47 protein-coding genes, 1 tRNA gene and 1 pseudogene (1 of these 49 cut by a window edge) are annotated in these 57,671 nt (G+C 62.6%); 18 read left to right on the plus strand and 31 right to left on the minus strand.

Annotation, left to right across the window (positions count from 1 at the left end; all coding sequences use genetic code 11):
• Both AC07VU_RS12000 and AC07VU_RS12005 read left to right on the plus strand, forming a co-directional pair.
• A protein-coding gene (locus AC07VU_RS12000) for an amino acid deaminase (RefSeq protein ID WP_495029903.1) crosses the window boundary here: on the plus strand, positions 1–580 show its end. The gene continues 638 nt to the left of window position 1, outside the view; only the last 580 of its 1,218 coding nucleotides appear in the window; the start codon falls outside the window, past its left edge; the stop codon is at positions 578–580.
• Positions 581–740: 160 nt separating this feature from the next.
• On the plus strand, positions 741–1,658 hold the full coding sequence (locus AC07VU_RS12005; protein WP_495029904.1) for a sugar kinase: 918 nt from the start codon (positions 741–743) through the stop codon (positions 1,656–1,658).
• Between the two features lie 181 nt (positions 1,659–1,839).
• Here the strand turns inward: AC07VU_RS12005 and AC07VU_RS12010 are convergent, their stop codons facing one another.
• The 12 genes from AC07VU_RS12010 to AC07VU_RS12065 form a co-directional block, all read right to left on the minus strand.
• Positions 1,840–2,115, minus strand: a complete 276-nt coding sequence (locus tag AC07VU_RS12010) for a peptidylprolyl isomerase (protein ID WP_007932676.1) — start codon at positions 2,113–2,115, stop codon at positions 1,840–1,842.
• Between the two features lie 52 nt (positions 2,116–2,167).
• Positions 2,168–4,705 (minus strand): PAS domain-containing hybrid sensor histidine kinase/response regulator family protein, encoded by a 2,538-nt coding sequence (locus AC07VU_RS12015; protein ID WP_495029905.1) that lies wholly within the window; start codon positions 4,703–4,705, stop codon positions 2,168–2,170.
• A gap of 302 nt (positions 4,706–5,007) precedes the next feature.
• Entirely contained in the window at positions 5,008–6,963 is a 1,956-nt protein-coding gene (locus AC07VU_RS12020) for an acetoacetate--CoA ligase (protein ID WP_053261714.1), read from the minus strand.
• 167 nt (positions 6,964–7,130) lie between these two features.
• Positions 7,131–7,916, minus strand: coding sequence for a 3-hydroxybutyrate dehydrogenase (locus tag AC07VU_RS12025; protein ID WP_007924463.1), 786 nt, complete (start codon positions 7,914–7,916; stop codon positions 7,131–7,133).
• A gap of 7 nt (positions 7,917–7,923) precedes the next feature.
• The gene (locus AC07VU_RS12030) at positions 7,924–9,315 is read right to left on the minus strand and encodes a GntP family permease (RefSeq protein WP_053261713.1); all 1,392 of its coding nucleotides are present in this window, start codon (positions 9,313–9,315) and stop codon (positions 7,924–7,926) included.
• A 287-nt stretch (positions 9,316–9,602) separates the two neighbouring features.
• Complete coding sequence (locus AC07VU_RS12035; protein ID WP_053261712.1) at positions 9,603–11,021, minus strand: sigma-54 interaction domain-containing protein; 1,419 nt, start codon at positions 11,019–11,021, stop codon at positions 9,603–9,605.
• A 297-nt stretch (positions 11,022–11,318) separates the two neighbouring features.
• Positions 11,319–12,893 (minus strand): ABC transporter ATP-binding protein, encoded by a 1,575-nt coding sequence (locus AC07VU_RS12040; protein ID WP_495029906.1) that lies wholly within the window; start codon positions 12,891–12,893, stop codon positions 11,319–11,321.
• A gap of 17 nt (positions 12,894–12,910) precedes the next feature.
• Complete coding sequence (locus AC07VU_RS12045) at positions 12,911–13,933, minus strand: ABC transporter permease (RefSeq protein WP_007924453.1); 1,023 nt, start codon at positions 13,931–13,933, stop codon at positions 12,911–12,913.
• Complete coding sequence (locus AC07VU_RS12050) at positions 13,933–14,994, minus strand: microcin C ABC transporter permease YejB (RefSeq protein ID WP_009049621.1); 1,062 nt, start codon at positions 14,992–14,994, stop codon at positions 13,933–13,935. Before AC07VU_RS12050 ends, AC07VU_RS12045 begins: the two co-directional genes overlap by 1 nt.
• Complete coding sequence (locus AC07VU_RS12055) at positions 14,994–16,862, minus strand: extracellular solute-binding protein (RefSeq protein ID WP_495029907.1); 1,869 nt, start codon at positions 16,860–16,862, stop codon at positions 14,994–14,996. The genes AC07VU_RS12050 and AC07VU_RS12055 overlap by 1 nt, the downstream gene beginning before the upstream one ends.
• A gap of 135 nt (positions 16,863–16,997) precedes the next feature.
• On the minus strand, positions 16,998–17,279 hold the full coding sequence (locus AC07VU_RS12060) for a peptidylprolyl isomerase (protein WP_007924449.1): 282 nt from the start codon (positions 17,277–17,279) through the stop codon (positions 16,998–17,000).
• Positions 17,280–17,491: 212 nt separating this feature from the next.
• Positions 17,492–18,583 carry a 3-deoxy-7-phosphoheptulonate synthase gene (locus AC07VU_RS12065; RefSeq protein WP_495029908.1) on the minus strand — a complete coding sequence of 364 codons (1,092 nt, stop codon included), beginning with the start codon at positions 18,581–18,583 and terminating at the stop codon, positions 17,492–17,494.
• Between the two features lie 641 nt (positions 18,584–19,224).
• Here AC07VU_RS12065 and AC07VU_RS12070 point away from each other — a divergent pair.
• Positions 19,225–19,983: a carbon-nitrogen hydrolase family protein gene (locus AC07VU_RS12070; RefSeq protein ID WP_495029909.1), complete on the plus strand. Its 759-nt coding sequence runs from the start codon at positions 19,225–19,227 to the stop codon at positions 19,981–19,983.
• The gene (locus AC07VU_RS12075; protein ID WP_277589117.1) at positions 19,980–20,426 is read left to right on the plus strand and encodes a GNAT family N-acetyltransferase; all 447 of its coding nucleotides are present in this window, start codon (positions 19,980–19,982) and stop codon (positions 20,424–20,426) included. The genes AC07VU_RS12070 and AC07VU_RS12075 overlap by 4 nt, the downstream gene beginning before the upstream one ends.
• A 57-nt stretch (positions 20,427–20,483) precedes the next feature.
• Here the strand turns inward: AC07VU_RS12075 and AC07VU_RS12080 are convergent, their stop codons facing one another.
• Positions 20,484–20,714 (minus strand): DNA-binding protein, encoded by a 231-nt coding sequence (locus tag AC07VU_RS12080; protein ID WP_007924438.1) that lies wholly within the window; start codon positions 20,712–20,714, stop codon positions 20,484–20,486.
• Between the two features lie 81 nt (positions 20,715–20,795).
• Here AC07VU_RS12080 and AC07VU_RS12085 point away from each other — a divergent pair, with 81 nt between their 5' ends.
• From AC07VU_RS12085 to AC07VU_RS12105, 5 genes are all read left to right on the plus strand, one after another.
• Positions 20,796–21,161 carry a helix-turn-helix domain-containing protein gene (locus AC07VU_RS12085; protein ID WP_007924437.1) on the plus strand — a complete coding sequence of 122 codons (366 nt, stop codon included), beginning with the start codon at positions 20,796–20,798 and terminating at the stop codon, positions 21,159–21,161.
• 145 nt (positions 21,162–21,306) lie between these two features.
• A complete protein-coding gene (gene gacA / locus AC07VU_RS12090; protein WP_020295157.1) occupies positions 21,307–21,948 on the plus strand; it encodes a response regulator transcription factor GacA in 642 nt (213 codons plus the stop codon).
• Between the two features lie 2 nt (positions 21,949–21,950).
• Positions 21,951–23,774 (plus strand): excinuclease ABC subunit UvrC, encoded by a 1,824-nt coding sequence (gene uvrC / locus AC07VU_RS12095; protein WP_007924433.1) that lies wholly within the window; start codon positions 21,951–21,953, stop codon positions 23,772–23,774.
• Positions 23,775–24,126: 352 nt separating this feature from the next.
• A complete protein-coding gene (gene pgsA / locus AC07VU_RS12100) occupies positions 24,127–24,687 on the plus strand; it encodes a CDP-diacylglycerol--glycerol-3-phosphate 3-phosphatidyltransferase (RefSeq protein ID WP_007924430.1) in 561 nt (186 codons plus the stop codon).
• A gap of 63 nt (positions 24,688–24,750) precedes the next feature.
• Positions 24,751–24,826 (plus strand) — tRNA-Gly (locus tag AC07VU_RS12105).
• Positions 24,827–24,968: 142 nt separating this feature from the next.
• On the opposite strand, the pseudogene AC07VU_RS12110 reads toward AC07VU_RS12105, so the two are convergent.
• From AC07VU_RS12110 to AC07VU_RS12130, 5 genes and pseudogenes are all read right to left on the minus strand, one after another.
• Positions 24,969–25,151, minus strand: a pseudogene (locus AC07VU_RS12110) (IS3 family transposase); the annotation flags it as partial.
• A 138-nt stretch (positions 25,152–25,289) separates the two neighbouring features.
• Positions 25,290–25,859, minus strand: coding sequence for a hypothetical protein (locus AC07VU_RS12115; RefSeq protein WP_009044406.1), 570 nt, complete (start codon positions 25,857–25,859; stop codon positions 25,290–25,292).
• Positions 25,860–25,870: 11 nt separating this feature from the next.
• Positions 25,871–28,072 carry a xanthine dehydrogenase family protein molybdopterin-binding subunit gene (locus AC07VU_RS12120; RefSeq protein WP_495029910.1) on the minus strand — a complete coding sequence of 734 codons (2,202 nt, stop codon included), beginning with the start codon at positions 28,070–28,072 and terminating at the stop codon, positions 25,871–25,873.
• Positions 28,069–28,527, minus strand: a complete 459-nt coding sequence (locus AC07VU_RS12125) for a (2Fe-2S)-binding protein (RefSeq protein WP_009044404.1) — start codon at positions 28,525–28,527, stop codon at positions 28,069–28,071. The genes AC07VU_RS12120 and AC07VU_RS12125 overlap by 4 nt, the downstream gene beginning before the upstream one ends.
• A gap of 1,156 nt (positions 28,528–29,683) precedes the next feature.
• Positions 29,684–30,121, minus strand: coding sequence for a YdcF family protein (locus AC07VU_RS12130; RefSeq protein ID WP_495029911.1), 438 nt, complete (start codon positions 30,119–30,121; stop codon positions 29,684–29,686).
• A 730-nt stretch (positions 30,122–30,851) separates the two neighbouring features.
• Between AC07VU_RS12130 and AC07VU_RS12135 the strand changes: the two genes are divergently transcribed.
• The 7 genes from AC07VU_RS12135 (at position 30,852) to AC07VU_RS12165 (ending at position 37,701) form a co-directional block, all read left to right on the plus strand.
• Positions 30,852–31,121: a hypothetical protein gene (locus AC07VU_RS12135; protein ID WP_053262084.1), complete on the plus strand. Its 270-nt coding sequence runs from the start codon at positions 30,852–30,854 to the stop codon at positions 31,119–31,121.
• 27 nt (positions 31,122–31,148) lie between these two features.
• Positions 31,149–32,903 carry a monovalent cation:proton antiporter-2 (CPA2) family protein gene (locus AC07VU_RS12140; protein WP_274303762.1) on the plus strand — a complete coding sequence of 585 codons (1,755 nt, stop codon included), beginning with the start codon at positions 31,149–31,151 and terminating at the stop codon, positions 32,901–32,903.
• Entirely contained in the window at positions 32,900–33,457 is a 558-nt protein-coding gene (locus AC07VU_RS12145; protein WP_495029912.1) for a DUF924 family protein, read from the plus strand. The genes AC07VU_RS12140 and AC07VU_RS12145 overlap by 4 nt, the downstream gene beginning before the upstream one ends.
• An 8-nt stretch (positions 33,458–33,465) precedes the next feature.
• Entirely contained in the window at positions 33,466–34,383 is a 918-nt protein-coding gene (locus tag AC07VU_RS12150; protein WP_087092259.1) for a LysR family transcriptional regulator, read from the plus strand.
• Between the two features lie 638 nt (positions 34,384–35,021).
• Positions 35,022–35,771 (plus strand): glucose 1-dehydrogenase, encoded by a 750-nt coding sequence (locus tag AC07VU_RS12155; RefSeq protein ID WP_087092257.1) that lies wholly within the window; start codon positions 35,022–35,024, stop codon positions 35,769–35,771.
• Positions 35,772–35,845: 74 nt separating this feature from the next.
• Positions 35,846–36,841 (plus strand): alcohol dehydrogenase catalytic domain-containing protein, encoded by a 996-nt coding sequence (locus tag AC07VU_RS12160; RefSeq protein ID WP_495029972.1) that lies wholly within the window; start codon positions 35,846–35,848, stop codon positions 36,839–36,841.
• 512 nt (positions 36,842–37,353) lie between these two features.
• Positions 37,354–37,701 carry a hypothetical protein gene (locus tag AC07VU_RS12165; protein WP_495029980.1) on the plus strand — a complete coding sequence of 116 codons (348 nt, stop codon included), beginning with the start codon at positions 37,354–37,356 and terminating at the stop codon, positions 37,699–37,701.
• On the opposite strand, the gene AC07VU_RS12170 is transcribed toward AC07VU_RS12165, so the two are convergent.
• The 9 genes from AC07VU_RS12170 to AC07VU_RS12210 all read right to left on the minus strand — a co-directional run bounded on the left by AC07VU_RS12170 (position 37,661) and on the right by AC07VU_RS12210 (position 47,428).
• Positions 37,661–38,137, minus strand: a complete 477-nt coding sequence (locus AC07VU_RS12170; protein WP_495029913.1) for a RidA family protein — start codon at positions 38,135–38,137, stop codon at positions 37,661–37,663. The two genes, AC07VU_RS12165 and AC07VU_RS12170, sit on opposite strands and share 41 nt — an antisense overlap.
• A gap of 77 nt (positions 38,138–38,214) precedes the next feature.
• Positions 38,215–41,397 (minus strand): efflux RND transporter permease subunit, encoded by a 3,183-nt coding sequence (locus tag AC07VU_RS12175; RefSeq protein ID WP_495029914.1) that lies wholly within the window; start codon positions 41,395–41,397, stop codon positions 38,215–38,217.
• Entirely contained in the window at positions 41,394–42,623 is a 1,230-nt protein-coding gene (locus AC07VU_RS12180; protein WP_274303751.1) for an efflux RND transporter periplasmic adaptor subunit, read from the minus strand. The genes AC07VU_RS12175 and AC07VU_RS12180 overlap by 4 nt, the downstream gene beginning before the upstream one ends.
• A gap of 42 nt (positions 42,624–42,665) precedes the next feature.
• A complete protein-coding gene (locus tag AC07VU_RS12185; RefSeq protein ID WP_274303749.1) occupies positions 42,666–43,334 on the minus strand; it encodes a hypothetical protein in 669 nt (222 codons plus the stop codon).
• Positions 43,331–43,897: a DUF2165 family protein gene (locus AC07VU_RS12190; RefSeq protein WP_495029915.1), complete on the minus strand. Its 567-nt coding sequence runs from the start codon at positions 43,895–43,897 to the stop codon at positions 43,331–43,333. The genes AC07VU_RS12185 and AC07VU_RS12190 overlap by 4 nt, the downstream gene beginning before the upstream one ends.
• Positions 43,897–44,595 carry an HAD family hydrolase gene (locus AC07VU_RS12195; RefSeq protein ID WP_495029916.1) on the minus strand — a complete coding sequence of 233 codons (699 nt, stop codon included), beginning with the start codon at positions 44,593–44,595 and terminating at the stop codon, positions 43,897–43,899. Before AC07VU_RS12195 ends, AC07VU_RS12190 begins: the two co-directional genes overlap by 1 nt.
• Positions 44,596–44,644: 49 nt before the next feature.
• On the minus strand, positions 44,645–45,451 hold the full coding sequence (locus AC07VU_RS12200) for an AfsA-related hotdog domain-containing protein (RefSeq protein WP_274303744.1): 807 nt from the start codon (positions 45,449–45,451) through the stop codon (positions 44,645–44,647).
• Between the two features lie 117 nt (positions 45,452–45,568).
• Entirely contained in the window at positions 45,569–46,747 is a 1,179-nt protein-coding gene (locus AC07VU_RS12205; protein ID WP_274303742.1) for an MFS transporter, read from the minus strand.
• 162 nt (positions 46,748–46,909) lie between these two features.
• Positions 46,910–47,428, minus strand: a complete 519-nt coding sequence (locus AC07VU_RS12210) for a MarR family winged helix-turn-helix transcriptional regulator (RefSeq protein ID WP_007924376.1) — start codon at positions 47,426–47,428, stop codon at positions 46,910–46,912.
• A 309-nt stretch (positions 47,429–47,737) separates the two neighbouring features.
• Between AC07VU_RS12210 and AC07VU_RS12215 the strand changes: the two genes are divergently transcribed.
• A complete protein-coding gene (locus tag AC07VU_RS12215) occupies positions 47,738–50,617 on the plus strand; it encodes an ATP-binding protein (protein WP_495029973.1) in 2,880 nt (959 codons plus the stop codon).
• A 92-nt stretch (positions 50,618–50,709) separates the two neighbouring features.
• On the opposite strand, the gene AC07VU_RS12220 is transcribed toward AC07VU_RS12215, so the two are convergent.
• The 4 genes from AC07VU_RS12220 to AC07VU_RS12235 form a co-directional block, all read right to left on the minus strand.
• Complete coding sequence (locus tag AC07VU_RS12220; protein WP_495029917.1) at positions 50,710–51,822, minus strand: alkene reductase; 1,113 nt, start codon at positions 51,820–51,822, stop codon at positions 50,710–50,712.
• 325 nt (positions 51,823–52,147) lie between these two features.
• Positions 52,148–54,385 carry a xanthine dehydrogenase family protein molybdopterin-binding subunit gene (locus AC07VU_RS12225; RefSeq protein ID WP_495029918.1) on the minus strand — a complete coding sequence of 746 codons (2,238 nt, stop codon included), beginning with the start codon at positions 54,383–54,385 and terminating at the stop codon, positions 52,148–52,150.
• Entirely contained in the window at positions 54,382–54,855 is a 474-nt protein-coding gene (locus AC07VU_RS12230) for a (2Fe-2S)-binding protein (protein WP_062822763.1), read from the minus strand. The genes AC07VU_RS12225 and AC07VU_RS12230 overlap by 4 nt, the downstream gene beginning before the upstream one ends.
• Positions 54,852–56,117, minus strand: a complete 1,266-nt coding sequence (locus AC07VU_RS12235) for a c-type cytochrome (protein ID WP_457276657.1) — start codon at positions 56,115–56,117, stop codon at positions 54,852–54,854. Before AC07VU_RS12235 ends, AC07VU_RS12230 begins: the two co-directional genes overlap by 4 nt.
• Before the next feature lie 302 nt (positions 56,118–56,419).
• Here AC07VU_RS12235 and AC07VU_RS12240 point away from each other — a divergent pair, with 302 nt between their 5' ends.
• Positions 56,420–57,634 carry an MFS transporter gene (locus AC07VU_RS12240; protein ID WP_495029919.1) on the plus strand — a complete coding sequence of 405 codons (1,215 nt, stop codon included), beginning with the start codon at positions 56,420–56,422 and terminating at the stop codon, positions 57,632–57,634.
• The last annotated feature ends 37 nt before the right edge of the window (positions 57,635–57,671 follow it).

Consider the following 57,671-nt stretch of genomic DNA (forward strand, 5'->3'; position numbering starts at 1 on the left):
GGCGGTGCAGTTGCAGGACGACGGGCTGTTCGCTATCGACCGGCCGATCATTACCGCCTCGGGGTCGGCCTGGTATGACCTGATCGCCGAGTCCTTCGAGGCGCAGAACGCCCAGGGGCGTTTCCTCAGTGTGCTGCGCCCCGGCAGTTACGTGGCCCACGACCATGGCATCTATAAAGAGGCGCAGTGCTGCGTGCTCGACCGTCGCAGCGACCTGCACGAAGGCCTGCGTCCGGCGCTGGAAGTCTGGGCCCATGTGCAGTCCCTGCCGGAGCCGGGGTTCGCGGTGATCGCCCTGGGCAAGCGCGACGTGGCCTATGACGCCGGTCTGCCGGTGCCGTTGTTGCGCTACAAGCCGGGCGTGCTGCCGGCCAAGGGCGATGATGTCAGCGCCTGCAAGGTCACGGCGGTGATGGACCAGCATGCGTTCATGACCGTGGCGCCGGGGGTTGAGTTGCGGGTGGGGGACATTATTGCTTTTGGTACTTCGCACCCGTGTTTGACCTTTGATAAGTGGCGCACCGGATTGCTGGTGGATGAGCGGCTGGATGTGCTGGAGAGCATGGAGACCTGTTTCTAGAGTAGGTCTGGCACCTGCTGCGCAGGTAATCGCGGGCAAGCCTCGCTCCTACGGATATGAGGCGTACACGCCTTGGCAAACGACACCAACCTTGTAGGAGCGAGGCTTGCCCGCGAAGACGTTCTTTCTCACAACAAAAAACTCTCAGAGACACCCCACCATGAACACCTGCACCACCGGGAAACGCATCGCCCTGATCGGCGAATGCATGATTGAACTGCAACACCGCGCCGACGGCAGCCTGCAACAGAGCTTCGGCGGCGACACCTTGAACACCGCCGTGTACCTGGCCCGTGAATTGGGCGAGGGCGCCCATGTCGACTATGTCACCGCCCTCGGTGACGACAGTTTCAGCGACGCCATGTGCCAGAGCTGGGCCGAGGAAGGCATCGGCCTGGGCATGGTCCAGCGCCTGCCGGGGCGTTTGCCCGGGTTGTATTGCATCCAGACCGACGCCAAGGGCGAGCGGCGCTTTCTTTACTGGCGCAACGAAGCGGCGGTGCGCGACTGTTTCACCACCCCCGCGGCCGAGCCGATCCTCGCGGCGTTGCCGGCCTACGCGGTGCTGTATTTCAGCGGCATCACCCTGGCGGTGCTCGGTGAGTTGGGGCGCAAGAAGCTGATTGGGACCTTGATCGAGGCGCGTCAGCGTGGGGCGCAGGTGGTCTTCGACAACAACTACCGCCCGCGGCTCTGGGCCTCGGTGGAGCAGGCGCAGGCGGCTTATCGCGAGGCGCTGGCCTATGTCGATCTGGCGCTGCTGACGGTGGATGACGAGCAGGCGCTGTTCGGTTATGCCGACAGCCAGGCGGTATTGGCGGCCTACGCGGACACGCCGGAAGTGGTGCTCAAGCGCGGCGCTGAACCTTGCCTGATCCGCTGTGGCGGCGAGTCGTTCGAGGTGCCGGCGCAGCGGGTGGAGCAGGTGGTGGACACCACGGCGGCGGGGGATTCGTTCAGTGCGGCGTATCTGGCGTGTCGCTTGAAAGGCGGCAGTCCGCAGCAGGCGGCGCAGGCCGGGCATCGCTTGGCGAGCCGGGTGATCCAGGTACCGGGGGCGTTGATCCCAAGACCCTGAGGCACCCCTGTAGCCGCTGCCGCAGGCTGCGATCGACGGCGCAGCCGGCGCAAGGGCGGTATCCCTGATTTTTCAGATAGGTCGCGTCGCCAGGTTTTGCGGCCCCTGCGGTGCCGATCGCAGCCTGCGGCAGCGGCTACAGGGGCGCGATGGAGGCCGCATGGCGGTCACTCGTGACACTTCAATCGCGGTAGAACACCTGCACCAGGTGGTAACCGAACTTGCTCTTGATCGGCCCGTGCACGGTGCGCAGGGGCTTTTTGAAGATCACCTGGTCGATGGCTCCGACCATCTGCCCCGGCCGCACTTCACCCAGGTCGCCGCCGCGTTTGCCGGAGGGGCAGGTGGAGTATTTCTTCGCCAGCACGTCGAAGGCTTCGCCCTTGGCGATGCGCTGCTTGAGCTGTTCGGCCTCTTCGGCGGTTTTCACCAGGATGTGGCGGGCTTGGGCTTTCATGGGGCAATTACCTTGGAACGGTGCGGACGGCGGGGGCGGATTATGCCTGAAATCAGCCCTGCCGGCCGATCATCTGACGAATCTTCTGGGCCAGCGCCTCGATGGAAAACGGCTTGGCGATCAGGTCCATGCCGGCGTCGAGAAAGCCCTGGCGCTCGGCGGCCTTTTCCGCGTAACCGGTCATGAACAGCACCTTGAGTTCCGGTCGCTGCTGGCGGGCGATCTCCGCCAGCTGCCGGCCGTTCATGCCCGGCAGGCCGACGTCGGTCACCAGCAGGTCGACACGCCGCTCGGACTCCAGCAACGGCAGGGCGCTCTTGGCGTCCTCGGCCTCGAAGGCGCTGTAGCCCAGTTCGCTCAGCACGTTGAGCACCAGCATACGCACCGCCGGGTCGTCCTCCACCAGCATCACCGATTCGCCGGCCACCGCGTACGGCGCTTCGACGCTGGCCGGTGCCGGGCTGTCGGTTTGGGCACCGCTGTACAGGCGCGGCAGGTACAGGCGCACGCAGGTGCCCTGGCCCGGTTCGCTGCTGATGGTCAGGTGGCCGCCGGATTGCTGGGCGAAGCCGTAGATCATCGACAGCCCCAGGCCCGTGCCCTGGCCGATGGGCTTGGTGGTGAAGAACGGATCGAAGGCCTTGGCCAGCACTCGCGGGGTCATGCCGGCGCCGTTGTCGCTGACGCCGAGCATCACGTAGTCGCCGGCCTTGACCGGTTCCAAGGTGCCCAGGTCGCTGCCGTTGAGGTAGCTGTTGGCGGTCTCGATGGTCAGCACGCCGCCGTCGGGCATGGCGTCGCGGGCGTTGATCACCAGGTTGAGCAGGGCGTTTTCCAGCTGGCTGGCGTCGCTGTTGATCGACCAGACGTTGGCGCCCAGGTTCATCTTCAGCTCGATATGCTCGCCCTTGGTGTGGTTAAACAGATCGTGCAGCGAACGCACCAGCTGGTTCGGCTCCAGCGGCCGGCGGTCCAGCGACTGGCGTCGGGAGAACGCCAGCAGGCGGTGGGTGAGGGCGGCCGCGCGCTTGGCCGAGGACATCGCGGCCTCGGTGAAGCGGCCGATCTCCGCGCTGCGGTCGGCGTCGATGTAGCGCTGCATCAGCTCCAGGCTGCCGATGATGCCGGTGAGCATGTTGTTGAAGTCGTGGGCGATGCCGCCGGTGAGCTGGCCCACGGCTTCCATCTTCTGCGCATGGCGCAGGGCGTTTTCGGCGCGCTCGCGTTCGAACATCTCGCTCTGCAGGCGCTGGTTGGCGGCGGCCAGCGCCTGGGTGCGCTCGGCCACCCGTTCTTCCAGGGTTTCGTTGAGGTTGCGCAGGGCTTCCTCGGTCTGTTTGCGCTCGGTTTCATCGATCACGAAGATGTAGAAACCATTGATCGCGCCGTCGGCGCCGTAGCGCGGCAGGTACTTCATCAGCGCATGCCGCGCGCGCCCGTCGCGGTGCGGCGAGTTGGCTTCGAAGCTACAGGGTTTGCCGGCCAGGGCGGCGGCGATCTTGTCGGCGCGGGTGGCGTAGATCTCGTCCCCCACCACTTCGCGGATGGTCCGCCCGTACAGCTCTTGCGGGGTCAGGCCGTACCAGTCGAGGTAGGCGCTGTTGTTCAGGCGAAAGCGCTCTTCGTGGTCGACGTAGCCGATCAGCACCGGCATGGCGTTGATGATCAGCTGCAATTCGGTCTGGCTCTGGCGCAGCGCCTGTTCCATCTGCTTGCGGTCGGTCAGGTCCAGGGCGGCGCCGAGGAAGCGCACCGGCCGGCCGTGGTGATCCTTGTAGCAGCGCCCGCGGGCGAAGACCCAGCGGATCTGCCCGTCGGGCTGTTGCAGGCGGTATTCCTCGGCGTATTCGGTGCCGTGGGTGATGCAGTGCTTGATGCTGCGCGCCACCATGCCGCGGTCTTCCGGGTGCACGCCCTTGAGGTAGTCGCTGATGGGCAGTTGTCCGGCCAGGGCCGGGTCGATGCTGTGCAGCTGGGCGAAGTGGGCGTCGGCGATAAAGCGGTCGTCGCCGATGTCCCAGTCCCAGGTGCCGACCGCGTCGGTCGCTGCCAGCGCCAGTTGCAGGCGCTCTTCGGTTTCGTGCTGGGCCTTGAGGCTGGCCGCCGAGCGCTGCTCCAGTTCCAGGGCGATGCGTCGGCGCTCGTTGGTTTCGATGCTGGTGACCAGGATCCCGGCGACTTCGCCGCTTTCGTCGCGGATCGGGCTGTAGGTCAGGTCCAGCCAGACGTCCGATTCACGGCCGTGGCGCAGCAGGGTGAAGGGTTTTTCGCTGAAGGTGCGCACCTGGCCTTGCAGCACGGCTTGGTAGATCGGCGCGGTGAAGTCCTGGAGTTCCGGCCAGGTCAGGTGGGTCGACTGGCCGAAGGCGCCAGGGTGCTTGTTGCCGGCCAGCAGGGCGAAACCGTCGTTGTAGATCTGTGTCAGTTGCGCGCCCCACAACAGCAGCATCGGCATCGGCGAGTGGATCACGATGTCCACTGCGGTGCGCAGGCTCTGCGGCCAGTGGTCGACCGCGCCCAGCGGCGTGGCGGCCCAGTCCAGCCGGGCAATCAGGGTTTCGGCTTCGCTGCCGGAGGGGGAGGCGTTCATGTCGGGGGTGTCCTGAGCGTGCATCACGCCGGCATTGTAGCCGCTGCCGCAGGCTGCGATCGACGGCGTAGCCGGCGCAAGGGCGGTTTTCCCGGACCTGGTGGACCGGGTCGCCAGGTTTTGCGGCCCCTGCGGTGCCGGACGCAGCCTGCGGCAGCGGCTACAACTGGCACCGCGCCCAGCCCTTGTAGCCGCTGCCGAGCCTGCGAGGCTGCGTAAAGGCCCGCAGGGCCTTCAGCGGTCCTGAGATCGCGCCCCTGCGGGTCGTTCGCAGCCTGCGACAGCGGCTACAGGGGCAACGATCAGTCGCGCAACTCAGGGCGATCGCGAAACTGCTCCAGCGCCTCGGGGTTGGCCAGGGCGTCGGTGTTTTTCACCGGCAGGCCGTGCACCACGTTGCGCACCGCCAGTTCGACGATCTTGCCGCTGATGGTCCGCGGGATGTCGCTGACCGCGAGGATCTTCGCCGGCACGTGCCTTGGCGTGGTGTTGGCGCGGATCACCTGGCGGATCTGCTCCTGCAGGGCGTCGTCCAGTTGCACGCCGTCCTGCAGGCGCACGAACAGCACCACCCGCACATCGTTGTCCCATTGCTGACCGATGGCCAGGCTTTCCAGGACCTGCTCGAGTTTTTCCACCTGGCGGTAGATTTCCGCGGTGCCGATGCGCACGCCGCCGGGGTTGAGCACGGCGTCCGAGCGGCCGTGAATCAGCCAGCTGCCATGGGCCAGTTGCTCGGCGTAGTCGCCCTGGGCCCAGACCCCGGGGAACTGGCTGAAGTAGGAGGCGCGCAGCTTCTCGTGCCGCGGGTCGTGCCACAGGCCGATGGGCATGGCCGGGAAATGCCGGGTGCAGACCAGTTCGCCCTTTTCGCCGACCACCGCCTGGCCCTGGTCGTTCCACACCTCGACCGCCATGCCCAGGCCCTTGCTTTGCATTTCGCCGCGGTGCACCGGCAACAGCGGGTTGCCGATGATGAAGCAGGAAATGATATCGGTGCCGCCGGACATCGAGGCCAGGCACAGGTCCTGTTTGAACGCGCGGTACACGTAGTCGAAGCTCTGCGGCGACAGCGGCGAGCCGGTACTGAGCAGGGTCTTGAGGCTGGCCAGGGAATGGCTCTGGCGCGGCTCGATGCCGGCCTTTTCCAGGGCCACCAGGTACTTGGGGCTGGTGCCGAAAACGCTGATGCCTTCCTGGTCGATCAGGTCGATCAAGTGTTCGGGCGCCGGGTGGAACGGCGAGCCGTCGTACAGCAGCACCGTGGCGCCCACCGCCAGGGCGGAGACCAGCCAGTTCCACATCATCCAGCCGCAGGTGGTGTAGTAGAACAGCACCTCGCCGACGCGCAGGTCGGTGTGCAGGCCGTGCTCCTTGAGGTGCTGCAACAGCACGCCGCCGGTGCTGTGGATGATGCACTTGGGCACGCCGGTGGTGCCGCTGGAATAGAGGATGTACAGCGGGTGGGAGAAGGGCACGGCGACGAACGCCGGCTCGCCGCCGGGGCGGTAGAAGTCGTCCCACAGCGCGACGCTGGCCGAGGTGCGGAAGTCTTCGGTGCGAGCCTCGGGCCGCGCGTACGGCACGATGATCAGCTGTTGCAGGGACGGCAGGCGTTCGAGGATCTCGTTGACCTTGGCCGTCTGGTCGATCTGTTTGCCGGCGTAGCGGTAGCCGGCGCAGGTGATCAGCACCTTGGGTTCGATCTGGCCGAAACGGTCGATCACCCCCTGGGTGCCGAAGTCCGGCGAGGAGCTGGACCAGACGGCCCCGAGGCTGGCGGTGGCGAGCATGCCCACCAGGGTCTGCCAGGTATTGGGCATGCAGGCCGCGACCCGGTCGCCAAGGCCGACGCCGGCGGCCCGCAGGCTGTGTTGCAGGCCGGCGACATGGGCCGCCAGCTGGTTGTAGGTCAGCTGTTCGCGCTGGCCGTTCTCGTTGATCGCCACCACCGCGACGCCATCGTCACGCCGTTTGAGCAGGTGTTCGGCGAAGTTCAGGGTGGCGTCGGGAAACCACTGGGCGGCGGGCATGCCGCGGCCTTCGATCAGCACCGCGCTGGGGGGCGCGTGGAACTCGACATCGAAGAAGTCGACTATGGCCTGCCAGAAGGCTTCGCGCTGCTCGATGCTCCATTGATGCAGGGCGGGGTAGCCGTCGAGGTCCAGGTCGTGACGGTGATTGATCAAGCGCCGGAAGGCTTCCATGCGGGTCTTGCTGATGCGCTCGGCACTGGGTTGCCAGAGTAATTCGGACATGGGTGGCCTCTTGTTTTTCTGCTGCACACACACACACAAAGCGGGTCCAACTCTACCTGTAGCCGCTGCCGAAGGCTGCGATCGACCGGAACGGTCGTGGCGGTCTCAAGGTCGCGGAGGTCCTTCGGACCTATCGCAGCCTGCGGCAGCGGCTACAGGGATCGCGTTTACTGCGCCAGCCAGCCACCGTCGATATTCCACGCCGCGCCACGCACCTGGCTGCCGGCCTCACTGCACAAGAATAGGACCAACTCGCCCAGCTGCGAAGGCGTGACGAACTCCAGGGACGGCTGTTTTTCCGCCAGCAGGTCATGCTGCGCCTGCTGCGGGTCGACCCCCGCGGCGATGCGGTCGTCGATCTGCTTTTGCACCAGTGGGGTCAGGACCCAGCCCGGGCAGATGGCGTTGCAGGTGACGTTGCTGGTGGCGGTCTCCAGGCCGACCACCTTGGTCAGGCCGATCACCCCGTGCTTGGCCGCCACATAGGCGGCCTTGCCCACCGAGCCGACCTGGCCATGCACCGAGGCGATGTTGACGATCCGCCCCCAGCCCTTGGCGCGCATGCCGGGCAGGCTCAGGCGGGTGCTGTGGAACACCGACGACAGGTTGATGGCGATGATCGAGTCCCAGCGCTCCACCGGGAATTCCTCGACCGCCGCCACATGCTGGATGCCGGCGTTGTTGACCAGGATGTCGACGCCGCCGAACTCGCGCTCGGCGTAGGCGAGCATGTCGGCGATCTGCGCCGGGTCGCTGACGTCGGCCGGGTGATGGCCGACCTTGCCGCCGCTGTCTTTATTGAGGCGCGCGACCTCGGCGAGCACCGTCGAGGCATCGCCGAAGCCGTTGAGGATCAGGTTGGCGCCGGCCTTGGCCAGGCTCAGGGCGATCCCCAGGCCGATGCCGCTGGTGGAGCCAGTGACGAGGGCGGTCTTGCCCGCAAGATTGCTCATGAATACCTCACACAATGCCGGTGGCGTAGAAAGTGGCGATCACGACGAAGACGGCCAGGGTCTTGATCAGCGTAATGCAGAAAATGTCCTTGTAGGCTTGGCGGTGGGTCAGCCCGGTGACCGCCAGCAGGGTGATCACCGCGCCGTTGTGCGGCAGGGTGTCCATGCCGCCGCTGGCCATGGCGGCCACACGGTGCAGCACTTCCAGCGGGATGTTGGCGGCATGGGCGGCGCTGATGAAGGTCTCCGACATGGCCGCCAGGGCGATGCTCATGCCGCCCGAGGCGGAGCCGGTGATGCCGGCCAGCAGGGTCACGGTAATGGCCTCGTTGACCAGCGGGTTGGGGATGCTTTTCAGCCAGTCCGACAGCACCAGGAAACCCGGCAAGGAGGCGATCACCGCGCCGAAACCGTATTCCGAAGCAGTGTTCATCGCCGCCAGCAGGGCGCCGCTGACCGCGCTTTTGCTGCCCTCGGCGAGCCTGCCGCGAATGGCCGAGAAGCCAAACACCAGGACCATGATGATGCCCACCAGCAGGGCGGCCTGGACTGCCCAGATGGCGGTGAGCTTGGCGACGTCGGTCTGCACCGGGGCGGCCATGCCGGCCAGGGCCAGGCTGTGGGTCTTGCCGTACCATTGGGGAATCCAGTGGGTGAACAGCAGGTTCATCAGGCCCACCAGCAGCAGCGGCGACAGGGCGATCCAGGGGTTGGGCAACTGGATGTCGGCGGCGGTTTCCGGCTCGTTGCGCAGGTCGCTGCCGTAGCCTTCACCAGCTTTGTGCGCCTTGTTGCGCTGGCGCTGGAGGAACAGCATGCCGGCGCAGAACACGAAAATGGTGCCGATCACCCCCAGCCAGGGCGCGGCCCAGGCGGTGGTGTTGAAGAAGGTGCTGGGGATGATGTTCTGGATCTGCGGGGTGCCGGGCAGGGCGTCCATGGTGAAGGAGAACGCGCCGAGGGCGATGGTCGCCGGGATCAGGCGCTTGGGGATATTGCTCTGGCGGAACATCTCCGCGGCGAACGGGTAGACCGCGAACACCACCACGAACAGCGACACGCCGCCGTAGGTCAGCAGGGCGCAGACCAGCACGATCACCAGCATCGCCTGGCGCGTGCCGAGCAGGCGGATGGCCGCCGCGACGATGGAGCGGGAGAAGCCCGACAGCTCGATCAGCTTGCCGAACACCGCGCCGAGCAGGAACACCGGGAAGTAGAGTTTGATGAAGCCGACCATCTTCTCCATGAACACGCCGGTGAAGGCGGGCGCCACGGCGGACGGGTCGGTGAGCAGGACGGCGCCGAGGGCGGCGATGGGGGCAAAGAGGATAACGCTGTAGCCACGGTAAGCAGCCAACATCAGCAGCGCGAGGGCTGCTAGGGCAATGATCACACTCATGGTGTGTCTCTCCAGGATTGTTATTTTTGTAGGGTGTTGCGGGTGTGGGAGGGGCTATAGCGAGTTTTGTGCCATGTGTATAAGCGATTGATAAATAACGATATTTTTATGATTCTGGAGAGTGGAAACAGAGTTTTGTCTCTACTTTGAGACTTTTGGTGGTTGAAAGGGCGTCATCGCGAGCAAGCTCACTCCTACAGGGACGGTGTGAACCCTTGTAGGAGCGAGCTTGCTCGCGATGAGCGCGAAGCGCTCAAGGCTGTCTCTACATGGAGATTGATATCTCTTTATTGAGACTCTTCGATCCCCAGCGCCGCCATCTTCTTGTACAGGGTCGAGCGCCCCAGGCCCAGGCGTGCCGCGGCTTGCCCCACTTTGCCGCCACAGTGCGCCAGGGCCGACTCGATCACCTGGCGGTCGAAACGCTCGCGCGCGGCGGCGAAGGTTTCGTCGGGTTGCACTTCGGCGGCCTGGGGGCTGGCCGCGCGCGGCACCGGGCTGAAGGTGCCGATGGCCGCGCGCAGGTCGCCGGCGTTGAGCATCAGGTCGTCGCTGAGCAGGGCGGCGCGTTCCAGGACGTTGCGCAGCTCGCGGATATTGCCCGGCCAGGCGTGCTGGCCGAGCAGGGCCAGGGCATCGGGGGTCAGTTCGTGCTGGCTGCGCAGCTCTTCGAGGATGGCTTCGCTGAGGGCCGGCAGGTCGTCCAGGCGTTCGCGCAGCGGCGGCACCTGGATCGGCAGCACATTGAGGCGGTAATACAGGTCGGCGCGAAATTCGCCGCGCTTGATCGCCGCTTCCAGGTCGGTGGAGGTGGCGGCGATCACCCGCACGTCGCTCTGGATCACCTCGTTGGAGCCCACCGGCTCGAACTCTTTCTCTTGCAGCACCCGCAGCAGCTTGCTTTGCAGGGGCAGGGGCATGTCGCCGATCTCGTCGAGAAACAGCGTGCCGCCCTGGGCGATCTGCAGCTTGCCGGCGCGGCCCTTGCGGTCGGCGCCGGTGAAGGCGCCGGGGGCGGTGCCGAAGAACTCGGCCTCCAGCAAGGCCTCGGGAATCGCCGCGCTGTTGATGCTGACGAAGGCCTTGTGCGCCCGTGGCGACGCGGCGTGGATGGCCTGGGCCAGCAGCTCCTTGCCGGTGCCGGTCTCGCCTTGTAGCAGCACCGGCGAGTCGGCGCTGGCGCTGCGCCGCGCCCGGCGTTTGACTTCCAGGCTGGCGGCGCTGGTGCCGATAAAGTGGGCGAAGTTGTATTTGGCCTGCCGCGCCCGCAGCAGCGAGCGCGTGGAAGCAAGCTCTTCCTGCATGCTCAGGTAGCGCTTGAGCATCGGCGACAGGCTGCGCAGCTCGTCGAACAGGGCAAAGCCGATGGCGCCGATCACCGCCCCGGCGTCGTCGTGGATCGGCAGGCGCATCACCACCAGCGGGTCCTTGGGGGTGTCCTGCATGTCCAGCAGGATCGGCCGCCCGGTGCGCACCACTTCGCGCAACAGGCTGCCGGGGATCACGCTTTCGCAGGCCTTGCCGATGGCGAACGCCGCCGACTCCAGGCCGAAGCGCCGGGCGTAGCGCTCGTTCATCCAGACGATGTTGGCGTCGCGGTCGACGATCACCGTGCCCTCGCTGGATTGCTCGATGATCTCGAACAGCGAACGGATCGCCAGTTGGCGGACCCGCTGGTAATCCTTGAGGCTTTCGGTGTCGTTCATGGGGGAGGTCCTGAAGGGAGCGCGGCGCCGATTATGCCGGGAATCTTCACAGCGACGCGACCATCAGGGTTGACGCTATCCCTGTAGCCGCTGCCGCAGGCTGCGAAAGGTCCGAAGGACCTCCGGCGGCCTCCAGACCCTGCGCCCGCTTCGCGGTCGATCGCAGGCTCCGCCAGCGGCTACAGAGTGGTGCTTCTGTAGGAGTGAGGCTTGCCCGCGATGGGTTCGGCGCGGTGGGCCTGCAATACCGCGGTGCTTGCATCGCGAGCAAGCTCGCTCCTACAGGGGAATGCGGGTTCAGGCGGGGTGGGCGGCGGCCAGCAGTTCCTGGGTGTAGGGATGTTGCGGCGCGTCGAACACTTCGTGGCTGGGGCCGCGTTCGACCACCTTGCCGTCCTTGATCACGATCATGTCGTGGGCCAGGGCGCGCACCACCGCCAGGTCGTGGCTGATAAACAGGTAGGTCAGGGCGTGGCGTTCCTGGAGCTGGCGCAACAGCGCCACCACCTGTTTCTGCACGGTGCGGTCGAGGGCCGAGGTCGGTTCGTCCAGCAAAATCAGCGCCGGCTTGAGCACCAGGGCCCGGGCAATGGCGATGCGCTGGCGCTGGCCGCCGGAGAACTCGTGGGGGTAGCGATGGCGGCTGGCCGGGTCCAGGCCGACTTCTTCCAGCACCTGGATCACCTGCTGCTCGCACTGCTGGGCGGTGGACTGGCTGTGCACTTCCAGGCCTTCGCTGATGATCTGCGCCACCGACATCCGCGGGCTGAGGCTGCCGAACGGGTCCTGGAACACCACCTGCATCTGCTTGCGCCACGGCCGCAGCTGCTTCTGATTGAGGCCATCGAGGGCCTCGCCCTGGAAGCGGATGCTGCCTTCGGAATCCAGCAGGCGCAGGATCGCCTGGCCGAGGGTCGACTTGCCGGAGCCGGACTCACCGACGATGCCCAGGGTCTTGCCCCGTTGCAGGCTCAGGCTGATGCCGTCCACCGCCCGCAGGTATTGCTTGCGTCGGAACAACCCGCCGCCGATCTGGAACTGCACGTTGAGGTCGTCCACCTGCAACACCACTTCGCGCTCGTCCCGGGGCAGGGCTTCGCCTTCCGGCTCGGCATTGAGCAGCACGCGGCTGTAGGGGTGCTGGGGCGCGCTGAACAGGGTTTCGCAGGGTGCCTGCTCGACAATCTGCCCGGCCTTCATCACACAGACGCGCTGGGCGATGCTGCGCACCAGGTTGAGGTCGTGGCTGATCAGCAGCAGCGACATGCCCAGGCGTTGTTGCAGGGATTTGAGCAGCAGCAGGATCTTGCGTTGCACCGTCACGTCGAGAGCGGTGGTCGGTTCGTCGGCGATCAGCAGTTCCGGCTCGCAGGCCAGGGCCATGGCGATCATCACCCGCTGGCGCTGGCCGCCGGAGAGCTGGTGCGGGTAGGCCTTGAGCCGCTCCTCGGGTTTCTGGATGCCCACCAGGCGCAGCAGTTCGAGGATCCGCGCCTGGGCCGCCTTGCCGCCCAGGCCCTTGTGCAGCAGCAGGGTTTCGCCGATCTGCTTTTCGATGCTGTGCAGCGGGTTCAGCGAGGTCATCGGCTCCTGGAAGATCATGGCGATACGGTCGCCGCGCAGCTTCTGCAAGGTCCGCGCTTCGGCGCCGAGCAACTCCTGGCCACGGTAGCGGATGCTGCCGCTGCTCTGGGTGTCGCAGTCGGGCAGCAGTTGCAGGATCGAATGAGCGGTTACCGACTTGCCCGAGCCCGACTCGCCGACCAGGGCCAGGCACTCGCCGGGGCGGATATCCAGGCACAGGTCGCGCACCACTTTCTGGCCGTTGAAGGCCACATTGAGGTCGCGGATTTCGATCAGGTTGTCAGTCATTTAACAGTCCGCTTGATTCAGGAACGTGGATCGAAGGCATCGCGCAACGCCTCGCCGATAAACACCAGCAGCGAGAGGATCAGCGCCAGGGTGAAAAACGCCGTCAGGCCCAGCCAGGGCGCTTGCAGGTTCTGCTTGCCCTGGCCGATCAGCTCGCCCAGGGAGGCGCTGCCGGCGGGCATGCCGAAGCCGAGGAAGTCCAGGGCGGTGAGGGTGGAAATCGCCCCGGTGAGAATGAACGGCAGGTAGCTCAGGGTGGCGTTCATCGCGTTGGGCAGGATGTGCCGCACGATCACCTTGCGGTCGTTGAGGCCCAGGGCCCGGGCGGCCTTGACGTATTCCAGGTTGCGTCCGCGCAGGAACTCGGCGCGCACCACGTCCACCAGGGCCAGCCAGGAGAACAGCGCCATGATCCCCAGCAGCCACCAGAAGTTCGGCTCGACGAAACCGGAAAGGATGATCAGCAGGTACAGCACCGGCAGCCCCGACCAGACTTCCAGCAGGCGCTGGCCCAGCAGATCGACCCAGCCGCCGTAATAGCCCTGCAGGGCACCGGCGGCGATGCCGATCAGGGCGCTGATAAAGGTCAGGGCCAGGGCGAACAGGATCGACACCCGGGCGCCGTAGATCACCCGGGCCAGTACGTCACGGGCCTGGTCGTCGGTGCCCAGCCAGTTGACCGCGGTCGGCGGGCTTGGGGCCGGGCGGCTGAGGTCGTAGTTGGGCGTGTCTTCGCTGAACGGGATCGGCGGGAACAGCAACCAGCCACCGTCCTGGCGGATCAGCTGCTGCACGTAGTCGCTGCGGTAGTCGGCCTGGAACGGCAGCTGCCCGCCGAACTCCTGCTCGGTGTAGCGCTTGAGCACCGGGAAATACAGCGAGCCCTGGTAGCTGACCACCAGCGGTTTGTCGTTGGCGATCAGCTCACCGCCGAGGGTGAGGATGAACAGGCCGATAAACAGCCACAGCGACCACCAGCCACGGCGGTTTTTCTTGAAGCGCTCGAAGCGCCGGCGCGCCAGCGGGGAGAGCTTGAGCATCAGGCGTTCCTCGCGGCGAAGTCGATACGCGGATCGACCAGGGTGTAGCAGAGGTCGCCGATGAGTTTTATCAGCAGGCCGAACAGGGTGAAGATGAACAGCGAGCCGAACACCACCGGATAGTCCCGCGACACCGCGGCCTCGTAGCTCATGCGGCCGAGGCCGTCGAGGGAGAAGATCACCTCGATCAGCAAGGAGCCGGCGAAGAACACGCTGATAAAGGCCTGGGGAATGCCCGAGACCACCAGCAGCATGGCGTTGCGGAACACATGGCCGTAGAGCACCCGGCGCTCGCTCAGGCCCTTGGCCCGGGCGGTGACCACGTACTGGCGGGTGATCTCGTTGAGGAACGAGTTCTTGGTGAGGATGGTCAGGGTGGCGAAACCGCCGATCACCAGGGAGGTCACCGGCAGCACCAGGTGCCAGAAGTAGTCGACGACCTTGCCCAGGGTGCTCAGTTGCTCGAAGTTCTCCGAGACCAGCCCGCGCACCGGGAACCAGTTCAGCGAGGTGCCGCCGGCGAACATCACGATCAGGAACATGGCGAACAGGAAGGCCGGCATGGCGTAGCCGATGATGATCGCGGTGCTGCTCCAGATATCGAAATGGCTGCCATGGTGCACCGCCTTGCGAATCCCCAGGGGGATCGACACCAGGTAGGTGATCAGCGTCGCCCAGAGCCCGAGGGAAATGGTCACCGGCATTTTCTGCAGGATCAGCTCGGTGACCGTGGCGCCGCGGAAGAAGCTCTTGCCGAAGTCCAGCTGCGCGTAGCTCTTGAGCATCAGCCACAGGCGCTCGTGGGCCGGCTTGTCGAATCCGTACTGCTTCTCGATGTCCTTGATCAGCTGCGGGTCGAGGCCACGGCTGGCCCGCGAGTTGCCGCTGACGCCGTCGCTCGAACCGCCGAGGTTGCCGCCACCGCCTATGCCTTGCAGGCGGGCGATGGCCTGTTCCACCGGGCCGCCGGGGGCGGCCTGGACGATGGCGAAGTTGACCAGCAGGATGATCAGCAGGGTCGGGATGATCAGCAGCAGGCGCCGCAGGATATACGCCAGCATCAGTGCGGCCCTCCGGGCTTGCCGCGCTGGACGCGCTCGGCCGCCATTTGCTCGTTGGTCAGGGGCGTGCGGCTCATTTCCCACCAGCTTTCGATGGCTTCGTCATTGCTGGCGGGAATGGCCGGCATGCCGAAGCGGTTCCACCACACGGTGGAGGTGCCCGGCGGGTAGTAGTTGGGGATCCAGTAGTAATTCCATTGCAGTACCCGGTCCAGGGCGTGGGCGTAACTCAGCATCTGTGGCTGGCTGGTGGCCTTGACCAGGCCGCTGATCAGGCTGTCCACCACCGGGTTCTTCAGCACCATCAGGTTGCTGGAGCCAGGGTCGTTGGCCGCCGCCGAGCCGAAGTAGTTGTACAGCTCCAGCCCCGGCGAGGTGGTCACCGGGTAGCCGGTGACGATCATGTCGTAGTCGCGGGCCATCAGCCGGTTGACGTACTGCGAGGCGTCGATGCGGCGGATCTCCAGGGTGATGCCGATCTGCGCCAGGTTGCGCTTGTAGGGCAACAGCAGGCGTTCGATGCCGTTCTGGCTGTTGAGGAAGGTGAAGCGCAGCGGCTCGCCGTCGGCGTTGACTAGCTGGTCGCCGTCGGGTTTCCAGCCGGCCGCTTCGAGCAGGGCCAGGGCCTGCAGCTGTTTATCGCGAATCAGGCCGCTGCCGTCGGTTTTCGGCGCTTCGAAGACCTGGGTGAAGACTTCGTCGGGAACCTGCCCGCGCAGCGGTTCGAGGATCTTCAGTTCTTCGGCATCCGGCAGCGCCCGCGCGGCCAGGGCGCTGTTGGAGAAAAAGCTCTGCTGGCGGATGTACAGGTCGCGCATCATCTGCCGGTTGCTCCACTCGAAGTCCCAGAGCATGGCCAGGGCCTGGCGCACGCGGCGATCCTGGAACATCGGTTTTTGCAGGTTGAACACGAAGCCCTGGGCCGGTTGCGGCGCCTGCTTGGCCAGGTGGGCCTTTTGCAGGCGGCCATCGCTCAGGGCCGGGCTGTCGTAACCGATGGAGAAACCGGTGGCGGAGAACTCGCGGTTGTAATCGTAGGCGCCGCCGCGCAGTACCTGGCGGGCGACGTCGGTGTCGCCGAAGTACTCGATGCTGAAGCGGTCGAAGTTGTACAGGCCGCGGCTGACCGGCAGGTCCTTGCCCCACCAGTCGGCATCGCGGGTGAAGGTGATGCTGTTGCCGTTATCGACTTTGCTCACCTTGTACGGGCCGCTGCCCAGGGGCGCTTCGTAACCACCGCCGCCGGCGAAGTCGCGACTCTTCCACCAGTGCTCGGGCAGTACCGGCAGGGTCGCGATATCCAGGGGCAGGGTGCGGTTTTCATTGCTCTTGAAGTCGAAGCGGATCACCTGCGGCGACTCGACTTCGACGTCCTTGACGTCGGCGAACTGGGTGCGATAACGCAGGCTGCCCTGGGTCATCAGCAGGTTGTAGGTGTAGCGCACGTCTTCGGCGGTGATCGGCTGGCCGTCGGCGAAGCGCGCCTTGGGGTTGAGGTAGAAACGCAGCCACAGGCCGTCGTCGGCGCGCTCCATCTTTTGTGCCACCAGGCCGTACACGGTGTAGGGCTCGTCCAGCGAACGCTGGGCCAGGGGGGAATAGATATAGCCGTCGAGTTGCGAGACGCCGATGCCTTTGTCGATGTAGGGCAACACATGGTCGAAGCGGCCGATCTCGATGGCCGAGCGGCGCATGCTCCCGCCCTTGGGCGCCTGTGGGTTGGTGTAGGCGAAGTGGCTGAAGCCGGCGGGGTACTTGGCCGGTTCGCCATAGACGGTCAAGGCGTGTTGCGGTGCGGCGTCGGCACTCGCGGTGCCCAGCAGCAGGGCCAGGGTGGTGAAGAGCAGGGAGGGGAAAAGCAGTCGCATTGTCAGCCTTAAGAGCCGGGTGATCGATGATCACGATTTGTACGCTACCGGCGCGCTGCTGACCAGCGCGGGCCGTAGCCCAAACACAACGGCCCACCAAAGGGCGGGCCGTCGTTCACGCAAATCGCGACAGGGTCAGTCCTGACGGCTGGTCACTTCCAGCAGGTGATAACCGAACTGGGTTTTCACCGGGCCTTGCACGACATTGACCGGGGCGCTGAACACCACGGTGTCGAATTCCTTGACCATCTGGCCCGGGCCGAACGAGCCGAGGTTGCCGCCGTCACGGCTGGATGGGCAAGTGGAGTTCTTCTTGGCGACTTCGGCGAAGTCGGCGCCGGCTTCGATCTCGGCTTTAAGTTCGTTGCACTTGGCTTCGCTGGCAACGAGGATGTGACGGGCAGTGGCTTTGGCCATGGGGAGTTGCTCCTTTCAAGAAAGTGGTGAGCCTACCGGATTGTGTAGCCTAATTCTCGTCAAAGTTCCGTCAAGGCATTGCAGCAAGGGATGGTCGGTCGATGGCATTTATTCTGTAGGAGCGAGGCTTGCCCGCGATAACGATGACGCGGTGTACCTGACTTGCCGCGTCGCCTGTATCGCGGGCAAGCCTCGCTCCTACGGGGGCGGGATCAGGCGGAGGCCGGAATGGCTTGCCGGACGTTGCGCAGTTGCCGGGCGGCATTGCGCAGCAGTTGCTCGGTGGCGTCCCAGCCCAGGCAACCGTCCGTCACCGAAACCCCGTAGCGCAGCGTCGGGCTCAGGGGCTGGCAACCCTCGAACAGATGGCTCTCCAACATCACCCCGACCAGGGACGAGTCGCCCTGCAGGCGCTGCTCCAGGACTTCGTCGAACACCGCCGGTTGGCGCAACGGGTCCTTGCCGCTGTTGGCATGGCTGCAATCGACCATGATCCGCGCCGGGATCTTCAGTTTCTGCAGGTCGTGCTGGACCTGGGCCACGCTCTGGCGATCGTAGTTCGGGCCGCGATGGCCGCCACGCAGCACCAGGTGAGTGTCGGGGTTGCCCGGGGTCTGGATCACCGCCGGATGGCCCTGGCTGTCGACGCCGAAGTGGCGGTGCGGGTGCGCTGCCGAGCGCATGGCGTCGCAGGCGATGCCGACGCCGCCGTCGGTGCCGTTCTTGAAGCCCACGGGCATGCCCAGGCCGCTGGCCATTTCCCGGTGGATCTGCGATTCGGTGGTGCGCGCGCCAATGGCGACCCAGCTCAGCAGGTCGTCGAAGTAGCCCGCGGCCATGGGTTGCAGCAGCTCGGTGGCGATCGGCAGGCCCAGGCGGAGGATTTCGCGCATCAGTTCACGGGACAGGGTCAGGCCGCCGGCCATGTCGTCGCTGCCATCCAGGTGCGGGTCGTAGGCCAAGCCTTTCCAGCCGACGGTGGTGCGCGGTTTTTCGACGTAGGCACGCATCACCAACAGCAGGTCGTCGCTGACTTCGGCGGCCAGGCTGGCCAGGTTGCTGGCGTATTCCAGGGCGGACTGGGGATCGTGGATCGAGCAGGGGCCGACGACGACCAGTAAACGGGAGTCTTCACCGTTGAGGATGGCGCGCACTGCCTGGCGATGGGCGGCGACTTGCTGGCCGAGGGTCGGGCTGAGCGGCAGTTGCTGCTTGAGCTCCAGCGAGCTGGGCAGGCGCTGGCTCAGGGTTTCGTTGGCGCAGTTGCGGGTGGACAGCGGCAGAGCGGATACGGACGAGTTCATGTTCAAGGCTTCCTGGGCAGGCGGCGGGTAGTGTCCCGCGCGCGGCCCTACTGGGGTGTTCGACAATTGGCCGGATTGGCTGTGCAGGTGTGTTTGCCACCAGTAGGTGACCGATCGGAGGCGGCAGGCTGTCCCGAACGGAGGCTGCTAAATCGCCAGGTGGTGCAAGTGTCGTAACGGTAATAGGTGGCGTAGTTCATGGTTTCAATCCTCGGTAAGTTCGGTGTGTTGCTGAAAGTCGTGGTTAAAAATCATTGGCCCAGAAAAACAAAACCCCCGGTCGGGAGGCCGACCGGGGGTGAGATTTTCTCTGGTAGGCGACCCGTTCAAGTGGGCGCCGTTTGGGTATCAGGCGCGCCAGTGGCTAAACCAATACCCAAAATAAAAGCTCGCCGGAGTGCAGGCGTTTTTCACCCAGGCAGCCGCACCGACGCGCGAGGCGCTGGCAGTGTGACGATGCATGGAAAGGGTGAGGGACGACATGCTGTTTCTCCGTGAAGTGGGCCGAGCTTACTAGAGGCCGGGGTGGCGGTTCAATCGGAAATTCCTATTACATGACCAGTAAGTGCCTATGAGTGAAGCGCTTTGAAGTTTTATGACACACTCGCCACGCCCTCATTTGTGCTCATTCAGGATGAATCATGACCTCCCTGACCCTTGCCGCCGCCCAATCGATTTCCGTTGCCGGAGACTTGCCGGGCAATATCGCCCGGCACCAGGCCTTTATCCGCGCCGCGGCGGAGCAGGGCGTGCAATTGTTGGTGTTTCCCGAGCTGTCCCTGACCGGCTACGAGCCCACGCTGGCGGCCGAGCTGGCGGTCTTGCCCCTGAGCCCGTTGTTGCAACCGTTGCGCGACCTGACCCGGGAGCTGGGGGTGACGGCGGTGGTGGGTATGCCCATTCGCCTGTCGGCCGAGGGTCCGTTGTTGATCGGCGCCCTGGTGCTGGCGGCCGATGGTTCGTTGGCGGTCTATAGTAAGCAGCATCTGCATGCCGGCGAGGAGTTGGTGTTCAGCCCAGGCACGGGGGGCGCGAACCTGAGGTTTGCCGAGGACCGGGTGGCCCTGGCGGTGTGCGCCGATTTCTCCCAGGCCAGCCATGTGCGTGCGGCGGCGCAGTCCGGTGCCGGCATCTATGCCGCCGGCGTGCTGATCAGCGAAAACGGCTACGCCGCGGACAGTGCCTTGTTGCAGGGGTACGCGGTGGAGCATGCAATGCTAGTGCTGATGGCCAACCACGGCGGACCGACCGGGGGCTGGGTATCGGCGGGTCGCAGCGCGATCTGGGGGCCGGATGGCGGGTTGATCGTGGCCGCCGCAGGCTGTGGCGACGAGTTGCTGATCGCCCGGCGCGACGCCGGTCGCTGGAGTGGTCAACACGTGACGGTCGAAGCGCCTTGAACGGTTTCCAACTGCGTCCGGCCATCACCCCGGAGGATCTGCTGTTCGCCCGCGACCTGACCCGCAGCACCATGCTGGGCTATTACATCCGTCACGACCTGTTGTGGCTGGACGAAGCCTTCGATGTGGCCTGGGCCGGGCGGGAGAACCTGCTGATCTGCCAGGGCGCCGAGGTGCTGGGGTTCGTCAGCCTGAGTCGCGATTCCAGGGCCTTGTATATTCGCGAGTTGCATGTGCTCGAGGCGTTTCGCGGGCAAGGTGCCGGAGCCTGGACCATCGAACAGGTGCGGGCGATGGCGCGCGGCGAACGGCGCGCGCTGCTGCGGCTGACGGTGTTCAAGGACAACCCGGCGCAGGCGCTCTATGGGCGCATGGGGCTGAAGGTGGTCGGGGAAGACGAGTGCTTTCTACGGATGGAGCGAAGCAGCGCCGCGGATGCGTAGCCGCTGGTTTTTGTGTGGGACGGCGGTTGTCCCGAGCAGTGTGGCGACAGTCGAGGATCAGGCGGGCGCCTGATCGGGGTCCTCCGGCTCGGCAAGGATGATGCCGTCTTTCATACCCAGCAATACGGCCACCTTGTGCGCCTCTCCGCGTCGTCCTTTCTTGCGGCCGGCCAATACCTGGTAGGTGGTGGCTGGGTCGACCCCGTGTTCACGGGCGAACTGTTGAACCGATTTACCTTGATGTTCAAGCCAGGCCTTGGCTTGTGCGGCAGTGCGGATACCGGGCATAGTTCAAAACCGTTCAAATTTGTTCAATGCTTGAAGGGTGTAACACCCCTAGGGGTGCATAAAAAAGGATCATACATCCAAATGAGTGGAATCGGTTCGCGGTTAAGACAGGAAAGGGAACGCCTGGGGTTGTCGCAGAAAAAATTTGGTGAAGTTGGCGGCGTGGAAGCCAATGCCCAAGGCAGATATGAAAGTGGAGACCGTGTGCCCAAGGCGGATTACTTGTCCCGGGTGGCGGCAAAAGGGGTCGATGTCCTTTATATAGTGACCGGCAGGCGGACCCCGACCAGGGCCGATAACCTCAGCCAGAGCGAAGAGAAAATCCTCGTCAGTTATCGGGCCTTGTACAAGGAAGATCAGGACGCGATCCGGCACCTGACCCATACCCTTGCCGAGCTTTCGGTTTCCAGCCTCATGAAAAGAAAGGCGGACGCCCGAGAGCCTTAGGGCAGGGCGTTCGCAGCGCATCAACCATCCACCGGATACCCCTAGTGAACAAGTGCTTTTTATATGGTGTTTGTCATTAGGTCAGCACGCTGCTTTTTTGCTAAGGTGTCCGGCAACCTATAAGACCAAATCGCGAGGTGTCTGCTTGATTAGGGTGCTAGTAGTCGATGACCATGATCTCGTTCGTACAGGTATTACACGAATGCTGGCTGACATCGATGGCCTGCAAGTGGTCGGTCAGGCCGAATCAGGGGAGGAATCCCTGCTCAAGGCCCGGGAGTTGAAACCCGATGTGGTCCTCATGGACGTCAAGATGCCCGGGATCGGCGGTCTTGAAGCCACGCGCAAGTTATTGCGCAGTCACCCGGATATCAAAGTCGTGGCCGTCACCGTGTGTGAAGAAGATCCGTTCCCGACCCGCTTGCTGCAAGCCGGTGCGGCGGGTTACCTGACCAAGGGCGCGGGTCTCAACGAAATGGTGCAGGCCATCCGTCTGGTGTTTGCCGGCCAGCGTTACATCAGCCCGCAGATTGCCCAGCAACTGGTGTTCAAGTCATTCCAGCCGTCCAGTGATTCACCGTTCGACGCCTTGTCGGAGCGCGAGATCCAGATTGCGCTGATGATTGTCGGCTGCCAGAAAGTGCAGATCATCTCCGACAAGCTGTGCCTGTCTCCGAAAACCGTGAATACCTACCGTTACCGTATCTTCGAGAAGCTCTCGATCAGCAGTGATGTCGAACTGACGTTGCTGGCGGTTCGCCACGGCATGGTCGATGCCAGCGCCTGACAATGACCGACCCGTTTGATCCCAGTGCTTTTCTTTCCACCTGCAGTGGCCGTCCTGGCGTGTATCGCATGTTCGACAGCGATGCACGTCTGCTTTACGTCGGTAAAGCCAAGAACCTGAAGAGCCGCCTGGCCAGCTACTTTCGCAAGACCGGCCTGGCGCCGAAGACCGCTGCCCTGGTGGGGCGCATCGCGCAGATCGAAACCACCATCACCGCCAACGAAACCGAGGCCCTGCTGCTGGAGCAGACGCTGATCAAGGAATGGCGGCCGCCGTACAACATCCTGTTGCGCGACGATAAGTCCTATCCCTATGTGTTTCTGTCGGACGGCGAGTTTCCGCGTTTCAGCATCCATCGCGGGGCGAAGAAGCAGAAGGGCAAGTACTTCGGCCCGTACCCCAGCGCCGGGGCGATTCGCGAGAGCCTGAGCCTGCTGCAAAAGACCTTCATGGTTCGCCAGTGCGAGGACAGCTACTACAAGAACCGCACCCGGCCGTGCCTGCAATATCAGATCAAGCGCTGCAAGGCGCCGTGCGTCGGCCTGGTGGAGGCCGAGGTGTACGCCGAGGATGTGCGCCACTCGGTGATGTTCCTCGAAGGCCGCAGCAATGCCCTGACCGATGAACTGTCGGCGGGCATGGAGCAGGCGGCCAGCACCCTGGACTTCGAGAAGGCCGCCGAGCTGCGCGACCAGATTTCCCTGCTGCGGCGGGTGCAGGACCAGCAGAGCATGGAAGGCGGCAGCGGCGACGTCGATGTGGTGGCAGCTTTCGTCAACCCGGGCGGCGCCTGCGTGCACCTGATCAGCGTGCGTGGCGGTCGGGTGCTGGGCAGCAAGAACTTCTTTCCCCAGGTGGGTATCGAGGAAGAGGTTGCCGAGGTCATGTCGGCCTTCCTTGGCCAGTACTTTCTCAGCAGCCCGGAGCGCGACCTGCCCAGCGAGCTGATCGTCAACGTGGTCCATGAAGATTTCCCGACCCTGATCACCGCGATCCAGGCCTTGCGCGGCCGTGAGCTGAGCATCAGCCACCGGGTGCGCGGCACGCGGGCGCGCTGGCAGCAACTGGCGGTGACCAACGCCGAGCAGGCCCTGAGCGCGCGGCTGGCCAATCGGCAGCATGTGGCCGCACGTTTTGAAGCCCTGGCCGAAGTGCTGAACCTGGACGAGCCGCCGCAACGCCTGGAGTGTTACGACATCAGTCACTCCAGCGGCGAGGCGACCGTGGCGTCCTGCGTGGTATTTGGCCCAGAAGGTCCGCTGAAGTCCGATTACCGGCGCTACAACATCGAAGGTGTCACCGCCGGCGACGACTATGCGGCGATGCACCAGGCCCTGACCCGACGCTTCAGCAAACTCAAGGACGGCGAGGGCAAACTGCCGGACATCCTGTTGGTGGACGGCGGCAAGGGCCAGCTGTCCATGGCCCGCGACGTGCTCAACGAGCTGGCGGTGCCCGACCTGATCCTCTTGGGGGTGGCCAAGGGCGCGACGCGCAAGGCCGGCTTCGAGACCCTCTATCTCAACGATGCGGCCCATGAGTTCACCCTCAAGGGCGACTCACCGGCGCTGCACCTGATCCAGCAGATCCGCGACGAGGCTCACCGTTTCGCCATCACCGGCCACCGCGCGCGTCGCGGCAAGACCCGCCGCACTTCGACCCTTGAAGGCGTGGCCGGTGTCGGCCCCAAGCGCCGCCGCGACCTGCTGAAACACTTTGGTGGATTGCAGGAGTTGTCTCGCGCCAGCATCGAGGAGATCGCCAAGGCGCCGGGGATCAGTAAAAAACTTGCTGAACTGATTTATGCGAACTTGCATAGTGAGTAGGGGAGAGCTCAGGGCCTGAAAGGGTCATTTGTCGTCCTTGCATTAGTTGATCCGCGAGTCTCTTTGTCGAGCTTTGCGAACCTGGCAAGTGGCAAGTGGCGATGGGCAAGGTTTTAGGACGCTTCTGAACGTGGATGGAGCCTGTGCGGGCTTGAGTACCTGGCATGCGGAGTACCCGTGCCTGATTCTTGTCGCGCTCGTTCAGGCCTCCTGAAGTTGCTCTTTTCAGGCGCTCAAAGTCTTGGAACAGTGTTAGACACGCTGTGCGAGAAGCCCGTAGAATGGCCGTGCCTAGCTCATCTGCTGTCTTTTTCGAGTAGATTGCCAACTCACCTCGTAGCCAGTTGTGCCGATGAATATCCCTAATCTGATCACCGTTCTACGCGTTCTGCTCATCCCGATCTTCATTTTGCTGTTTTACCTGCCTTACTCCTGGAGCTACATGGCTGCCAGTTCCGTCTTTGCGTTCGCCGCGGCCACCGACTGGCTCGACGGTTACCTGGCGCGCCGCCTGGAGCAAAGCACACCGTTCGGGGCCTTCCTCGACCCGGTGGCCGACAAGTTGATGGTGGCGGTGGCCCTGGTGCTGCTGGTGCAAGAGCATGGCAACCTGTGGCTGACCCTGCCGGCGGCGGTGATCATCGGACGTGAAATCGTCGTCTCTGCCCTCCGCGAGTGGATGGCCGAACTGGGTGCCCGCGCCCAGGTGGCGGTGTCCAACATGGGCAAATGGAAAACCGCCGCGCAGATGCTGGCGCTGGTGATCCTGCTGGCCAACCCACCGGCCTTCACCTTCTGGGTGCTGCTGGGTTATGCCTTGCTGCTGATCGCGGGAGGCCTGACCCTGTGGTCCATGCTGCAGTACCTGCGCGCCGCCTGGCCGCACCTGAAGACCGATGTGGAAAAGAAATAAAACTTTTTTGAATCAAGGGGTTGACGCAGTTTCGAATTTCTATAGAATGCACACCACCAAGACGCGGGAATAGCTCAGTTGGTAGAGCACGACCTTGCCAAGGTCGGGGTCGCGAGTTCGAGTCTCGTTTCCCGCTCCAAATAATGTTCTACAGGCTTCTATTGAGGTCTGCAGAAAATGAAAAAAGAGGCTTCGGCCTCTTTTTTCGTTCCAGTAAGTTTTTCTCGAAAGTATTAGCAGCCACGATTTTTTAGTACATTTTTTAATACATTAATCCGGCGCTTTGACCCCTGATCCGAGTGAAACAGTAGGTCCTGCGGATCCAGCACAACCGCCAGATAGTGATATTTATCCTGGGCCCAGATGTAAGTGATGTCCCCGCACCACACCTGGTTGGGTGGCGGCACATCGAACTCCCGACTCAAAATGTTCGGGATATCCAACCATTCGGCCGTCGCTCTTTTGGTTAACGGAGTGCCGCAGTCAATCACACAGACCACGCGGCGGGTATGGATCTCGCTCTCCAGCGCAGCATGCCTTGAGTCGCAGACGTCGATAGGCCAATGACGTTAACCAGCAGCGTCATGTGTTGATTGTCACGCTCAGCGTGCCGCTGCTTGCTCGTCCGGGCATGGCATCCCAGCCTTGGCCCAGAGCTCCAATCGCTCGATAAACTGATCGTGTGTGATACTTGGCGTGGATCGACCAGCACCGGGATCCCAAGCCCATAGCACCAGCGGATCGGTTCTCATATGTTCGATGACTTCTTCGGGTGTTTTACGATTGCCATTGCGTTTGGGGTCCTGCATTTGATGGCATATCTGCGCACTGGTCAGCCCCTCCCAGACCATAGGTAACGGTGGCATATGCCACCCGCGAGCACCTGGCACCTTGCCGTCGGCGGTGTTCTTCTCTTGATGGCAGGCAATACATTGCATCGTGGGTGCTCCCAGACCTGCCGTGCCACGCACTACATTCTGGATATGAGCAATCATCGAATCTTTTTGGGTCGGCCGTGCACTCTGATGGCAGTTCATACAGCGGGGGCTTTGTAAGACGCTCACGACTGGATCGAACAATTGATAAGCGTTGGGCTCCTGAGCCTGTGCGTCGAATGACATAATACTCAGCGCGGCAGACAGCCGCAGAATCGTCGCTCTTGTGATGTACATGTCAGGTTACCTTAGACAACACGAAAGGAATGGCGTAGCGGTAGCGATCGTACTGGCTGCCCGGTCGCCCATAGGATTGCGTTGGCCAGCGCTGGAGCCACGCCAGCAACGCCAGGCTCCCCAGCGCCACCGGGAGACTCGGCGCTTTCTACTACCATCGTTTCGATCTGCGGCATCTGACTCATGCGGACGACTGGATAGTCATCGTAGTTGCCCTGCTGTACCTCGCCTTTGCTCAGGGTAATTTCGCCGTACAGCGCTGACGAGAGACCAAAAGCAATGCTCGACTCCATCTGCGCCTTGACCAGGTCGGGATTAACCGCCACGCCGCAGTCAATGACGGAGTACACCTTATGCACGGTAAGCGTTTGATCAGTCGCAACGCTAGCCTCGACCACGGTCCCTACAAAACTACCGTATGACTCGTGGACCACAATGCCTCGGAATACGCCTGCTTTCGGTTGCGTCGACCAATTGGCCAACTTGGCCACTGCATCGAGTGTGGCAAGGTGACGCGGCTTTTCTTGCAGCAGTTCACGACGCATTTGGTAAGGATCCTTGCCTATCCCATGCGCAATCTCTTCAAGAAAGTGCTCAACGGCGAAGGCTGTATGCGAGTGCCCCACTGAGCGCATCCACAATACGGGAACCTGGAAGCGTGGCGTGTGCAAGTCGACTCGCAGATTCGGGATGGCGTAAGGAATATCTTCAGCTCCTTCAACCGAGAGCGAGTCAATGCCGTTTTTGACAATGAAGCGTTCCATCACTGTGCCCGTACCGATCGACTGCACGGCGATACGGTTGGTCCAAGAGGTAATAGTGCCCTGAGAGTCAAGAGTCGCACTGAGCCGATGGTAGGCACTGGGACGATAATAACCGCCCTGGATATCTTGATCGCGTGTCCAGATCATCTTGACCGGCCGACGAACTGCCTTGGCGATGTGCGCGGCCGCGATGATGACGTCGAAACCGAGCGAAGAGCGTCGACCAAATCCACCGCCGGTCAACAGGGTATTGAGTTTTACCTGCTCCGGTTTCAGCCCAAGTACCGAGGCCGCCGCATGTTGGTCACCTTCGGGCCATTGCGTGCTCATCCAGACTTCAGCAGTGTTTCCTCCGCGATAATCGATGGTGGCATTAAGTGGCTCCATCGGCGCGTGAGTGAGGTAAGGAAACCAGTAGTCGGCGGTGAATGTTTTCGCGGCGCTCCGTTGTGCCAATTCTATATCGCCAGTGCTACGTGCCACCGTTCCTTCAAGTGACATCAGATGACGATACATAATGCGCTGTTCATCCGTCGAAACGCGCTCGCCATTCACATCGCTATACATCAGAACGAGGGCATCACGAGCTCGCTTTGCCGACCAGAAATCCTTGGCCACCACAGCGACCCCCTGCGGCGTTTCATAGACACCGACGACATTGGGCATAGCCTTGGCCACTGTTGCGTCGACGTGTGAGATTTTGCCACCGAAAAGCGGCGGGCGCGCGAGCACCGCGATGAGCATGCCAGGTACATAGGCATCCATGCCAAACTTGCCCGAACCGTCGACCTTGGTCATGGCGTCGATACGGCGGAGTGGTTTGCCGATGAGCTTGAAGTTCTTCGGGTCCCTGAGCTTTGGATTTTCTGGCGGCTCAATACCCACGGCATCGACTGCTAGCTCACCGTAAGTGGCGCTACGATCGCTCGCGTCGTGGATCACGCGGCCGGTGTCGGTACGCAGTGATGACACATCGACGTGCCAGCGCTTTGCGGCGGCAGCTAGCATCACTTCGCGGACAGCGGCACCGGCTTTACGCTGAGGCTCGTATTGGGCGATTGTCGTCAGGCTGCCACCCGTAAGTTGCTGATGCATTAGAGGGTTCTGATAAGCGGGTGCCGTGGGTGCCTGCTCCCAACGCACACGTTGCCAATCAGCGTCCATTTCCTCGGCAACCAGCATTGGGATTATGGTTGTGACGCCTTGCCCCATTTCGGTATGACCCACAATTACCGTGATCCAGTTGTCAGCAGTGATACGTACAAAAGCATTAGGCTGCACAGTTTTATGGGGCATCTGTACAGGGGTACCTGCCATCACTTCGGGTAAATGAAAACCCACCATGATCCCGCCACCGGCAATTGCGCTTAATTGAAGAAAATGTCGCCGACTAAGGCCTGTGACTGAGGCAGAGTGCTTCGTTTCAAAGGTATCCAGAATGCGCTTCATGCCAGGCTCTCCGCAATCTGGTGAATGGCTGCCCGAATACGCGGGTACATCCCACATCGACAGATGTTGCCTGACATGGCCTGATCAATATCAGTGTCGGTGGGCTTCGGTATTTGTGTAAGTAATGCCACCGCGGCCATTACTTGACCCGATTGACAGTAACCGCATTGGGGGACATTGAGGTCCGTCCATGCCTTCTGCACACGCTTGCCAATATTAGAACTCCCCATCGCTTCGATGGTGGTGATGGACCTGCCTGTCACAACTTCGGCAGGCGTCACGCAGGATCTAACGGGTATGCCATCGAGAAGCACGGTGCAGGCACCGCACAGCGCCGCACCGCAACCAAACTTGGTTCCCGTGAGTTGCAAGTCTTCACGTAATGCCCATAAAAGAGGACGACCATTCGAGGCATCAACTTCTCGCCAATCACCATTAACTTTAATCTTAGCCATGGTATTCCCTCTTTATTGGACGGAAAAATATGGAGCAATCTCACCTACGGCTGTAGCGATGATGCCGGTGGCAAGAGTGGCGCGGATATAGTAGAAGTAGGCACCCTACGGCCTGGTTTCTCGAGCGGGTAACGTGGTGGTATTAAAGCCAAGCATGTACCTGCAACTCGGAATCAACGGGTGATGACCAGGTAACTGTAAGACAATAGAAGTGCCTATAAAGCGCCAAAGCATGAGGTGACGATAGAGCAGGTTTTGCCTGGGGTACCACTTCGGCATCCAAGGTTTTGATACTCAACAAATAGTCGTACCTGGATCGCTTTTACTCGATGCGCTGTTGCAGTGAATCACTAGTGTGCTTCCCTGTTGTGCCAAGTCGCGAGGAATCAATCCACCTGTTTTCTGTTCCCCCGTCGATGAAAACAATTTCACTTTTGATCGAGTAGCCTGCTACATGGCCTGCTCCTGGTGGCAGGAGATATCGCTTACTTTAAAACGTTCGAATTTAAAAATAAGCTAGCCATTTATGGATAGACAATCCTTGATTTCTGAACAATGGAAGTATGCCTCCGAACATCCGGTCCCGCACACTTAAACGGCTCCCATCTATGAGGGGAGCGACTTGGCAAGATCACTTGCCCGCTGGATCGACATGAAGGGTAATGGGTTAAACGATTTTAATAAGTTCGTAGCATTTGAGACTGTAATCCAGCGCTTTGCTAATAACCGAGCCGACGTGTACGAGCTGACTCTGGGCGATCATCCAGGCGTGCAAGAGGTCCATCACTGGCACGGCCTTATTGTCACTACCAACTTGACCTTCCTATCTTGCAGGAAGTTGCGAGGGTGTTCTCCGCCGCGGACTGCGTCTTTTCAGGACGTCGTGCTGCCTGCACGCCAGTCGGTGATGCCAAGATGTCGACAGGTATTTCTGTCAGATGACGGAACCCGGCTCTGTTGTCGGCGGATTCGATTTCGCTGGATCGATGCGATCCAGGCTTGAACCAGGAATTGCTGGATACGGCCCAAGCTCTTCAAGCTCCCGCAGGAGTCCGCTGTCGATGTAGCCAGGAATCTTTCGATACTCACCCAGCACTCGTGCGTAGAACTCAGGGTCTTGATGCCAACTGGATTTGTCGACGCAGAAATAATTGATCTACCGCGCACTTATCGAGGGTTCGGGCCAGTGGCGCCGCAGCGTCATCAGGTATCGCCGCGCCGAGCAAACCTTGCCGACGACAAGGACGCTGCGCCGCTCTTCGGGAGCAAGTTGCGATTGCGCCAGCGCACGCGCAAAGCGAACGTTCTCGCCGGTGTTCGTGGCTGTGGGCTCTATGAGGAGGGCGGTCTCTGGAATGCCGAGTTCCATCAGCCGGCTCGCAATGACGCGCGCCTCGATGGTGGAGAACTCTCCAGTTTGGCCGCCCGAGACGATAGCCCGCAGAAACATCTGAGCGTGCCACAGGGTAGCGATCTCCGCGCAGAACTCTTCAACGCCGTGCCGCGTGCCAAAGATCAATGCCAGATCGGAACGGGTGGCCGGTATCTCCGGCATTACGTAGTCACCGATCGCCTGCAGCTCTTCGTTCGTCATCAGATCACCTTGTGCAAGGAGGGTCGAATTCGAGAATGCGGATTATACGAGGCAGGGCGTAGCTTGGTTGTCATCCCGAAAGCGTCCTCCATTGCCAAAATGGAATCTGGATCGGCGAGTACAGCATGTCACCGCTGATTACTGTGCGCAGTGGCGGGCACGGTGGCCGATAGCCAAACAGAAAAATGCTCGATGACATATGGCTGACATCAAGCTGTTGTCTTTTATGAAAAAGGCAGTTTGAACTGGGCGGAATTTTGGGATTGTCTATCCAGATTGGACGAGTTTATCTGTCAGTCCCTCTTACCTAGACTTCAACGCTATCCAGCAGGCAGGGCGGATATTTCCCATGGTCGCCATTCTGTCACTGGAGCAATTGTATTTCTCGCCGGTAGTGAGGCCAGGGTCTTGGGTGGTCTGCTTGCACGCGACCTGAACCAGATGGTTTCGCTTGACTGCAACAGAGCTGTACGCCTATGGGGCTGTCGTGGCGGTTCCTGCGGTAGGGCACAGTCTTGCAGGGGGGGCGATTCTACGCGAAGCGCCGCGGCTCCCTTTCGATTGCCCATGCAGGACAGCGCACCCGATGCATGGGCGGTTTGTGGCTTCTCAACATCGGTATTTTCGCCTGTGCCCGCGAGGCGCAACAGCGTTTTTTGCTTATTGCGCGAGGCTTGTCGGGGCAGGGCGTTTTGACCAGCCTGACGTTGCGCGAACCAGGAGGTTGGACATGCATGTACTGATGGTCATGGCGGGAGGTCTGCTCCTTCTGTTGGTGTTTATTCTGTTCGGCTGGCTTTGGGGCGGGGACAGCCTGGGCATGGCTCTGGCGACCAAGGCCTTTGTCCCTTTCTGGCTTCTGATGGCAGGCATCAATATGTGGGTGGGTGTCACCTACGCGGGTTATAGCGTGCGCCAAGAGTTGCCTATCCTGTTACTGGTCTTCGCCATGCCTACCCTGGCCGCGGGCATTGCTCTCTGGCAGTTCGCCCGTGCCTGACATGCCTTGGATACGGGAGATTCATTTATGTCGGTAGAGGGCAGCGCGGGTGATCTGGTCAAGGTCGTGACCTTACTGGGGGCGGCGGTGGTGGCAGTGCCTCTGTTCAAACGCCTGGGCCTGGGCTCCGTACTGGGCTATCTGGCGGCGGGGCTGGTGATCGGTCCCTTCGGGCTGGGCCTGTTCAACGACCCGCAGACCATCTTGCACACCGCCGAGCTAGGGGTGGTGATGTTTCTCTTTGTCATCGGGCTGGAAATGCGCCCCTCTCATCTGTGGAGCATGCGGCGCGACATCTTCGGCCTGGGCAGTCTGCAGACACTGACCTGCGGTGTGTTGCTGACCGGGGTAGGGTTGGCGTTCGGTTTTCCGCTGGCGGTGTCTTTCGTCAGCGCGACGGGCTTTGTGCTCACGTCCACCGCCATCGTCATGCAGTTGTTGGGCGAGCGTGGCGACGTTGCCGCAGCACGCGGGCAGAAAATCGTGGCGATACTGCTTTTCGAAGACCTGTTGATCGTACCGCTGTTGGCGCTGGTGGCGTTTATCGCCCCTCTCGATCCTTCTGCACCGGTTGCCGACTCGCGCTGGGCCAGTATCGGCATCGCGGCAGGTTCACTCGCGGCGCTGGTCGCCGTGGGGACCTGGCTGCTCAACCCGTTGTTTTACATCCTGGCCAACTCCAGGGCGCGCGAGGTGATGACCGCGGCCGCATTGCTGGTGGTGCTGGGCGCGGCACTGTTGATGCAACTGGGCGGTCTGTCCATGGCCATGGGGGCCTTCCTCGCCGGGGTGCTGTTGTCGGAGTCGACTTTCCGTCACCAGCTCGAGGCGGATATCGAACCCTTCCGTGGTTTATTGCTGGGGCTGTTCTTCCTGGGCGTCGGGATGTCGCTGGACTTGACGGTGGTCGCACGCAATTGGCCGCTCATCGTCGCCGGCGTGCTGGCGATGATGGCCGTCAAGTCACTGTGTATCTACAGCCTGGCGCGGCTGACGAGGAGTTCCCACGCCGATGCCATGGACCGGGCCGTGCTGATGGCCCAGGGCGGTGAGTTCGCCTTTGTGCTCTTTGGCGCCGCCTTGGCCAGTGGGGTGATAGCCCCGCAGGTCAACGCCAACATGACTGCCGTGGTCGTGCTCTCCATGGCTCTGACGCCGTTGGTGGTCATCGTCTACCGGCGTTGGGGACCCAAGCACGGAGCCTCCCTGGAAGGCACGCAGGCGCCGGAGAATCTGGCCGGCAGCGTGCTGATCATCGGCTTTGGCCGTTTTGGGCAGATCGTGAGTCAGCATGTGCTGGCGATGGGCGCCGATATCTCCATCATCGACAACCAGCCTCAGGTTATACGCGACGCCAAGGATTTCGGCTTCAAGGTGTACTACGGCGACGGCACCTACCCCGACATATTGCATGCCGCCGGGGCGCACCACGCCCGCGCCATCCTGGTATGCGTCGACGACCGCAAGGCCGCCACGCGAATCGTCGAGTATGCCAAGACCCGGTTCCCCCATGCCCGTGTGCTGGCACGCGCACTCGACCGGGAGCACGCTATCGAACTGATCAACGCCGATGTGGATTACCAGATCCGCGTCACCTTCGAGTCGGCCATGACCTTTGGGCAAGAGGCATCGAAGGTGCTGGGTGCAACACCCGATGGGGCCGAGGAGATTGCCGCCGATCTACGCCGCAAGGACGCCGAGCGCCTGGTGCTGGAAGTAGCGGGTGGCATTTATGCCGGCAAGTCCATGATCCTGGGCAATGCGGTCGCCAAGGACCGATGATCATGGCCTCTATCATCGACACGCAGGCAACTGCCGTCGTCCGGTTCTGGCGGGGGGCGGGCGCCAGTCAGTGGTTCGCCAAGGACCCAGCGTTCGACCGACGCTTTCGCGAGCGTTTTCTCGACCTGCATCGGTCGGTGGTTCGCGGTGAACGCGACGCCTGGCTGGATACCCCCGAGGGCGCGCTGGCGCTGCTGATCCTGCTCGACCAGTTTCCGCGCAACGCCTTTCGTGGCACCGCGGACATGTACGCAACGGATACCCAGGCCCGACATGTCGCCCGCCTGGCGCAGGCAGCGGGGCATATGGAGGCGGTCGATGCTGACCTGAGGCTGTTCTTCTGCCTGCCCTTTGCCCATTCCGAGGACCTCGTCGACCAGGATTTTTCGGTCCTGCTCAATACTCGATTGGGGCAACCCTGGCTCGCCCATGCCGAAGGGCATCGGGATGTCATCCGCCGATTTGCTCGTTTCCCCCATCGCAATCGGCTGCTCGGACGCGAGAGTACGCCTGAGGAAAAGCGTTTTCTGGAGGAGGGGGGCTTCGCCGGCTAGGCATTATTATGGACAAGCTTATCCAGTACCGTATTTTCATCCAGGTCTCCGAAATGGGCAGCTTCATCAAGGCGGCCCACATGCTCGAATTGCCGCGGGCTTCGGTATCTGCCGCTATTCAGGAGTTGGAGACAGATCTGGGCGTACGGCTATTGCATCGAACGACACGACGGGTGCAATTGACCGCCGATGGCACTCAGTTGCTGGAGCGGGTACGACGGCTACTGGCGGATGCTGACGACATCCAGCGGCTGTTTCAGCTGCATCAACACCAGGTCTCTGGACGTTTGAACATCAATGTTCCCAGCCGTATAGCCCGAAGGCTGATCGCACCGGCCCTGCCGACTCTCAAGCGCAGCTATCCAGAGCTGCAGCTCGCCTTGGGCTCCACAGATCGCGCTATCGATCTGGTGCAGGAAGGGGTCGACTGCGTCGTCCGCGTTGGTCATCTGCTCGACAGCAGTCTGTTCGCCCGGACGATCGGGCATATCGCGCTGATCAACTGTGCCTCTGTTGATTATCTTCGCCAGCATGGCACCCCGAAGGAGCCGGGAGACCTGGCACATGGGCACTTCTCGGTAGGGTATGCCTCGCCGAATAACGGTCGTGAGCTACCTTGGGAGTATGTAAGCGATGGCAAGACCCATGAGGTGGCAGTACCCAGCTGGGTGATCGTCAATAACGCCGAGAGCTATATCGCCTGCTGCATGGCGGGAATGGGGTTGATTCAGATCCCCCGGTTCGATGTGCAGCACCTGCTCGATTCCAGGCAATTGGTGGAAGTCATGCCCGAGTTTCGGGCCGCGTCGATGCCTGTCTCGCTGTTGTATCCACATCGACGCCAACGCTCGCGTCGGCTCAATGCGTTCATCGAATGGTTTGAGGTGTTGATGCTGTCATCTCTTGAGTCTCCGGATTCGCTCTGATCCGCTCATGTTCGTTCAGCATCCGCCACTCGCGGCGCGGACTTTGCCTCGGCCTTGATCAGATTGGGCAGAATGAAGTTACTGGCCACCTCCACGTTATAACTATGGCCGGTCATCAGTTTGACCTCCAGTACTTCGCCAATGTCGGAGGTGCTATGCAAGGGCGCAATATTTGTATCGAAGTTGAAGTCCTGGAGGGTGGTCGGACCGATGTGGTCGTCTCATCTATATATGTGCAGGAGGAGTGTCAGTCGCTGTGGCCGTTATCCAGACCGATAGACACTTGCTGATTCTGATGTTCAGAGACGAACAAACACGGAGAGGTTTGCCACTTCGAATAAAGCGATCTATCAACCAGCCTATCAAGTTGAGGTCATAGAACTTGACGCCTCGAAGCCAGAAACGGTTGCCAAGCTGTACAAGCAGTATCCGCAAGGGATTGGATGTTTTTCCTGGATTGTTTGTCTGGATTTTATGGGCTTTCCATTGAGGTCCGATTAATTACACTTAATCTTCAGACATAGAGGACTATCTGGCTGTAAACAGGATGACCTTGATTGACGACTTCGTCGAATACACTCACATACCCCACGCCTCCAGTTTTATTCAACGCAGTTAATTAACAGGAGTATGCAGTCATGAGTTTGCAAGGAAAAGTTGCAATAGTCACGGGATCGTCCAAGGGGCTCGGGCGCGCCATTGCGCTACGCCTGGCCGAACGCGGTGCCAATGTCGTGATCAATTACTCGAGAGACAAAGCACCTGCTGATGAAGTAGTGGCTGCGGCGATAGCTGAAGGTGTCAAGGCGATCAGCGTACAAGCAGATGTGTCCAACGTTGTTGAAATTGAAGCGTTGTTTCAGGCCGGGCTCAGGACATTCGGCAAAATCGATATTGTCGTGGCCAACGCGGGCATAGAAAAGGTCAACATTCAGGTGGTCGACGTGACCGAGGAGGACTTTGATCTACTCTTTCGCGTTAACACCAAGGGTCCCTACTTCGTCATGCAGGCTGCAGCTCGCCACATCGCTGATGGCGGCCGAATCATCAATATTGCCTCCAGCTCGACATCGCGCCCGCAACCAGGACTTGGTCTTTACGGGACTAGCAAATCCGCGCCGAAATATCTCGTGCGGGTGTTAGCCCAGGAAATCGGTCATCGCAAAGTCACCGTCAATTCACTTGTCCCTGGCCCGATCGACGGCGCCGGCATCTTCACCGGAGTCGGTGACGACGATCCTTACAAAAAGAGTTTGCTCGAGACGATCCCGATTGGGAGGCTCGCAAAGGCACAAGATGTCGCTGATATCGCGGAATTTCTCGCCAGCGACCAATCGTTCTTCATTACCGGTGAAGAAATTCTGATGAATGGCGGCTCAAGCAACTGAATCGGGCAAACGAAACCGCATCCGGTTTCTATTGCCCTCTAATTGGGAGGTGTGTAATGACTGAGACAATGCTAATGAAGGCGGTACAGGCCGTAGAGGTAGGTGGAACTTTCGTCGTGTCCCAGGTTCCCGTACCCGTACCTGGTCCACGACAGGTTAGGGTCAAAGTACATGCGTGTGGCGTCTGTGCTGGGGAAAATATTGCTCGAATGGGCATGCTGGGTGTGACTTATCCCCGAGTACCTGGGCATGAAGTGGCCGGTGAGATCGACTCGGTAGGCGCCGAGGTGACGACCTGGAAACCTGGAGACCGTGTGGGAGTTGGCTGGCACGGGGGGAGTTGTTCTAACTGTGAGTATTGCCGTCAGGGCGACTTCACCAACTGCACCGACCGTATGATCGTGGGGGCGAGTTACGATGGAGGGTATGCCGAATATATGGTGGTACCGCAAGATGCTCTAGCGCGGATTCCCAATGTGCTGTCTTTTGCGGAGGCTGCTCCGCTGATGTGTGCGGGTATTACAACATTCAACGCGTTACGTCATTCTGGCGCTCGTCCGGGCGATACAGTTGCGATTCATGGCGTGGGAGGGTTAGGCCATCTTGCCGTTCAGTTTGCGAATAAAATGGGGTTCCGCACGGTAGCGGTGAGCCGTGGTCGCGCCAAGGAAGCCCTGGCCCGCAAGCTTGGAGCTGACGAATACATCGACAGTACTGAGGGGAGTGCAGGGGAGGCCCTGGCCCGTTTAGGTGGAGCGACAGTAGTGCTCTCAACGGTAGGATCAAGCGCATCACAGGTGGATCTGACCTTGGGTCTCAAGCCTAATGGTCGTCTTGTGTTTGTAGCGACCGACCATCAGCCTCTGGGTGTTTCCCCTGACTTACTGGTATTTGGTCGGCGTAGTATCGCTGGTTGGTATAGTGGCAATGCCAAAGACAGCGAGGAAACTATGGCATTTGCGGCGCTCAAGGGGGTGCGAGCAATGATTGAAACCTATCCGCTTGAAGACGCAGAGGAAGTCTTCCTGAATATGAGCAAAGCGAAATTTCGTTCGGTGCTTACGATTTAACGCATTGTGTAGAAGTGCGGGTCTGATCTGACAGTTGCCAGGTTCTTCAGTTCTGACTGTCAGATCGATCCTCAATCGATCCCAAGTTGATGGAGTACCAGAAGGTACAACTCACCTACACTTACCAACAGCAGTATGTCAGCCACGTGTTGAGCGATGTGATGGCGACACAAGTTGGAAAGTCGAAGTAAGCAGAAAATTAAGATGAATTCCGAATTGAGGTACTTACTTCTCGTCTTGGCTGTTACCTGTGGTGTTTCTGGCTGTGACGCTGCGAAAGAGAAATGCTTTCAGGAATGCTGTTAATGTCACCGGGTGATTCTCCGGATGCCAGGCGAGCGCCAAGTCTATTACAGGCGGGGCATCAACCAGTGGTCGAGCCACTACATCTTGTGAAAACAGGCGCGCCGGCTTGATGATCGTTCATCCGATTGACTATGGGTAGAATCCAATAGCGTAGCTTGGAATCACTCCTTCTTGGCCCTTGATACACCCCAAAGACAGGTCCGGAGTTGAGTCTTTTCCTGCTTCGGCAAGAAAAGAAACCCTTTAAGTTTCAATGGGTAGGGCATCCAGATGCGAGTCTCGCTTCCCGCTCCAAGATCAAGAAAAAAGCCGCTCAGATGAGTGGCTTTTTTTGCCCTTCCCCAAGCCTGCTGAAATACGGCCTCGCCACCTACCCCGAGTGCGCCATGAGCCGGGTGAGTTTTTCCGATTTCGAATACGCCGGCAAGCGCAAGCAAACACGCCGCGAACGGTTCCTCACCGGATGGCGCCTCTTCTCCGATGAGGGGCCATCCACAGGTTCGATGGCCGAACTCAGCCAGGTACTGCGAATACCGCCTCGATCTCGATATTGACCTCTGGCGAGAACAAGCCGGCCACCCTCACCAGCGAACTGGCCGGGTAGGCACCGCCATAGTTCTTCGACAGGACTTCACGCAATGCGCCGACTTCGTCCATCGAGGTCACGAAGATGGTCACTTTGATGAGGTCGCGCATAGCGATCCCCTCAGCCTGGGTGACGCGCTTGACCTGTTCGAATATGGCTTCGGCCTGCTTGGCGATGTCTTTGCCCTGGGCCGGCGTACCGAAGGCTGTCATGCCGGACAGGTACAGGGTGCCGTTGTGACGAACCGAAACGGAGTAGGGGCCGGCCGGTTCGGGCAGGGTGGGATAGTTCTTTCTGATGACCACTGAGGTTTCTCCATTAGCGGAAATGGGGCTATCTGCCGCCGATGCGGGCAGAGCATTGATCAGGCCTGCCAGTACACAGGCAACTGCAAGAGCTTTCATAACGCGACTTCTCCTTCGACAAAAAATGCTGCTTCAACCGGGCTGCCAGCCTCCGCCAAGAGCCGATAGCAGGCGACTCATGTTTTGTCCTCCCAAAACACCTTCTTCATGGCGGTGTGCCGTTGGGTGAGTCTTTCCACCAGGCGACGCAGCCATACATAGAAGACCGGGGTCAGGAGCAGGCCGAAGAAGGTGACACCGACCATCCCCGAGAACACCGCGATGCCCATGGCCCGGCGCATCTCGGCGCCGGCACCGGAGGACAACACCAAAGGCACCACGCCCATGATGAAGGCGATGGACGTCATCAGAATCGGGCGTAACCGCAGATGGCAGGCCTTTAGCACTGCGCTGACGCAATCCAGGCCCTGCTGCTGTTTCTCCCGGGCAAACTCCACCAGCAGGATGGCGTTCTTGCATGCGAGCCCTGCCAATACGATCAGGCTGATCTGGGTGAAGATGTTGTTGTCCCCGCCGCTGAGCAGCACCCCGGTAATGGCCGACAGCAGGGTCATCGGAACGATCAGCACCACCGCCAGCGGCAGGCTCCAGCTCTCGTACTGCGCGGCCAGCACCAGGAAGGCCAGCAGCACACACAAGGGGAAAACCAATAGGGCGGTATTGCCGGCGAGAATCTGTTGGTAGGTCAGTTCGGTCCACTCATAGGCCATGCCGTTGGGCAGTTCCTGCTGCAACAGCCGCTCCATGGCTGCCTGGGCCTGGCCGGAGCTGTACCCCGGAGCCGGGCTGCCGTTGATCTCGGCGGACAGGAAACCGTTGTAATGCATCACTCGGTCGGGACCGGACGACTCCCGTATCCGGACGAAGGATGACAACGCAATGAGGTCGCCCTGCCGGTTGCGTACTTTCAGCCTGCCGATCTGCTCCGGCGCCACGCGGTATGCCTGCTCGGCCTGGACATTGACGTGGTAGGTCCGCCCGAAGCGGTTGAAGTCGTTGGCGTACATCGAGCCCAGGTAGACCTGCAGGGTGTCGAAGATTTCGTCGATCGCCACCCCATGGACCTTGGCCTTGTCCCGATCGATATCCGCGTCGATCTGCGGGACGTTCACCTGGTAGCTGGAGAAGACGCCGGCCAGTTCGGGTAGCGCCCTGGCTTTGTCCACCAGCGACTGAATCTGCTGGTAGAGCGCTTCATGCCCCAGGCTGCCGCGGTCCTCGATCTGCACTCGGAAGCCCCCGATAGAGCCCAGGCTTTCCACTGGCGGTGGGGGAACCACCATCACGAAGGCCTCCTGGATTCGCCCATACTCGGCGGCCAAGGCCTGGGCGATGGCGGTGTCGGACATCGAGGCGTCCTTGCGTTCATCGAAGGATTTGAGCGGGATGAACATGAGCCCCGCGCTTGTGCTGTTGACGAAGCCGTTGATGGACAGGCCGCTGAAACTCACGGTATTGGCCACCCCCGGATGTTTCAGGGCAAGCACGGACATCTTCAGGATGACGGCCTCGGTACGGTCCAGGCTGGCGCCTTCGGGCAACTGGGCAAAGGCGACCAGGTACTGTTTGTCCTGCTGAGGGATGAAGCCTGTGGGGGTTTTCTCCAGCCCCAGATAGGCCAGTCCCACCAGGCCGACATACAACATCAGGACGATGGCGCCCGCTCGCAGCAGTCGCGTGGCGAGGCTGACATAACCTGCACTTGCCCGCTGGAACAGTCGGTTGAACGGAGCGAACAGCCAGCCCCCGAACAGTCGGTCGATCAGCTTCGACAGACGATCCTTGGGTGCGTCCTTGCCTTTGAGCAGTATCGCGGCCAGGGCGGGCGACAAGGTCAACGAGTTGAACGCCGAGATCACCGTCGATATCGCGATGGTGAGCGCGAATTGCCGGTAGAACTGCCCGGTGAGGCCGGAGATGAAAGCGCTCGGAATGAACACCGCGCATAGAACCAGGGCGGTGGCGATGACCGGGCCGGTCACTTCCTTCATGGCCTGGCGGGTCGCCTCTACCGGCGACTTGCCCATGTCGATGTTGCGCTCGACGTTCTCCACCACGACGATGGCGTCGTCGACTACGATACCGATAGCCAGCACCAGGCCGAACAGCGATAGCGCGTTGATGGAAAAGCCCAGCAGTTGCATGACCGCGAGTGTGCCGATCAGGGACACTGGCACTGCGGCTAGCGGAATGATCGACGCGCGCCATGTCTGCAGAAAGAGGATGACCACCAGCACAACGAGCGCGACGGCCTCCAGCAGCGTATACACCACCGCGGTGATGGAACTGCGCACAAAGATGGTGGGGTCGTAGCCGATCGAGTGTTCGACGCCCGGTGGGAAGTCTTGAGCGAGCTCGCTCATCCGCTTGCGAATCCGGTCGGACAGCTCGATGGCGTTAGCATCCGCGTCCTGGAAAATCTGCAAGGCGGTGGAAGGGCGACCGTCGAGGTGCGCGCGCAGGGCGTACTGGCTCGAGCCCAGTTCGATGCGTGCGACGTCGCGCAGGCGGACGATTTCGCCGCGCTCGCCGACATGCACGATGATGCGCTCGAACTCGTCCTCGTCGACCAGCCTGCCTCGGGCGTTAATGAGCAACTGGAAGGCGTTGTCGCTCGCGTTTGGCGGTGCGCCGAGCGAGCCGACGGCGACCTCCCGGTTCTGCTCGCGGATGGCGCGTATCACATCCGTCGCGGCCAGGTTGTAGGAAGCCACCTTGTCCGGATCCAGCCAGACCCGCAGGGCATAATCGCCCATCCCCAGCAGGCGGATGTCGCTGACACCCTCGATCTTGTACAGCTCGTCGATGACGTGAATGGTCAGGTAGTTGGCAAGATAGGTCGGGTCGTACTGGCCGCTCGGCGAATACAGGTGAACGACCTGGGCCAGCGCCGGTGACGTCTTGTCCACGGTCACGCCCAGCCGCTGGACATCGGGAGGCAGCTGGGTGGTCGCGCGGGTGACCCGGCTTTGCACCTGGACCAGCGCGGCATTGAGGTCCGTGCCCAGCGCGAAGGTCAGGGTCAGGGTCATCGAGCCGTCCGAGGTCGACTGGGAGGACATGTAGAGCATGTTTTCCACGCCGGTGATGGCCTGCTCCAGCGGTGAGGCTACGGTCTTGCCGAGCACGTCGGGGTTCGCGCCCGGAAATTGTGCCCGCACCACAATAGTGGGCGGCACGACTTCCGGATACTCACTGACCGGCAACTGGAACAGAGAGACGATTCCGCCGATCAGAATGAGCAGCGACAGGACGATGGCGAAGATCGGGCGTCGCACAAAGAACTGCGAGATGTTCATGGCGATGTCCTCCGCTCCGGGCCTTGTTGTGCGACAGGCGTCGGTTCGGTAGAGGCATTCAGCCGCGTCAAACGGGCCAGCACCTCAGCGGTCGCCATGGCCACCGGTTCCGGTGCGACCCTGGCACCAGGACGGGCATGCTGCAGGCCATTGACCACGATGCGGTCTCCTGCCTTCAGGCCCTCGCGGATCACGCGCAGGCCTTCGACCTTGGGGCCAAGCTGGACGGCGCGATAGCTCACCACCGCATCTTTGCCCAGCACCAGTACGAAGCGATTGCCCAGGTCGGTGCCAATCGCTTCGTCTCGGACCAGGGTGGCGGGGTAGCGGTCGCTGGCGGGTAATTGCAGGCGAACGTAGAGCCCTGGGGTCAGCTCGTTTTCGCCGTTGTCGATGACAGCACGTGCCTGCAGGGTACCGGTACGCGGATTGACTTGGTTGTCGAGGAAGTCCAGGCGACCTTCATACGCGGGTCGTTCGTCGGTACTCAGTGCCAAATGCACCGGCACACGGGAAGGGGAGAAGGCCTTTTCGCTTCGTATGCGGCGAATCTGCTTCAGGTAGGTGGCTTCGTCGATATCGAAGTACGCATAGAGCTCCTTCGTGCCCACCAGCGTGGTGAGCAGTGTGGCCCCCTCATTGACCAGGTTCCCGGCGGTTACCTGCGCGCGACCGATGCGGCCGTCGATGGGCGCCGTGATGCGAGTGAAGCTCAGATTCAGGCGCGCGGCGTCGAGTTGGGCGCGGATCGCCGCAACGGCGGAACTGGCTTCCTGGTGCGCCGTCTTGCGCGCGTCAGCCAGCTCGGCGGAAATCGCCTGGTTGGCCCTCAGCTTCTCGCCGCGCTGGGCTTCACTGGCGGCGCGGGTCTGTTTGGCGCTGGCCTGCTGAAGTTGTGCGTCGAGGCGATTGACCTCCGCCTGCAAGGGCCTGGGGTCGATCTGGAACAACAGCTCGCCTTTCTTGACGAGCGAGCCGTCTCGAAACAGCACTCGGTCGATATGCCCGGAGACCCGCGGCCGTAGATCGACTGACTCCGGGGCTTGAAGCCTGCCCGAGAATTCGTCCCAATCGGCGAGAGACTGGACGACGACTTCCGCGACGCTGACGACGGGGAGGGGGTGTTCCGTACTCGCTCCCTGGTTGGGCTGGCCGCAAGCGCCCAGCGTGCTGACGGCGACCAGCGCCAAGGCGTGCTTGAGGCTGTTGGAACTGGAGGTGCGCATGATTGACTCCCAAAGATGGTTCACCTGGCCCTGACGGCGGCGTCAGAGTGACTGGGCCCAAGCGCCTGGTTGCTTTGCCAGCCAGCTGTCATGCAGCCATTTCTCGGTCTGGCGCTTGCCGGGGAAGGTGATCCAGACGATGTCGCGTTCGAACACCATGGGTTTCCCGTCGCTGCCGACGATGATCCAGAACCAGCGACCGTCGGCCAGATTGCGTGCCTTCACTTTCATGCCGCTCAAGGTCACGACCTCTTCGTGGCCGTCGCGCGTAACCTTCAACGGTTCATCGTGGGGTTCGATCCAACTGATCCTCATACGCTCGATCAGGTCGGGGGCATGCTGCTCGAGAAACAGCCTGGCAATTTCCTCGGAGCGTTCGCGCGACGGCAGTGGCTTGCCGACCAGGTCCAGCGACATATTGGCGAAGCCCTTGAGCACGCCGGCGTCCGAAACCAGGGTGCTGAAGTGTTCGCCATCCAGCCCTGCGTTGCGGCCATCGCTGCGCACGTAGCGGGTGAGTAGCGCTTGCTCGCCGTCGACAGTCACCTGGCGACGAGCGGACTCCTGGTAGATGGAAGGCACTGCGATCGGGCGGGTGGCGGGCTGGTGCATGGCAGGTTTCTCCTTGGGCGAATCGGTGTTGGCGGTGGCAGTGATCGCTGCCAGGGCCATGGCGAGGGCAATGCTTGCGGTGCGAACCGGCGAGTTCATGGAAGGCTCCTTTCGAGTGGTTGACTGCCAGGCGTGGCAGGAGCTGCGGGCTGTACAGCTGGCCATGATTGGGGCTCGCCTTGAACGAAGAGCAGTGCCACCAGGCCTATCAGAATCAGCGTCATGTGCACTGATTGAATGGCGCCCTGCTTCAGCCAGTAGCCGAACCACAGGCCTCCGCAGATGAAGCCGAACCACAGCAACAGGAAGCAGGTCAGGGCGACGACGGCGCGGTTGCGGGCGACGTCCAGCGCGGTACGACTGCCCAGGCGCCAAGCCCTGGCGTAGGCGAATGCCGCATACCAGAGCAGCATCGAAACGACGATCTGGATGCCTGCCACCGCGTACAGCGCCGTTTCGGCCCAGTGCGCTGGCCAGGCGCGCCAGCGTAGGGCCGCGCCCAGCAGTTCCTCTTCTTCCAGCAACACCATGGAAAGCGTGTTGCCGATATGGAAGCGGTTGGTTTCCGGGTCGGTGAGGTTGTTGAGTACGGCGATGCTCAACCAGAGGGCAAGACTGGCCACCACCGCCAGGCGGCTGAAGGAGAACGGGTGAAACGACATCATGGTTCTCCTCGATGCAGGGACGCGTCGGGGTAGAGGATGGGCCAGTCACGTTGCTCCGCATGCCTGACCAGGGCCGGGTCGCCCGCCACTACCGTAGGTTTCCCGACGCTCATCAGGAGGGGGAGGTCCGTCAGGTGATCGCCGTACCCATAGCAGTCGGCTGGATCGACGCTGAGCGTATCCATCAGGCGCAAGGCGGCTTGCTGTTTGCCCAGCCCGATGGTTTGCGGTGGGATGAGCCGGCCCGTAAAGCGCCCATCGCGCGTTTCCAGCCGGTTTGCCAGAACATGGGGCACGCCCAGCTCGGTCGCCAGTGGAGCCAGAAACTCCACGGCCGATCCTGAAACGAAGGCGACGATGTCTCCGTTGCCCTGGTGCTCCTGAAGTGCCTGCAGGACTGGACGGATGAAGAATTCCGAGCGCGTCCTTTCCTGGACGTACCAGGCCTGGGCCGCGTCGGCCACTAGATCCGGCTGGTGGTCGCGGAAGTCTTCGTAGAACAGCGTGTTGATGGCAGAGCGATCGAAACCTTTCCTGACGTACTCATCGATACGTTTGGCAGCAGCAACTTCTGCCTCACCGCCACGTTCCTCTCCCCATAGCCGGCGAAAGTAGAACGCTCGGAAACTGAACATGCTCTTGAGGTCGATGAGGGTTTCATCGACGTCGAAGAAAGCGATTCTTCGTGCTTTCATTACGATTACTCGAAAGGCGCTTGCACCTGGGTGCAAGCGGGCGATGGGATCAAAGGGTGGGAATCGGCCCGGTCATCAACTGCGCATGCGGATGCGGGGTCATGCGCAAGCGGCGGCGCAAGGTGTCGACTTGTGAGGACAGGGCGCGAGAGGCGAGCGTAGCCTCGCGCAGACCGAGGCGTTCGGCATCCATGACGCAGAACTTGACATCCACGCCAGTGACGGATTGTTCGCCCTGCCAGACCTCCATCGTCGCCTGCACTTCGACGCGGTCGGGGCGCGGTTGCTTCAGGTCGATCAAGCGATAGCGGATCTGCGCCGGCAGCGGGAAGGCGAAGGCGGTGTAGCGGACATTCATCTCGTTGAGGACGAAGTAGCGCTTATGCGGTTTGTAGTCGTCCAGATGGAAGCGCTCCGTCACCGCCAGGAACATCTGGCGGCACGCTTCGAGCAGCACCATGCCTTGCACATGCTGTCCAGTGAGGTGGTCGAGCATCAGCTCGTTTTCGGCATGGAGCAGGAGGCTGGCGGTATAGAGGCCTTCCTCGTTCCTCTCCGGAACGGAGATCAGCACGTTCTTGCGCTGGCGCTTGTGGGCGAGCTCCTGGCCCGCCAGCTCCGCGCCCGTCCACAGGTCCCAATGATCGAACTCATCGGCATGCCCGCTGGCGATCGCCATGCGATAGGCATGCTGAATTTCCTTGCGGCCAAGCCCCTGCCCGGCAACGACCTTGCAACCTCTCAGCACGGATGGTCCCGGTGTCTTTAGCACCAGCAGCAGCGTGCTGTAGGACATCACGTTTTCATGCCTTGCGAAGTCTTCGAACTGGTTTGCAACTACAACGTAGATACCCATCAATGGATTCCCTTTCTATACCCGGGGCCTTCGGCAGGTCGTTTGGCCGATACCGGATTACTACAAAAACAGACCCGTTTCCCACTGACGTCCTGCGTGGAAACCAGGGCCGCTCGACTAGCGCACACGGGAGCTGTCATCTACCCGTGCAGCGCTGTACAACGCTGCAGTGCCGAGCCCCGCTGCGAGTACCAGAAGAAAAGATTCCACCTGCCAGGCGCGACTGATGTTTGCCAGCCACGGTCCAAGGCTCGCCCCGACAAAGAGCACGAAGGTGTAGAAGGACACCGCCAGGCCGCGAACATCGGGCGATGCCGCCGCGGCGATTCGGGCGATCAGCCCGGGGACACTGATGGCCACTCCCGCGACATAAACGACACTGGCTGCCAGCAGCAGGGGAATGTGTTCTTGACCGGCGCTTGCACAGAGCACCAGTCCAAACGCCGCGACGCCAAGCCCCGTGGTCGCGACCCGGTTGGCTCCCCAGCGACCAATCAATTTGGCAGCGAGCAGTGGCGCGAGAAACGCCGGCAACGCCACGCCACGCGCTTGCATTCTGCTGATGCCCTGGCTTTCGATGAGCTCGCCCAGGTGCATATCCAGTCCTATGTAAAAGGCGACGAATGACATCAGCAGCAGGAGCGCGGGCAGATAGACACGGCGCAGGGCCGGGTTACCGAGCAAGGTGAAGATGGGCCGATATCCTTCCCACATTGAGCCCTTCGGACGTACCGCTCGAGCTCCTTCCGGGACTGTGGCCAGGCGCAACGCGGTCGCGGCATAGATCGCCACCAGCGGCATAAGGGCGTAACCCAGGCCCCAACGCCCCGCAACGAGGCTGCCGTAGATCTGCCCGAGCAAACCTGCCGACAGGAATGCCGTACTCATCCAGGCCACTCCCCACACACGTTGCTTGGGAGTACCGCGCTCGGACAAGTAGGCGAGGGCCACGGGCGGGAAGGAGGCGGCGGCGAACCCCTGCAATGCGCGGCCGCAGATGAACAGGGTCGGCGTCTGCGCCCATGCGAGCCCCAGCGTGATGATGGCCAGCAGCACCAGGCCGCTGACCATGACCGTCCTGCGGCCAAGGCGATCGGATAAAGGCCCGAACACCAGAAAACCCGTGGCGTACGCGAACCCGAAGGCGCCCAGTGCGAGGCCAGCCTGTTCCTGCGGCAACTGATAGGCCTGTGCCAAAAGGGGCAGGATAGGCACCGGGATATACAAGAGAGAGACCACGGCGAGCGCGCAGAACACCATCTGCACCAGCAGAGTCGCTGTGGGTTGTTGAACCATATCCTGTGTAGATGTGTGCATTGCTACATATCTCGATCAATAGAGGTGCCAGGGCATTGAAGTCACGGCGTTACTGGCCGCGACGCGAGGGAGCCGCCCAAGGTTTAATTTTCTGTAGGTTGCTGTGTAGCGTGCTACACGATTTTTAAAAGACTCGGCCGATCAGCCGAGTTCCGTTTCCAGGCGCATTGTCCGCAGGGCAGGGGCCACCCTCATCATCAACTTCACCAAAAGCTCGCGCTCATCGTCTTTGAAGTGGCTCATGAACTTGGCGACCCACTCGTAGTGTTTGGGCAGCACCCGGCCAAGGGTGCTGTCGCCCTCCGGGGTCAGCCGGACGATCCAGTAGCGCCCATCGTCCGGGTCCGGATGTTTTGTGCAAAGACCGGCAGCTTCCATCTGCTTGATGGCGCGCGTCATCGTCTGCGAAGCCACGGCTACCCCATCAGCCAGCGCGCCGATCGAGAGCCCCCCGGGGTTACGCTTGAGCAGCAGCAGGACGAAGAACGGTGTTTGGGCAAGATTCTCGTGCGCGAGGTTGGCATTAAACGCCGAGAGCATTTCATCCGTCGCCGACGCCCATACCAGCCAGGTATAGAGCCCCTCGACATCAGGGTTGTCATAGAGCTTGCCGAAGTGCTCGAGGGTTTCGCGCGAAGGCAGGTCTTTCAGTTCGAACATGGTATCTGTGCATGGCTGTGTAGTCGGCTGCATGTTGGTGACCGAGTCGTCGGGATGTCAAGCCAACGCTAATTGGGCTGACCAATTCAGATAAATCATGGAGGGAGAGAGAGGCAGTGCTGCTCATTGTGCGGTATTCGTCTGTCAGCCCCTGCCTTCGATGGTCTAGGATGGGCTATTTGCCGTCGGCAAAGCCGCCAAGACCTAGAGTTGCAATTGAGTTCACGACATTTTCGACCGCGCCGCAGTGGCCGCCTGCGGATCGCCACCTGCCGCAAATCCCGCAAGTACCTCAAGGAAGGTTCCCCCATGCTACTGAGGTCCCTCGCAGCTATTGGCATTCTGTTGCTGGGTTTTCTTTCACCGATATTTCCGGCTCACGCGCAAGACATCGCGTTGTCCGGTCGGATGACCACCAGCAGCCACCCCTGGCTGGATGCCAGGGCGCGGCAGTGGCTGGAAGGGCGGGGGCCGCTCACGGTGGGGGTCGTGCGTCTCGATTATCCGCCCCTGTCAGTGCTCTATGGCGACCGCTACCAGGGCATCACCGCCGACTATCTGGCCCTGATGTTCGAACGGCCGCCCAAGGTGCGCGCCTACTCGTCGCGGGCATCCGCGCTGGCGGCCTTGCGCGGTGGCGAGATCGACCTGCTGGGCGCGGGCAGCGATGTCGAAGGCCGGGAAAATGGCCTGCTGCTCAGCGAGGCTTACCTGCCCGACCGGCCGGTGCTGGTGACGTCGCAGGCCCAGCCCTTCGATCCCGAGCAGGCCGGTAGCGTTTTGGGAATGACCGTCGGCTATCTTCAGCAACAGGCGGTACGGGAGGTCTATCCCCATAGCAAGGTCGAGCTTTTCGATTCGCCCCAGCGCGCGCTCGAGGCGCTGGTGCTGGGGGATGTCGACGCGGTGTTGGGGGATGCGCTGTCCTCGCATTACCTGATTCAAACCCATTACCTGCTGGGTCTGCGCATCGACAACTTCGCTCCTGTCGACAGCCAGGGTTTCCGCTTCCTTCTGCGTCCGGGCGACGAGCCGCTGAGGGGCATCATCGACCGGGCGATCCCTGGGATATCCAGGCGCTATGGGGACGATATCCTGCGCAGCTGGAGCGCCGGCCGCCGCTTGAGCATCGACGAAGCGCGCGTGAAGCTGGCGCCCGCGGAACAGCGCTGGCTGGACAGCCACCCGCAGGTCCCCGTGGCCATCAATTACTCGCTTGGGGCACTGGGCGAGCTGGGACGGGACCGCGATGTCACCGGCATTGGCCGCGACTACCTGGAGTTGATCAGCCAGCGCAGCGGCCTGAAGTTCTCCTACCTGGGCACGCCAAACACCCTTGAAACCAACAAGCTCATCGCCGAGGGGCGCGCGCTGTTGACCCCGGCCATGCCTCAGTCCGAGCTGTTCGAGACGCCACTGGATGTCTTGCCGCCGTACCTGCGTAGCTCCACCGTGCTGATGACCGCGGCCAGTGCTGGCCGCCGCGCCGGCCGGCGTTTCACCGGGCTTGGCGATCTGCATGGGAAGACGCTGGCGACGGGTGAAGGCTACTTTTTCATCGATACCATAAGACGTGACTATCCGGCGATTCAGCTCAAGGTATACCCCACGTTCCTCGAGGCCATGCGCTCGGTCGATTCGGGGCAGAACGAGGTGTACCTGAGCAGCGACTACACCGGCCGCTATCTGTCGGCCCAGTACTTCGACAATCGCATTCAGGTCACCGGAATCCTGCAAAGCACCTCCACGCCCATCAGCATCGGGGTGGCGAAGAACCAGCCGGAGTTGCGCAGCATCCTGGAGAAGGCGCAGCTGGCAATCACGCCTGAAGAGGTCGCGGAAATAGTCAAAGCCTGGGCGCCGCGTTTCTCCAGGGGCGGGAGCGACTTCTGGCGTGACCATCGCGACAAGATTCTCCAACTGGGCAGCCTCTTCGCGATCCTGATCGCCATCTCGCTGATCTGGGCCTTCTACCTGCGACGCCAGGTCCGCAGGACCCGGGCGGCCGAGGAACGGGCCGAGGCCGCCAACCAGGCCAAGAGCGTCTTCCTGTCGACGATGAGCCATGAGATACGCACGCCGCTGAACGCGATCATCGGCCTGCAGGAGCTCGCCCTGCGCAGAGCGAAACAGGGGGAGGCCGACAGCGTATCCCTGTCCGTGGCCCAGGAAGCGGCTCAGGGGCTGCTGTTGCTGCTGGGCAATGTGCTGGATATTTCTCGCATCGAGTCCGGAAAGATCGATTCGTTTCCTGAGCCGGTGCTCATCAAACACCAGATTGAAGGCGTCGTCTCGGTAGTGGCGGGCATGGCGCGACAAAAAGGCCTCACCCTGGACGTCAAGGTGGAAGGCGACCTGCAGGCATGGGTGCTGCTGGACCCGCTGCACTTCAAGCAGGTGCTGTTCAACCTGCTCAGCAACGCCATCAAATTCACCGAGCGCGGCGGCGTCACCCTGCAGGCCCGCACCCGCCGTGAAGGGGACAGCTTGCGCCTGGACCTCGATGTCATCGATACGGGCATCGGCATTGGCGCCGAAGACATGGGCAAGCTGTTCAAACCCTTCTCCCAGGTGGGCGTACCAGGCACTGAGCAGATGTCCGGAAGCGGCCTGGGGCTGAACATCAGCCGCCGCCTGGTGCAACTGATGGAGGGCACGCTCAACCCGCGTAGCGAACCTGGCAAAGGGTCGTGCTTCAGCCTCGAATTGAACCTGCCCATCTGCGACCCTCCAGCCGCTGTCGAGGGCGAAGCTGCGCAGCAGGCCCAGCCCGTTTCTGCCCAAGTGGAGCCACTGTCCATCTTGCTGGCCGAAGATAACGCCTTCAATCGCGTCACCCTCAACACCCAGCTTGAGACCCTGGGGCATCGAGTCGTGGTTGCGGAAGACGGGCAGGAAGCCTTCAAGCGTTGGTTGAGCGCGGACTTCGACATCGTGCTCACGGACGGCATGATGCCCAGGATGGACGGCTTCGAACTCGCCAGGCGGATCCGCTGGGAGGAGTCCCACAGCGGCCTGCCACGCTGTCGCATCATTGCCCTGACGGCCAGCATCGAGGCGAGTGCGGTGGAGCGCTGCATGGCCGCCGGGATGGACCAGGTCTTGTTCAAGCCTGCGACCCTCGAAACGCTGCGGCAGGCTATCGCGTCCGTCCCGGCAGGCGGAACCGGCCCCGAGGAACCCCGATAAGCCGAAGCGGCCCTTTGCACGCCGGGTATCGGCCATCCTCGCAAGCGCGGCCGACTCGATGAACCCGGGAGCAGGGTTACCGGGATCGCTCCTTATGGATGAACGGGGTAATCGATGTATCCGCGCTGATCGCCACCAAAAAAGGTGCTTGGGTCGGGGGCATTCAGCGCCAGCCCGTCGCGGATCCGCCGGGGCAGGTCGGGGTTGGCTAAAAAGGGCCTGCCAAAGGCGATCAGGTCGGCGCGGTTGGCGGCCAGGGCCTGCTCCGCCGATTGCGGATCGTAGCCGCCGGCGAGCATCAGCACGCCGTTCCACTCTGAGCGCAGTTGCCCGATGATCGCGTCCCAGCGCGGGTCGAAGTTCTCGTCCTTGACGGTGCCGACCACGGCCGGTTCCACAAGGTGCAGATAGGCCAGGGGCCAGCGGTTCAGGGCGCGGACGATATGGCCGAAGGTTGCCTCGGGCGTTGCGTCGCCCATGCCCATGAAGCGACCCATGGGAGTGAGGCGTACCGCCACTCGTTCGGCGCCCACCTCATCGGCGACGGCCTCCACGACCTCCAGCAACAGCCGGGCGCGATTTTCCACGCTGCCGCCGTACGCGTCCTCGCGCTGATTGCTGTTGCTGTTGATGAACTGGTCGAGCAGGTAGCCGTTGCCTGCGTGGATTTCCACGCCGTCCATGCCGGCCTTCAGGGCGTTACGCGCCGCGCGCCGATAGTCGTCGACGATCTGCGCGATCTCCGCCACTTGCAGGGCGCGCGGCACCGGCACATCGCCCCAGACGCCGTTGCCCTCGTCGTCGACGATAAAGGTCTTGCCTGGAACCGGCAGTGCGCTGGGCGCCACCGGCAGAGCGTTGTCGGGCTGGAAGCTCGGGTGAGAGACACGCCCCACATGCCATAGCTGCATGAAAATCAGCCCGCCGGCTTCGTGCACTTGGGTGCTCACCTGGCGCCAGGCCGCCACCTGGGCATCGCTGTAGATCCCCGGGGTCCAGGCGTAGCCCTGGCCCTGGCGGGAAATCTGCGTGGCCTCGGTAACGATCAGCGCGGCACTCGCGCGTTGCCGGTAATACTCGGCGTTCATGGCGGTCGGCAGGTCGCCCGGCTGGCCGGCGCGGGAGCGGGTCAGAGGGGCCATGGCCACGCGGTGAGCCAGGGTGTAGGGGCCGACCGCAAGGGGTTGGAACAGGTGCTGAGTCATGGGTATTTCCTTATGAGGGGCATCGATCGGGATGCCGTGGGTGCTCAGGCGGACGGTGCCTGGTTGAACAACAGGTGATTGCCGAATGCGTGTCTTTGCTGGGCACTAACCTAATCCGCCGGGCCGTGGTTGATAATCCAGCCGCCGCTCTACGCTGCATTGCGTGAAACGCAACGCCCTGAAGGGCAACGGATGCATGGCGCGGCGAGCGGGCAGTCGATGGCGGGCGCGGCGATTGGCCCGCTCGATCCTCGATGCCTTGGCAGACTGCGAAAGGGCCGCCGCCGAAGTCGCGGCCCGGCCCTGCCCTGCGCCGGGCTCCAGGCTAGGCCGGCTGCTCGGAGCGGGTCAGGGGCAGGTTCAGCCAGCGCCGGCCGGTGGCATTGGCCACGGCATTGCCGATGGCGGCGGCCATGGGGCCCTGGACGATCTCGGCGGCGCCGAGGAACGGCTGTCCCGGCTGATCGAGCAAATGCACCTCGACCTGCCGGGGCAACTGCGGAAAACGCAGGATCGGATAACCGCTCCAGTCGTAGCTGCGCACACCGCCCGGGTCGTAGCCGACCTTTTCGAACAGGGTCCAGCTGGCGGACTGCACGATGCCGCCTTCCACCTGGTTGCGCAGGCCATCGGGGTTAACGATCTGGCCCACGTCCACCGCTGTGACCACTCGATCGAGCTGGACCTCGCCGGTCTGCGGATGCACCCGCAGCAGGACGGCGATGGCGCAGTAGCCCATGATGTTTTTGTAGCGGGCAAACGCGAAGCCGATGCCCGCGCCGGGCTCCTTGCCCTTGTGCGGCCAGCCGCTGGCGTCCCGCACCCGTTCGACCACCGCCCGTGCCCGCGGGTCGCTCAGATGGGCGAGGCGCAAGGCCACCGGATCGGCGCCGGCCCGGGCGGCCAGTTCATCGATGCAGGCTTCGATGGCGAAGATATTGATGTGGGCCCCCAGCGAGCGCATGGCGGAGGTGCGAAACGGCATGCGGGTGACGAAGTTCATGTCGATGCGGGTGGACCCCAGGGTGTACAGCGGCACGGCATTGCGATCGCCATCCCCTTCGGGCTGGGCAATGGGGATCGACGGCGCGGAAACGAATGGCCGGGCCAACAGCCGCGCGGGAATCAAGCGGCCGGCATTGACGATGCGTTCGTTGTGCGGCGTGGTCCACAGCTCATAGGCCCAGTCCTGCAATCGGCCCTGGGCATCGAGGCTGGCCTGGACCTCGGTGAGCATGGCGCTGCTGTAGGGCTCCCAGAGGTTTTCCTGCTCGCGCATCCACTGCACCCGCACCGGCGTGCCGGCGAGCCGCATCGCGATCAACGCGGCATCGGCGGCCGCGTCGTCCGCGCCGTTGTGGCCGTAGCACCCGGAGCCCTCGGTATGGATGCAGCGCACCCGCTCCGACGCCAGCCCGACCATCTCGGCGATCCCCGCGCGCAACGGGTAGACCCCCTGGGTGTGGGTCCAGACCGTGAGCACGCCGTCCTTGAACCAGGCCACGGCGCAGGACGGGCCGATGGAACCGTGCATCAGGTACTGCTTGCTGAACCGCGCGCGATAGCTGGCGCTGGCGCCGGCCGCCGGGTTGCCTTCATGGCTGATCGGGTAGCGGCGCGCGGGCAGGCGGGTCAGTAGCGCGTGGATGTCCCGCGCTTCGGGGATCGCCTCTCCAGCGCTCCAGCGGGCCTGCTCATAGCCGCTGCGCATCGCCTTGATGGCTTGCCACTCATCCCGGGCGACCACCGCCAGGTAGTTGCCGTCCTGCACCACCCGCACCACGCCGGGCAGGGCCTTTAGCGCCTCGGCATCGAAGGCTTCCAGGGCGCAGCCAGGGCGGGGCGGGCGGATCACCCGGGCATGCAGCATGCCCGGCAGGCGCAGGTCCTGGACGAACGCGGCGCCGCCACTGACCTTGGCCGGGATGTCCAGGCGAGGCAGCGAATGGCCGATCAGCTTGAACGCGGACGGCGGCATCGAGGGCGATTGCGCCTGTGCATAGTGGTGCAGGTCCACGCCCTTGACCGCCTCGGCATAAGGCATGCGCTGCCCGGCCGGGCCCTGGATCACGCCCTCGTGCGTCGTCAGCAGCGCGGCGTCGACGGCCCAACAGCGTGCCGCCGACGCCAGCAGCAATTGCCGGACCTGGGCCGCGGCGTTGAACAGGGCCGTGCCGCTGTCGAAAATGCTGTGGCTGCCGGCGGTGTAGCCTTCGTTGGGCGTCAGGGCGGTGTCCGCGGTAAGCAGCGTGATCGCGCCTGGCGCGAGGTCCAGGCGTTCGGCAGCAATCTGCAACAGCGCGGTTTTCACCCCCGTCCCCAATTCGGCCTTGCCGGTGTAGACGGTGACGCCTTCGGCCGCGACGCGGATCCAGGCATCGAGGTAGGGATTGGTGCGCAGGCTGCCCGGGAGATCGGGCGCCAGCACCAGCGTGCCGAGGGTATCGACTTCGCTGTCGGCCAGCGCCTGGCGCGCCGCCGGGACCAGGGTGAACGCCAGTATCAGCGCACCACCACGCAGGAACGCGCGGCGCCCCTGGTCGACTTCATCGTGCCGGGTCATGGGGCGCTCCGCTCTTGCCTGGCCACGCGACCGATGGCGTCGATGATCCGCAGGTGGGTGCCGCAGCGGCACAGGTTGCTCGCCATATGCTCGCCAATGGTGGCTTCGTCCGGATGAGGGTCGCGCTCCAGCAGCGCCTGGGCGCGCATCAGCATGCCGGCGATGCAGTAGCCGCACTGGGCGGCCTGGGCCTCGATAAAGGCTTTTTGCAAAGGCCCCGGACGCACCGCCGTACCCAGGCTCTCCACCGTGCGGATGGCCTTGCCCTCCAGGCCGCTGCAGGGTGTCAGGCAGGAGAAGACCGGCTGGTCATCCACCAGCACCGTGCAGGCTCCGCATTGTCCCAGGCCGCAACCGTACTTGGCGCCATTGAGCCCCAGGTGATTGCGCAGGGCATACAGCAACGGCATGTCGGGCTCCAGCTCCAGCGCATGGGGCGAGCCGTTGACGTTGAGGGTCATGTGGGTCATTGCGCCTCCTGGCGTAATTCGTGAAGGGTGGAGGAAAGGTCGGCCCACGGCTGGCCCGGGCTGGCCTGTTCGCGCAGGAACGAGGCCAGCGCCGCCAGCTGCTGGTTGTCCAGGCTGGCGGCGAAGGGCGGCATGACCGGGCCGGGCAACCCCGGGGTGGCGGGCACGCCTTCGAGCACGGTCTTGAGAAAGTTGCGCGCGCTTGAGGCATGCAGCGCCGATGTTCGCGCCAGGGCCGGGCGCCCATCGATCTGGCGCATCGGCGCGGCCGGGCCATGGCAACCGGCGCAGGCACTCTGGAACAGCTGGGCGCCAGGCGCCTGCTCGACCACCTCGGCAGGGCGCGCGGTGGCTGAAGCGGGTTCGGCGGGAGCGGGGTCCTTGAGGCTCAGCAGGTAGTCGGCAATGGCCTCGGCGTCGCTGCCCGGCATGGTGCCCAGGCTGAGGCTGACCGGTCGCATCGGCCCGGCAGCGGTGCCATGGCCCTCGACCACCTCAGCCCGCAGGTAGCCGGCCAATTGCTCGCGGCTCCAGGGCGCGGCGCGGTTGGCCAGGCCCAGCAGGGACGGCGCCTGCCAGCCGTCCACCATCCCGCCGGCAAGATGCTGGGCGGACTGCTCGGCGCCCAGCGGGTTGAGCGGAGAATGGCAGCCGGCGCAATGGCCGGGGCCTTCGACCAGATAGCGGCCACGGTTCCAGGTTGCAGACTGCTGTGCCACGGGCGCCAAGGGCTCCGCGTGCAGGAACAGCAGGTTCCAGAACGACACCAGCGGGCGGATGTTCATCGGGAAATTCATCCGGTTCTGCATGGCCGGCGAATGCACGGCGGGGCCGCTCATCAGATAGGCGTAAAGGTCCGTGATGTCCCCGTCCGTCATGCGTCGGTAGTAGGCGTAAGGGAAGGCCGGATACAGCAAATGCCCGTCGCGGGCGACCCCTTCGCGCATCGCCCGCTCGAAGGCCGGCAATGACCATTGGCCAATCCCGGTCTCGGCATCCGGGGTGATGTTGGTGCTGTAGAGCGTGCCAAAGGGCGTCACCAGCGCCAGCCCGCCGGCCAGGTAGCGGCCGCCGGGGCGGGTGTGGCACACCGCGCAATCGCCGGCTTCGGCGACCCGCGCGCCGCGTTGCACCTGGGCGGCGTCGAAGCGTTGTGGCGGTTCGGCCGGCGCGATCGCCGGGCGCCACATCAACAGCGCGGCGCCTATCGCGCCTGCCGTGGCGAGAACCACAGCGCCCAGCCACAACTGCCTGGCGTTCATCGGGTCACCCTTCATTGGTCCGTGGAATCCGCGCGGGCGGACAGTGATGCAGTCGGGGTCATGGAAGTCTCCTTGAGCCGCTGAGGAGAGCGGTGACGGACCGCCCGGTGGCAAGTGCCCAAGGGTAGAGAAGGGGGGTGGACGGCGGAATTGGCAAACCGCGCAAAGGCCTTTTGCGCCATCGGCAACGCCGGGATCGTTGCGTGATGCGCATCGCTCAATTGCCCCGGCGGTGGATTCTCCCGATTGAGTGTCGCGCCTAGCCTTGGCGAAACTTTTCTCCACGCGAACGAGGTTTCATCATGCCTACCGGCAACTTTGCAACGACGGCCAGCACGGCGGTGAAGGGCGAACGGCCCGCCACCCTCTCTGGCGCCCTGGTGGCCTTGCTGGCCTTCTGTTGTGGCGCGGTCGTCGCCAACCTTTACTACGCCCAGCCGATCGTCGAGCTGATCGCCCCGCAGATCGGCCTGTCGAACGCCCATGCCAGCCTGATTGTCTCGCTGACCCAACTCGGCTACGCCGCAGGCCTGCTGCTGTTGGTGCCCCTGGCCGACCTGATGGAAAACCGCCGCCTGGTGGTGGGGTTCACGCTCGCCGTGAGCCTGTGCCTGATCGCCGCGGGCTTTACTGAGTCACCTTCTCTGTTCCTGGCGTTGTCGTTGCTCATCGGCCTGACTTCGGTGGCGGTGCAGATTCTGGTGCCGTTGGCCGCGCACATGGCACCCGAGGAAAGCCGTGGGCGGGTGGTTGGCAACATCATGAGTGGCCTGCTGCTGGGCATTCTGTTGTCGCGCCCGCTGTCGAGCCTGCTGGCCCAGGCGTTCGGCTGGCGCGGGGTGTTCTTCAGCGCCGCGGGCCTGATGGCGGTGATCGCCTGCGTCATGGCCGTTGCCCTGCCACGGCGCATGCCGACGCATCAGTCTTCCTATGGCGAGTTGATCGGCTCGGTCTTCGCCCTTGCGCGCCGCCATGCCGGCCTGCGTGAGCGCTCCTTGTACCAGGGCTTGTTGTTCGCCAGCTTCAGCCTGTTCTGGACCATCGTGCCCATCGAGCTGATTCGCCAGCACGGCTTCAGCCAGGCACAGGTGGCGGTGTTCGCCCTGGTGGGCGCGGTGGGGGCGATCGCGGCGCCGATCGCCGGCCGGCTGGCCGACGCCGGGCATGGCCAGCGCGGCACTTTCGTGGCCTTGTTGCTGGCGCCGCTGTCCCTGCTGATAGGTGCGCTGCCGGGCAGTGGCTACCTGTGGCTGGTGGTGTGCGCGGTGCTGCTGGATTTTGCCGTGCAGTTGAACATGGTGCTTGGCCAGCGTGAGGTGTACGCCATTGACCCGCACAGCCGGGCGCGCCTGAACGCCGTGTACATGACCAGCATCTTCGTCGGCGGCGCCCTGGGCTCGCTGGTGGCCAGCCCGCTGTATGAGCAGGTGGGATGGAGCCTGTCGGCGACTTTGATTGCCGCGGTTCCTGGCTTGGCGCTGCTGCTGTTTCTCAGCCGTCGGTACCGCCAGGGGTGAGCCTCGTTGAATGCCCCAGGGCGCGGGCCGCGGCGCT

Source organism: Pseudomonas sp. GW821-FHT02B10, from assembly GCF_059421865.1.

Coding starts and splice junctions, on each gene's coding strand:
- AC07VU_RS12170 (WP_495029913.1), bottom strand. CDS start 38,137: ATGAAAGCTCTTGCAGTTGCCTGTGTACTGGCAGGCCTGATCAATGCT.
- AC07VU_RS12145 (WP_495029912.1), top strand. CDS start 32,900: ATGATCATGGCCTCTATCATCGACACGCAGGCAACTGCCGTCGTCCGG.
- AC07VU_RS12225 (WP_495029918.1), bottom strand. CDS start 54,385: ATGACCCGGCACGATGAAGTCGACCAGGGGCGCCGCGCGTTCCTGCGT.
- AC07VU_RS12030 (WP_053261713.1), bottom strand. CDS start 9,315: ATGAGTGTGATCATTGCCCTAGCAGCCCTCGCGCTGCTGATGTTGGCT.
- AC07VU_RS12020 (WP_053261714.1), bottom strand. CDS start 6,963: ATGTCCGAATTACTCTGGCAACCCAGTGCCGAGCGCATCAGCAAGACC.
- AC07VU_RS12150 (WP_087092259.1), top strand. CDS start 33,466: ATGGACAAGCTTATCCAGTACCGTATTTTCATCCAGGTCTCCGAAATG.
- AC07VU_RS12180 (WP_274303751.1), bottom strand. CDS start 42,623: ATGCGCACCTCCAGTTCCAACAGCCTCAAGCACGCCTTGGCGCTGGTC.
- AC07VU_RS12055 (WP_495029907.1), bottom strand. CDS start 16,862: ATGCGACTGCTTTTCCCCTCCCTGCTCTTCACCACCCTGGCCCTGCTG.
- uvrC (WP_007924433.1), top strand. CDS start 21,951: ATGACCGACCCGTTTGATCCCAGTGCTTTTCTTTCCACCTGCAGTGGC.
- AC07VU_RS12155 (WP_087092257.1), top strand. CDS start 35,022: ATGAGTTTGCAAGGAAAAGTTGCAATAGTCACGGGATCGTCCAAGGGG.
- AC07VU_RS12230 (WP_062822763.1), bottom strand. CDS start 54,855: ATGACCCACATGACCCTCAACGTCAACGGCTCGCCCCATGCGCTGGAG.
- AC07VU_RS12120 (WP_495029910.1), bottom strand. CDS start 28,072: ATGAAGCGCATTCTGGATACCTTTGAAACGAAGCACTCTGCCTCAGTC.
- AC07VU_RS12185 (WP_274303749.1), bottom strand. CDS start 43,334: ATGAACTCGCCGGTTCGCACCGCAAGCATTGCCCTCGCCATGGCCCTG.
- AC07VU_RS12130 (WP_495029911.1), bottom strand. CDS start 30,121: ATGACGAACGAAGAGCTGCAGGCGATCGGTGACTACGTAATGCCGGAG.
- AC07VU_RS12140 (WP_274303762.1), top strand. CDS start 31,149: ATGTCGGTAGAGGGCAGCGCGGGTGATCTGGTCAAGGTCGTGACCTTA.
- AC07VU_RS12240 (WP_495029919.1), top strand. CDS start 56,420: ATGCCTACCGGCAACTTTGCAACGACGGCCAGCACGGCGGTGAAGGGC.
- AC07VU_RS12060 (WP_007924449.1), bottom strand. CDS start 17,279: ATGGCCAAAGCCACTGCCCGTCACATCCTCGTTGCCAGCGAAGCCAAG.
- AC07VU_RS12015 (WP_495029905.1), bottom strand. CDS start 4,705: ATGAACGCCTCCCCCTCCGGCAGCGAAGCCGAAACCCTGATTGCCCGG.
- AC07VU_RS12220 (WP_495029917.1), bottom strand. CDS start 51,822: ATGACTCAGCACCTGTTCCAACCCCTTGCGGTCGGCCCCTACACCCTG.
- AC07VU_RS12200 (WP_274303744.1), bottom strand. CDS start 45,451: ATGGGTATCTACGTTGTAGTTGCAAACCAGTTCGAAGACTTCGCAAGG.
- AC07VU_RS12190 (WP_495029915.1), bottom strand. CDS start 43,897: ATGTCGTTTCACCCGTTCTCCTTCAGCCGCCTGGCGGTGGTGGCCAGT.
- AC07VU_RS12175 (WP_495029914.1), bottom strand. CDS start 41,397: ATGAACATCTCGCAGTTCTTTGTGCGACGCCCGATCTTCGCCATCGTC.
- AC07VU_RS12045 (WP_007924453.1), bottom strand. CDS start 13,933: ATGCTCAAGCTCTCCCCGCTGGCGCGCCGGCGCTTCGAGCGCTTCAAG.
- AC07VU_RS12135 (WP_053262084.1), top strand. CDS start 30,852: ATGCATGTACTGATGGTCATGGCGGGAGGTCTGCTCCTTCTGTTGGTG.
- AC07VU_RS12050 (WP_009049621.1), bottom strand. CDS start 14,994: ATGCTGGCGTATATCCTGCGGCGCCTGCTGCTGATCATCCCGACCCTG.
- AC07VU_RS12070 (WP_495029909.1), top strand. CDS start 19,225: ATGACCTCCCTGACCCTTGCCGCCGCCCAATCGATTTCCGTTGCCGGA.
- AC07VU_RS12160 (WP_495029972.1), top strand. CDS start 35,846: ATGAAGGCGGTACAGGCCGTAGAGGTAGGTGGAACTTTCGTCGTGTCC.
- AC07VU_RS12215 (WP_495029973.1), top strand. CDS start 47,738: ATGCTACTGAGGTCCCTCGCAGCTATTGGCATTCTGTTGCTGGGTTTT.
- AC07VU_RS12080 (WP_007924438.1), bottom strand. CDS start 20,714: ATGCCCGGTATCCGCACTGCCGCACAAGCCAAGGCCTGGCTTGAACAT.
- AC07VU_RS12235 (WP_457276657.1), bottom strand. CDS start 56,117: ATGAACGCCAGGCAGTTGTGGCTGGGCGCTGTGGTTCTCGCCACGGCA.
- AC07VU_RS12085 (WP_007924437.1), top strand. CDS start 20,796: ATGAGTGGAATCGGTTCGCGGTTAAGACAGGAAAGGGAACGCCTGGGG.
- AC07VU_RS12065 (WP_495029908.1), bottom strand. CDS start 18,583: ATGAACTCGTCCGTATCCGCTCTGCCGCTGTCCACCCGCAACTGCGCC.
- AC07VU_RS12210 (WP_007924376.1), bottom strand. CDS start 47,428: ATGTTCGAACTGAAAGACCTGCCTTCGCGCGAAACCCTCGAGCACTTC.
- AC07VU_RS12035 (WP_053261712.1), bottom strand. CDS start 11,021: ATGAACGACACCGAAAGCCTCAAGGATTACCAGCGGGTCCGCCAACTG.
- AC07VU_RS12040 (WP_495029906.1), bottom strand. CDS start 12,893: ATGACTGACAACCTGATCGAAATCCGCGACCTCAATGTGGCCTTCAAC.
- AC07VU_RS12125 (WP_009044404.1), bottom strand. CDS start 28,527: ATGGCTAAGATTAAAGTTAATGGTGATTGGCGAGAAGTTGATGCCTCG.
- AC07VU_RS12005 (WP_495029904.1), top strand. CDS start 741: ATGAACACCTGCACCACCGGGAAACGCATCGCCCTGATCGGCGAATGC.
- AC07VU_RS12115 (WP_009044406.1), bottom strand. CDS start 25,859: ATGTACATCACAAGAGCGACGATTCTGCGGCTGTCTGCCGCGCTGAGT.
- AC07VU_RS12010 (WP_007932676.1), bottom strand. CDS start 2,115: ATGAAAGCCCAAGCCCGCCACATCCTGGTGAAAACCGCCGAAGAGGCC.
- AC07VU_RS12205 (WP_274303742.1), bottom strand. CDS start 46,747: ATGGTTCAACAACCCACAGCGACTCTGCTGGTGCAGATGGTGTTCTGC.
- AC07VU_RS12195 (WP_495029916.1), bottom strand. CDS start 44,595: ATGAAAGCACGAAGAATCGCTTTCTTCGACGTCGATGAAACCCTCATC.
- AC07VU_RS12025 (WP_007924463.1), bottom strand. CDS start 7,916: ATGAGCAATCTTGCGGGCAAGACCGCCCTCGTCACTGGCTCCACCAGC.
- pgsA (WP_007924430.1), top strand. CDS start 24,127: ATGAATATCCCTAATCTGATCACCGTTCTACGCGTTCTGCTCATCCCG.